General features: G+C 70.7%; 36 protein-coding genes, 1 tRNA gene, 2 rRNA genes and 3 pseudogenes (2 of these 42 cut by a window edge). 35 read left to right on the forward strand and 7 right to left on the reverse strand.

Annotated elements, in window-relative coordinates:
• A 23S ribosomal RNA gene (locus ACQP03_RS13325) occupies positions 1-2,568 on the forward strand (it extends 543 nt beyond the left edge of the window).
• Positions 2,569-2,645: 77 nt separating this feature from the next.
• Positions 2,646-2,762 (forward strand): 5S ribosomal RNA (gene rrf, locus ACQP03_RS13330).
• Between the two features lie 90 nt (positions 2,763-2,852).
• On the opposite strand, the gene ACQP03_RS13335 is transcribed toward rrf, so the two are convergent.
• Positions 2,853-4,532 carry a hypothetical protein gene (locus ACQP03_RS13335; protein ID WP_433460929.1) on the reverse strand — a complete coding sequence of 560 codons (1,680 nt, stop codon included), beginning with the start codon at positions 4,530-4,532 and terminating at the stop codon, positions 2,853-2,855.
• Positions 4,533-4,679: 147 nt separating this feature from the next.
• Between ACQP03_RS13335 and ACQP03_RS13340 the strand changes: the two genes are divergently transcribed.
• Both ACQP03_RS13340 and ACQP03_RS13345 read left to right on the forward strand, forming a co-directional pair.
• On the forward strand, positions 4,680-5,639 hold the full coding sequence (locus ACQP03_RS13340; protein WP_357398412.1) for a tetratricopeptide repeat protein: 960 nt from the start codon (positions 4,680-4,682) through the stop codon (positions 5,637-5,639).
• A complete protein-coding gene (locus tag ACQP03_RS13345) occupies positions 5,636-6,661 on the forward strand; it encodes an HAD-IIA family hydrolase (protein WP_357120831.1) in 1,026 nt (341 codons plus the stop codon). The genes ACQP03_RS13340 and ACQP03_RS13345 overlap by 4 nt, the downstream gene beginning before the upstream one ends.
• A gap of 101 nt (positions 6,662-6,762) precedes the next feature.
• Here the strand turns inward: ACQP03_RS13345 and ACQP03_RS13350 are convergent, their stop codons facing one another.
• A complete protein-coding gene (locus ACQP03_RS13350; protein ID WP_355050207.1) occupies positions 6,763-7,101 on the reverse strand; it encodes an SCP2 sterol-binding domain-containing protein in 339 nt (112 codons plus the stop codon).
• Between the two features lie 111 nt (positions 7,102-7,212).
• On the opposite strand from ACQP03_RS13350, the gene ACQP03_RS13355 reads away from it, so the two are divergent.
• The 5 genes from ACQP03_RS13355 to ACQP03_RS13375 all read left to right on the forward strand — a co-directional run bounded on the left by ACQP03_RS13355 (position 7,213) and on the right by ACQP03_RS13375 (position 13,881).
• Positions 7,213-7,860: a hypothetical protein gene (locus tag ACQP03_RS13355; RefSeq protein ID WP_433460930.1), complete on the forward strand. Its 648-nt coding sequence runs from the start codon at positions 7,213-7,215 to the stop codon at positions 7,858-7,860.
• Positions 7,857-8,138, forward strand: a complete 282-nt coding sequence (locus tag ACQP03_RS13360; RefSeq protein WP_357398404.1) for a hypothetical protein — start codon at positions 7,857-7,859, stop codon at positions 8,136-8,138. The genes ACQP03_RS13355 and ACQP03_RS13360 overlap by 4 nt, the downstream gene beginning before the upstream one ends.
• Positions 8,139-8,175: 37 nt before the next feature.
• A complete protein-coding gene (locus ACQP03_RS13365; RefSeq protein WP_357120841.1) occupies positions 8,176-9,030 on the forward strand; it encodes a TlyA family RNA methyltransferase in 855 nt (284 codons plus the stop codon).
• 88 nt (positions 9,031-9,118) lie between these two features.
• Positions 9,119-10,003: an NAD kinase gene (locus ACQP03_RS13370; RefSeq protein ID WP_357120844.1), complete on the forward strand. Its 885-nt coding sequence runs from the start codon at positions 9,119-9,121 to the stop codon at positions 10,001-10,003.
• A 158-nt stretch (positions 10,004-10,161) separates the two neighbouring features.
• Complete coding sequence (locus ACQP03_RS13375) at positions 10,162-13,881, forward strand: S8 family serine peptidase (RefSeq protein WP_433460932.1); 3,720 nt, start codon at positions 10,162-10,164, stop codon at positions 13,879-13,881.
• Positions 13,882-13,935: 54 nt separating this feature from the next.
• On the opposite strand, the gene ACQP03_RS13380 is transcribed toward ACQP03_RS13375, so the two are convergent.
• A complete protein-coding gene (locus tag ACQP03_RS13380) occupies positions 13,936-14,955 on the reverse strand; it encodes a helix-turn-helix domain-containing protein (RefSeq protein ID WP_433460933.1) in 1,020 nt (339 codons plus the stop codon).
• 102 nt (positions 14,956-15,057) lie between these two features.
• Here ACQP03_RS13380 and recN point away from each other — a divergent pair, with 102 nt between their 5' ends.
• The 9 genes and pseudogenes from recN to ACQP03_RS13425 all read left to right on the forward strand — a co-directional run bounded on the left by recN (position 15,058) and on the right by ACQP03_RS13425 (position 27,768).
• Entirely contained in the window at positions 15,058-16,815 is a 1,758-nt protein-coding gene (gene recN / locus ACQP03_RS13385; protein WP_357120853.1) for a DNA repair protein RecN, read from the forward strand.
• Positions 16,816-16,934: 119 nt separating this feature from the next.
• A complete protein-coding gene (gene steA, locus ACQP03_RS13390) occupies positions 16,935-18,113 on the forward strand; it encodes a putative cytokinetic ring protein SteA (protein WP_355050199.1) in 1,179 nt (392 codons plus the stop codon).
• Between the two features lie 27 nt (positions 18,114-18,140).
• Complete coding sequence (locus ACQP03_RS13395; protein WP_355050198.1) at positions 18,141-19,082, forward strand: copper transporter; 942 nt, start codon at positions 18,141-18,143, stop codon at positions 19,080-19,082.
• Positions 19,083-19,125: 43 nt separating this feature from the next.
• Positions 19,126-19,992 (forward strand): hypothetical protein, encoded by an 867-nt coding sequence (locus ACQP03_RS13400; RefSeq protein WP_357120857.1) that lies wholly within the window; start codon positions 19,126-19,128, stop codon positions 19,990-19,992.
• Position 19,993: 1 nt separating this feature from the next.
• Positions 19,994-21,685 carry a murein biosynthesis integral membrane protein MurJ gene (murJ, locus tag ACQP03_RS13405; RefSeq protein ID WP_357120860.1) on the forward strand — a complete coding sequence of 564 codons (1,692 nt, stop codon included), beginning with the start codon at positions 19,994-19,996 and terminating at the stop codon, positions 21,683-21,685.
• A 31-nt stretch (positions 21,686-21,716) separates the two neighbouring features.
• Positions 21,717-22,864 (forward strand): annotated as a pseudogene (locus tag ACQP03_RS13410) (glycosyltransferase family 4 protein).
• Positions 22,864-25,263, forward strand: a pseudogene (locus tag ACQP03_RS13415) (hypothetical protein). The pseudogenes ACQP03_RS13410 and ACQP03_RS13415 overlap by 1 nt, the downstream one beginning before the upstream one ends.
• Before the next feature lie 163 nt (positions 25,264-25,426).
• Positions 25,427-27,172 carry a CTP synthase gene (locus tag ACQP03_RS13420; protein WP_357120869.1) on the forward strand — a complete coding sequence of 582 codons (1,746 nt, stop codon included), beginning with the start codon at positions 25,427-25,429 and terminating at the stop codon, positions 27,170-27,172.
• Positions 27,169-27,768: an NUDIX hydrolase gene (locus tag ACQP03_RS13425; RefSeq protein ID WP_357398394.1), complete on the forward strand. Its 600-nt coding sequence runs from the start codon at positions 27,169-27,171 to the stop codon at positions 27,766-27,768. Before ACQP03_RS13420 ends, ACQP03_RS13425 begins: the two co-directional genes overlap by 4 nt.
• 91 nt (positions 27,769-27,859) lie before the next feature.
• Here the strand turns inward: ACQP03_RS13425 and ACQP03_RS13430 are convergent, their stop codons facing one another.
• Complete coding sequence (locus ACQP03_RS13430; protein ID WP_357396542.1) at positions 27,860-28,216, reverse strand: TM2 domain-containing protein; 357 nt, start codon at positions 28,214-28,216, stop codon at positions 27,860-27,862.
• A 192-nt stretch (positions 28,217-28,408) separates the two neighbouring features.
• Between ACQP03_RS13430 and ald the strand changes: the two genes are divergently transcribed.
• The 16 genes and pseudogenes from ald (at position 28,409) to ACQP03_RS13510 (ending at position 52,799) form a co-directional block, all read left to right on the forward strand.
• The gene (gene ald / locus ACQP03_RS13435; RefSeq protein WP_357120875.1) at positions 28,409-29,524 is read left to right on the forward strand and encodes an alanine dehydrogenase; all 1,116 of its coding nucleotides are present in this window, start codon (positions 28,409-28,411) and stop codon (positions 29,522-29,524) included.
• Positions 29,521-30,516 carry a site-specific tyrosine recombinase XerD gene (locus ACQP03_RS13440; RefSeq protein ID WP_357396583.1) on the forward strand — a complete coding sequence of 332 codons (996 nt, stop codon included), beginning with the start codon at positions 29,521-29,523 and terminating at the stop codon, positions 30,514-30,516. Before ald ends, ACQP03_RS13440 begins: the two co-directional genes overlap by 4 nt.
• Positions 30,517-30,698: 182 nt before the next feature.
• Positions 30,699-31,622, forward strand: a complete 924-nt coding sequence (locus tag ACQP03_RS13445; protein WP_357120878.1) for a ParA family protein — start codon at positions 30,699-30,701, stop codon at positions 31,620-31,622.
• A 41-nt stretch (positions 31,623-31,663) separates the two neighbouring features.
• Positions 31,664-32,608, forward strand: coding sequence for a segregation and condensation protein A (locus ACQP03_RS13450; protein ID WP_433460934.1), 945 nt, complete (start codon positions 31,664-31,666; stop codon positions 32,606-32,608).
• On the forward strand, positions 32,601-33,650 hold the full coding sequence (gene scpB, locus ACQP03_RS13455; protein WP_357172045.1) for an SMC-Scp complex subunit ScpB: 1,050 nt from the start codon (positions 32,601-32,603) through the stop codon (positions 33,648-33,650). The genes ACQP03_RS13450 and scpB overlap by 8 nt, the downstream gene beginning before the upstream one ends.
• Complete coding sequence (locus tag ACQP03_RS13460; protein ID WP_357120884.1) at positions 33,637-34,407, forward strand: pseudouridine synthase; 771 nt, start codon at positions 33,637-33,639, stop codon at positions 34,405-34,407. Before scpB ends, ACQP03_RS13460 begins: the two co-directional genes overlap by 14 nt.
• A gap of 195 nt (positions 34,408-34,602) precedes the next feature.
• Positions 34,603-35,283 (forward strand): (d)CMP kinase, encoded by a 681-nt coding sequence (gene cmk / locus ACQP03_RS13465; protein ID WP_357172257.1) that lies wholly within the window; start codon positions 34,603-34,605, stop codon positions 35,281-35,283.
• Positions 35,280-36,683, forward strand: a complete 1,404-nt coding sequence (gene der, locus ACQP03_RS13470) for a ribosome biogenesis GTPase Der (RefSeq protein WP_357120887.1) — start codon at positions 35,280-35,282, stop codon at positions 36,681-36,683. Before cmk ends, der begins: the two co-directional genes overlap by 4 nt.
• Positions 36,684-36,857: 174 nt before the next feature.
• Positions 36,858-36,931 (forward strand) — tRNA-Pro (locus ACQP03_RS13475).
• Between the two features lie 573 nt (positions 36,932-37,504).
• On the forward strand, positions 37,505-37,978 hold the full coding sequence (locus tag ACQP03_RS13480; RefSeq protein ID WP_357172046.1) for a hypothetical protein: 474 nt from the start codon (positions 37,505-37,507) through the stop codon (positions 37,976-37,978).
• A 188-nt stretch (positions 37,979-38,166) separates the two neighbouring features.
• Positions 38,167-48,915, forward strand: a complete 10,749-nt coding sequence (locus ACQP03_RS13485; protein ID WP_433460935.1) for a LamG-like jellyroll fold domain-containing protein — start codon at positions 38,167-38,169, stop codon at positions 48,913-48,915.
• Positions 48,916-48,924: 9 nt separating this feature from the next.
• A complete protein-coding gene (locus ACQP03_RS13490) occupies positions 48,925-49,497 on the forward strand; it encodes a suppressor of fused domain protein (protein ID WP_357172048.1) in 573 nt (190 codons plus the stop codon).
• Between the two features lie 120 nt (positions 49,498-49,617).
• Complete coding sequence (locus ACQP03_RS13495) at positions 49,618-50,199, forward strand: Imm5 family immunity protein (RefSeq protein ID WP_357396550.1); 582 nt, start codon at positions 49,618-49,620, stop codon at positions 50,197-50,199.
• A gap of 551 nt (positions 50,200-50,750) precedes the next feature.
• Positions 50,751-50,990, forward strand: coding sequence for a hypothetical protein (locus ACQP03_RS13500; protein WP_357120891.1), 240 nt, complete (start codon positions 50,751-50,753; stop codon positions 50,988-50,990).
• A 326-nt stretch (positions 50,991-51,316) separates the two neighbouring features.
• Positions 51,317-51,547 (forward strand): annotated as a pseudogene (locus ACQP03_RS13505) (site-specific DNA-methyltransferase); the annotation flags it as partial.
• 223 nt (positions 51,548-51,770) lie between these two features.
• Entirely contained in the window at positions 51,771-52,799 is a 1,029-nt protein-coding gene (locus ACQP03_RS13510; protein ID WP_357120894.1) for a hypothetical protein, read from the forward strand.
• A 116-nt stretch (positions 52,800-52,915) separates the two neighbouring features.
• Here ACQP03_RS13510 and ACQP03_RS13515 read toward each other — a convergent pair whose 3' ends face one another.
• The 3 genes from ACQP03_RS13515 to ACQP03_RS13525 form a co-directional block, all read right to left on the reverse strand.
• Entirely contained in the window at positions 52,916-53,377 is a 462-nt protein-coding gene (locus ACQP03_RS13515; RefSeq protein ID WP_357120897.1) for a hypothetical protein, read from the reverse strand.
• On the reverse strand, positions 53,352-54,017 hold the full coding sequence (locus ACQP03_RS13520) for an RNA polymerase sigma factor (protein ID WP_357120900.1): 666 nt from the start codon (positions 54,015-54,017) through the stop codon (positions 53,352-53,354). The genes ACQP03_RS13515 and ACQP03_RS13520 overlap by 26 nt, the downstream gene beginning before the upstream one ends.
• A 103-nt stretch (positions 54,018-54,120) precedes the next feature.
• A complete protein-coding gene (locus ACQP03_RS13525) occupies positions 54,121-55,431 on the reverse strand; it encodes a S8 family peptidase (protein ID WP_357120903.1) in 1,311 nt (436 codons plus the stop codon).
• A 179-nt stretch (positions 55,432-55,610) separates the two neighbouring features.
• Between ACQP03_RS13525 and ACQP03_RS13530 the strand changes: the two genes are divergently transcribed.
• Positions 55,611-57,671 carry the 5' portion of a CHAT domain-containing protein gene (locus tag ACQP03_RS13530; protein ID WP_433460936.1) on the forward strand. The gene runs 555 nt beyond the window's last position, so the window shows 2,061 of its 2,616 coding nt (coding positions 1-2,061); the start codon lies at positions 55,611-55,613; its stop codon lies off the right edge, out of view.

Below are 57,671 nucleotides of genomic sequence, written 5' to 3' on the forward strand. Positions count from 1 at the left end.
GAGTACCGTGAGGGAATGGTGAAAAGTACCCCGGGAGGGGAGTGAAATAGTACCTGAAACCGTTCGCCTACAATCCGTCGGAGCCTTGCGGGGTGACGGCGTGCCTTTTGAAGAATGAGCCTGCGAGTTAGTGGCATGTGGCGAGGTTAACCCGTGTGGGGGAGCCGTAGCGAAAGCGAGTCTGAATAGGGCGCTTTAGTCGCATGCTCTAGACCCGAAGCGGAGTGATCTAGCCATGGGCAGGCTGAAGCGCGGGTAAGACCGCGTGGAGGGCCGAACCCACCAACGTTGAAAAGTTGGGGGATGACCTGTGGTTAGGGGTGAAAGGCCAATCAAACTCCGTGATAGCTGGTTCTCCCCGAAATGCATTTAGGTGCAGCGTCGCGTGTTTCTTGCCGGAGGTAGAGCACTGGATGGTCTAGGGGGCCCACAAGCTTACCGAAATCAGCCAAACTCCGAATGCCGGTAAGTGAGAGCGCGGCAGTGAGACTGCGGGGGATAAGCTTCGTAGTCGAGAGGGAAACAGCCCAGATCACCAGCTAAGGCCCCTAAGCGTGTGCTAAGTGGAAAAGGATGTGGGGTCGCATAGACAACCAGGAGGTTGGCTTAGAAGCAGCCACCCTTTAAAGAGTGCGTAATAGCTCACTGGTCAAGTGGTTCCGCGCCGACAATGTAGCGGGGCTCAAGCACACCGCCGAAGCTGTGGCATTCACATTTTAACCTCGCTTGGACTTGATTCCTTGTGCAGGTGTGTGGATGGGTAGGGGAGCGTCGTGCCGCGAGTGAAGCAGCGGGGTGACCCAGTTGTGGACGCGGCACGAGTGAGAATGCAGGCATGAGTAGCGAAAGAAGGGTGAGAAACCCTTCCGCCGGATGACCAAGGGTTCCAGGGCCAGGCTAATCCGCCCTGGGTGAGTCGGGACCTAAGGCGAGGCCGAGAGGCGTAGTCGATGGACAACGGGTTGATATTCCCGTACCCGCGAAAGAGCGTCCCTGATGAACCTCGTTGTGCTAACCACCCGAACTTGGTGAGGTCTTCGGACTGATCTGAGGGAGCGTGGGAACCTGGCGGGTAGTAGTCAAGCGATGGGGTGACGCAGGAAGGTAGCTGAGCCCGGCCGGTGGTTGTGCCGGGGTAAGCGTGTAGGCCGTGTCGTAGGCAAATCCGCGACGCATGAAGGCTGAGACGTGATGCCGAGCCGATTCAGGTGAAGTCAGTGATCCTATGCTGCCGAGAAAAGCCTCTAGCGAGTTCTTAGCGGCCCGTACCCCAAACCGACACAGGTGGTCAGGTAGAGAATACCGAGGCGATCGGGCGAACTGTGGTTAAGGAACTCGGCAAATTGCCCCCGTAACTTAGGGAGAAGGGGGGCCGGAGACGTGAAGCCCCGCGCGGGTGGAGCGTTGTATGGCCGCAGAGAGCAGGGGGAAGCGACTGTTTACTAAAAACACAGGTCCATGCGAAGAAGTAATTCGATGTATATGGACTGACGCCTGCCCGGTGCTGGAACGTTAAGGGGACCTGTTAGCTCTTCGGGGCGAAGCGGAGAACTTAAGCGCCAGTAAACGGCGGTGGTAACTATAACCATCCTAAGGTAGCGAAATTCCTTGTCGGGTAAGTTCCGACCTGCACGAATGGCGTAACGACTTCCCCACTGTCTCAACCACAGGCCCGGCGAAATTGCAGTACGAGTAAAGATGCTCGTTACGCGCGGCAGGACGGAAAGACCCCGGGACCTTTACTATAGCTTGACATTGGTACTTGAGTTAGCTTGTGTAGGATAGGTGGGAGCCGGTGAAGTCCATACGCCAGTATGGGTGGAGGCAATCTTGAAATACCACTCTGGTTGATTTGGGTATCTAACTTCGGACCGTTATCCGGTTCAGGGACAGTGTCTGGTGGGTAGTTTAACTGGGGCGGTTGCCTCCTAAAAGGTAACGGAGGCGCCCAAAGGTTCCCTCAGCCTGGTTGGCAATCAGGTGTTGAGTGCAAGTACACAAGGGAGCTTGACTGTGAGACTGACAGGTCGAGCAGGGACGAAAGTCGGGACTAGTGATCCGGCACTTGCGAGTGGAAGCGGTGTCGCTCAACGGATAAAAGGTACCCCGGGGATAACAGGCTGATCTTCCCCAAGAGTCCATATCGACGGGATGGTTTGGCACCTCGATGTCGGCTCGTCGCATCCTGGGGCTGTAGCAGGTCCCAAGGGTTGGGCTGTTCGCCCATTAAAGCGGTACGCGAGCTGGGTTTAGAACGTCGTGAGACAGTTCGGTCCCTATCCGCCGTGCGCGTAGGATACTTGAGAAGGGCTGTCCCTAGTACGAGAGGACCGGGACGGACGAACCTCTGGTGTGCCAGTTGTCCTGCCAAGGGCACGGCTGGTTAGCTACGTTCGGAAGGGATAACCGCTGAAAGCATCTAAGCGGGAAGCCTGCTTCAAGATGAGGTATCCCACCCACCTTTGGTGGGGTAAGGCCCCCAGCTAGACGACTGGGTTGATAGGCCGGAAATGTAAGCCCGGTAACGGGTTCAGTTGACCGGTACTAATAGGCCGAGGACTTGACTACTAAGCTGCTACGCGTCCACTGTGCAACTCTGAACAAACACCCACCCGTGTTGGTGATGGTTGATATGTTCATAGAGTTACGGCGGTCATGGCGGAGGGGAAACGCCCGGTCACATTCCGAACCCGGAAGCTAAGCCCTCCAGCGCCGATGGTACTGCACTCGTGAGGGTGTGGGAGAGTAGGACACCGCCGGACAATCTTTCAGTCGAGGGCCGCCCCATCAGGGTCGGCCCTCGACTGCGTGGCGCCATTGGTGGCGCAATCAGGAAGGATGTACCTGTGAGTTCAGGACCGCAGGGCGGAGATCGTCCCCGTCGTTACGAGGACCGCACCGACGGCCCCGGTGGACGCGACCGTGGAGCGCGCCGCGATGACCGGCCCCCGTACCGGGGAGACCGTGACAACGCCGGCGGCGCCCGTGGCGGCAACACCGGCGGCCGCGATGGCGGCGCCCGCAGTGGCGAGCGTCGTGAGGGTGGTTTCCGTGGTGGGGACCGTCGTGAGGGCGGTTACCAGGGTGGCGGTGACCGTGGTCGTTCCGGTCCGTCCCGTGAGGGTGGCTTCCGGGGCGGCGACCGCGAGGGTGGCGGCCGCGAGGGTGGTTTCCGTGGTGGCGACCGTCGTGAGGGTGGCTACCAGGGCGGCGGTGACCGTGGTCGTTCCGGTCCGTCCCGTGAGGGTGGCTTCCGCGGTGGTGACCGCGAGGGTGGCGGCCGCGAGGGTGGTTTCCGTGGTGGGGACCGTCGTGAGGGCGGCTACCAGGGTGGCGGTGACCGTGGTCGTTCCGGTCCGTCCCGTGAGGGTGGCTTCCGCGGCGGTGACCGTCGTGAAGGTGGCTTCCGCGGCGGCGACCGCGAGGGTGGTTTCCGTGGTGGCGACCGTCGTGAGGGCGGCTACCAGGGTGGCGGTGACCGTGGTCGCTCCGGTCCGTCCCGTGAGGGTGGCTTCCGGGGCGGTGACCGTGACGGTGGTTTCCGTGGTGGGGACCGTCGTGAAGGTGGCTACCAGGGTGGCGGTGACCGTGGTCGTTCCGGTCCGCCCCGTGAGGGTGGCTTCCGGGGCGGCGGCCGCGAGGGTGGCGGCCGCGAGGGTGGTTTCCGTGGTGGAGACCGTCGTGAGGGCGGCTACCAGGGTGGCGGTGACCGTGGTCGTTCCGGTCCGCCCCGCGAGGGTGGCTTCCGCGGCGGCGACCGCGACGGCGGCTTCCGTGGTGGCGACCGTCGTGAAGGTGGCTTCCGGGGTGGCGACCGCGAGGGTGGCTACCAGGGCGGCGGTGACCGTGGTCGTTCCGGTCCGTCCCGTGAGGGTGGCTTCCGCGGCGGCGACCGCGACGGCGGCTTCCGTGGTGGAGAGCGCCGTGAAGGCGGCTTCCGCGGTGGTGACCGCGAGGGCGGTTTCCGTGGTGGGGACCGTCGTGAGGGTGGCTACCAGGGCGGCGGTGACCGTGGTCGTTCCGGTCCGCCCCGCGAGGGTGGCTTCCGCGGCGGCGACCGCGACGGTGGTTCCCGTGGTGGCGACCGCCGTGAAGGTGGCTTCCGGGGTGGCGACCGCGAGGGCGGCTTCCGTGGTGGAGAGCGCCGTGAGGGTGGTTTCCGCGACGCGACGCGCTCCGGCGGGCCGCGCGAAGGTGGCTTCCGCAGCGGTGACCGCGAGGGCGGTTTCCGTGGTGGGGACCGTCGTGAGGGCGGCTACCAGGGTGGCGGTGACCGTGGTCGTTCCGGTCCGCCCCGCGAGGGTGGCTTCCGGGGCGGGGACCGTGACTCCGGTGGCTTCCGGGGCGGTGAGCGTGGCGCCTCGCGTCCGGGCGCGTCGCGCGAGGGTGGTTTCCGGGGTGGCGACCGTGATGGCGGTTTCCGAGGTGGCGACCGCCGGCAGGGTGGTGCTCCCCGTGAGGGTGGATACCGCGGTGGCGACCGTGACGGCGGCTTCCGGGCCGACGACCGGCCGCGTCGCGAGGACGACCACCGCCGCGACGAGCGTGGGGCCGGCCCGGAGGCGTCCGAGGGTGGGCGCGGCGCGGCCCCGGTCCTACCGGACGACATCGTCGCGACCGACCTCGACAAGGACGTCCGTGCCGAGCTGCTCTCGCTGAACAAGCCGGTCGCCGAGACCGTGGCCCGACACCTGGTCGCCACCGGTCAGCTGATCGACGAGGACCCGGCCGAGGCGTTGGCCCACGCGCTGGCCGCCCGGCGGCTGGCGTCGCGGATCTCCGCTGTCCGCGAGGCGGTCGGCTTGGCCGCGTACCACGCGGGGGAGTGGCAGACCGCGATCGCCGAGCTGCGGACGTACCACCGGATGACCGGTTTGCAGAGTCACCTCGCCGTGCTCGCCGACTGCGAGCGCGCGCTCGGCCGGCCGGAGCGGGCGATCGACCTGTACCGGGGCGCCGACCAGGAGAAGCTGGACCAGGCCGTCGCGATCGAGCTGCTGATCGTCGCCGCCGGGGCGCGGGGTGATCTCGGCCAGAAGGACGCCGCGGTCGCCATGCTCCAGGTGCCCGACCTGACCAGCGAGACGGCAGCGCCGTGGACGGCGCGACTGCGGTACGCGTATGCCGACGCGCTGCTCGCGGTGGGCCGGCGTGAGGAGGCTCGCGAGTGGTTCTCCCGTGCCGCCGACGTGGACACCGAGGGCGAGACCGACGCCGCGGAGCGGCTGCTCGAACTCGACGGCGTCGTCATCGAGGGCGACGAGGAGGACGAGACCGAGGAGATCGCCGCCGGACCGGGCACGCCGGGCGCCGTACCGGCTCAGCCGGACACGGACCTGACCGCAGGTGACGACGACGAGGACGACCCCGACGACGACGAGGACTTCGAGGACGAGGACTTCGACGACGACGAGGAGGACGGCGTCACCGGTCGCTTGGCGACGGACGCCGACCGGGTGGATGTCGAGGACGTCGACGGTGACGACGAGGACGTCGACAGTGACGACGACCTGCTCGCTCCGGAGAAGGACAACGCCTCCCCGGCTCTGACCACGCCCGCCGACGACGGTGGCCGGGTCGTGAGCGGCGACGAGACCGCCCCCATCCGGGGCGACGAGCCGGAGTCGACGCAGCGGTGAACGCGGACGCCGGGAAGCGGCTGATCGACGGGTACAGCCTGGTCGTCTTCGACCTGGACGGTGTGATCTACCTGATCGACCGGCCGATTCCCGGCGCCGTCGAGGCGGTGGCCCAACTTCACGCCGAGGGGCGGGCGGTGGCGTACGCCACCAACAACGCCTCACGTCGCTCCAGCGACGTCGCCGACCTGCTGACCGGGATGGGCGTGCCGGCGCGGCCGGAGGAGGTCCTCACCTCCGCGGCGGCGGCGGCCGAGCTGCTCCGCGACCGGCTCCCGGCCGGCGCTCGGGTGCTGGTGGTCGGCGCGGAGGCGCTGCGCGCCGAGCTACGGGCGGTCGGACTGACCCCGGTCGCTCGCGCCGACGAGAAGCCGGCCGCGGTGGTGCAGGGCTACGGCCCGCAGGTCGGCTGGGCCGAGTTGGCCGAGGCGTCGCTCGCGGTCCGGGCCGGCGCGATCTGGGTCGCCACCAACACCGACCGTACGCTGCCCAGCGCCCGAGGCCCGCTGCCGGGCAACGGGTCACTGGTCGCGGTGCTGCGGACCGCGTTGGAGCGGGATCCGGACCTGGTGGTCGGTAAGCCGGAGTCGGCCCTGTTCGACACCGCCGCCCGGCGCGGCGACGGCGGAAAGGCACTTGTCGTCGGAGACCGGCTGGACACCGACATCGAGGGCGCCCGTCGCGCGGGGCTGGACAGTCTGCTCGTCCTCACCGGTGTCAGTGACGTACCCGAGCTGCTCGCGGCCGAGCCACGACGGCGGCCCACGTACGTCGCGCGGGACCTGGCGGGGCTCTTCGACCCGGCGGCGGCGGTGCGGGTCCCGGGCCCGACGGACGCCGGCGGCTGGTCCGTCACGGACCGCGACGGGACGCTGGAGCTGGCGGGTAACGGCCGGGCGCTGGACGCGCTGGCCGCCCTGTGCGCGGCGGCCTGGGCGGCCCCGACGACGCCGGCGATCCGCCCGGCGGGCCCGGACGCGGCTGCCGCCCTGAAGAGCTTCGGGCTGCCCACCGACGCGTGAGGCCGACCACCGCGTGAGGCGGCCGTGCGGCGTAGAACCGGCTGACGGCGCTGACGGCTGAGGCCAGCCACCGCCACCCCGGGCCGGGGGAGCGCGAACCTCTAGAGGAGCTTGCGCAGCTTCATCAGGTCGAACGGGTTGGCCTTGATCGACACCCGGCGGGAGGTGACCGCCTTGGTGACGTCCAGATCGCCCCGGACGAGGGCGAGCAGGTCGTCGCTGGACGTGCTCAGCGCGATCTTGGCCTTCGGGTCGTCGCCGTCGGCCAGCTCGACGAGCCGGCCACCGCTGATCCGCCCGTGAAAGGCCGTGTCCAGGTCGGTGATGCGGCAGGCCAGAGTGCGCTCCAGGTCGATACGCTCACGGACCGTCTCGGCGTTGCGATCCAGCCGGGCGGCCAGCTCCTGCAACGCCTGCCGGCACTCGTCCACGCTGGCCACATGTCCCCCTCGCCGATCGCCACGCCGTCCCCGGCACCGTACCGCACGGGACAGTCCGGGGTGCCCGGTAGCGTGACACCTGCAGACCCCGCCCGATGGAAGGACCAAGGCATGCAGGACGCGTGGCGCGCCTACCTCGAACTGGCCCTGGGCCTGGCGGAGGCGCCCCGGAAGAAGGCGCAGGACGCGGTGCGTCGTGTCGTCGGCACGGGCGGGGCGACCGCCGCCCAGCTGCAGGCGCTCGGCGAGGAGTTGGTCAGCACCAGCGCCGCCAACCGGGAGTCGTTGACCAAGCTGGTCCGCTTCGAGGTCGACCGGGCCCTCGGCGCGGTCGGTCTGGCGACGGCCGACGAGGTGGCCGAGCTGACCCGACGGGTACGGGATCTGGAGCGGCAACTGCGCGAGGCGCGGGCCACCGAGTCCCCCGCGGCGACGACGGCCAGCGGTCCGTCCGCCGCCGAGCCCGCGCCGAAGTCCACGTCGCAGCCCGATCCGACCCGAGCGGCGCAGCCCGGCGACGGCCTGGTGCCGTCGGACGGCCCCGCCGGAGCGCCCGTCGCCCAGCAGACCGCCGCGCCCGTCGCGAAGAAGGCGATCGCGAAGAAGGCCGTCGCGAAGAAGGCCATTGCCCGCAAGCCTCCCGCGACGATCAGCCGGACCGGCGACGATCAGTCAGCCGACCAGGACGACACCCCGACTCCGGCGGACATGCCGGCGAAGAAGGCCGTCCGTAAGCGCCGCCCGGATGGTGGGTCGTGACCGACGGCGTTCGTCCGGGCCCACCCGGGGGCTTCCGGCCCGGCCCGCCGCCGGCCGGCCCGTTCGCGGCCCGGCCGGGTCCGCCAGTCGGCGCCCGCCCCGGCCCGCCGCCCGACCTGGCGACCGGTGCCGACGACGCCGCGAGCCACCCGGCGGTCGGGGCGGCCGTGCGGGCCATGGACAACGCGGCGGCGCTCGCCCCGGCCGACCAGATCGCCCAGTACGAGGCGGCCTACGAGACGCTACGCGAGACCCTCGCCACGATCGATCAGACCTGACCAGGGCGACTCCGCCCGACAGACCGGAGAAACACCCATGGCACGTCGCAACCGGCTGGACGCCGAACTCGTCCGTCGCGGGCTGGCCCGCTCACGTGAGCAGGCCGCCGCGCTGGTCGAGGCCGGCCGGGTCCACCTGCGCGGAGTGACCGCGCGCAAGGCCGCCGCGATGGTCGACCCCGCCGACCCGCTGCTGGTCACCGGCGAGGACCCGACCGAGGAGTACGTCTCCCGGGGCGGGCACAAGCTCGCCGGTGCGTTGGCCGCGTTCGGCGGGCTGCGCGTCGCCGGACGGCGCTGCCTGGACGCGGGTGCCTCGACCGGGGGCTTCACCGACGTGCTGCTGCGCGCCGACGCCGCCGAGGTGGTGGCCGTGGACGTCGGCTACGGGCAGCTCGCCTGGTCCCTGCGGACCGACGAGCGCGTCCGGGTGCTGGAACGCACAAACGTCCGTACCCTCGTCGCCGACGCGATCGGTGGGCCGGTCGACCTGACGGTGGCCGACCTGTCGTTCATCTCGTTGCGGCTGGTGCTGCCCGCGTTGGCCGGCTGCACCCGCGACGACGGCGACCTGGCCCTGATGGTGAAGCCGCAGTTCGAGGTGGGCAAGGAACGGGTCGGGGCCGGTGGCGTGGTCCGCGACCCGGCGTTGCGCGCCGAGGCGGTGCTCGACGTGGCCGCGGCGGCGGCCCAGCTCGGCCTCGGCCTGGCGGACGTGGCGGCCAGCCCGCTGCCGGGGCCCAGCGGCAACGTCGAGTTCTTCGTATGGTTGCGCCGGGGCGCGCCGGCGGCCGACCCGCAGCGGGTACGGGCCGTGGTGGACGCCGGGCCGGACGGCACGACGACGGCCGGCGACGTGCCGGGCGTGGCGGCGGAGGAGGTCGCGGGGTGAAGGCGTACAGCGAGCGGCACACGACGGCACGTGGGCGTGCCGGGGCATGGCTGTCGGGCCGTGCGGTCGCGGACGGGCGGCCGGTCCGATGAGCCGCACGGCGCTGCTGGTGACCCACACCGGTCGTCGGCGCAGCACCGAGCACGCCCGGTCGGTCGCCGCCGACCTCATCGCCGCGGGCTTCGAGGTGCGGGTGGTCGCCGAGGAGGCCGAGGACCTCGACCTGCCCGGAACGGTTCCGGTCACCGGTCCGGAGGCCGCCGAGGGCGCCGAGATCGTCTTCGCGCTGGGCGGGGACGGCACCTTCCTGCGCGCGGCGGAGTTGGCCCGCCCGGCGAAGGCGCCACTGCTCGGCATCAACCTCGGCAAGGTGGGCTTCCTCGCCGAGGCGGAGATCAACGATCTGGACCACGCGGTCCGGGACGTCGTCGAGCGCAACTACACCGTGCACGAGCGGCTCACGCTCGACGTCACGGCCGAGTTCGACGGTGGCCCGACCATCGAGTCGTGGGCGCTCAACGAGATCAGCGTCGAGAAGGGCGAACGGGCGCAGATGCTCGAACTCCTCGTCGACGTGGACGGCCGACCGTTGTCCCGCTACGGCTGCGACGGTGTGGTCTGCGCCACCCCCACCGGCTCCACCGCGTACGCGTTCTCCGGCGGCGGTCCGGTGGTCTGGCCGGAGGTGGAGGCCCTGCTGCTGGTGCCGATCAGCGCGCACGCGTTGTTCAGCCGGCCCCTGGTCACCGCCCCCACCTCGACGTTCGTCATCACCGTCGACCCGTTCACGACCCTCGCCGTGCTCGCCTGCGACGGCCGGCGGGTCTACGACCTGCCGCCCGGTGCCCGGGTGACGGTGCGTCGAGGAGCCCTGCCGGTGCGCATCGTGCGGCTGCGTGCCCGTCCGTTCACCGACCGGCTGGTCGCCAAGTTCGGCCTGCCGGTGCACGGGTGGCGGGGCAGCCGCCGGTGACGGTGGCACACACCGTCGGTGTCCGGCGGTTGTCCACCTGACGACATGTCGCCGCTGCGGCGGCGAGAGGCTAGTGACCTGGTTGTGCGCTGCGTCGCAGACTCCCATCGGTCCTCATCCACGGATGTCGGGCCCGAAGGAGTGAAGGAGCGCATCGCATGCACTGGTCCCCCCGCTGGCTCAGCGCCGGCGCGGTCGGCGCGTTGGTGGTCGGCCTCGCCGCGCCGGCTTCCGCCGAGCCGCCCGTCCGGCCCACCGGCCCGAGCCTGGGCGCGTCCGCCCCGGCCGTCGCGCCCGTCCGCATCACCCTCATCACCGGCGACCAGGTCGAACTGTCGCCGGCCGCGCCGGGTCGGGTCGCCGCCACGGTACGCCCGGGACCCGGGCGGGAGCGGATCATCTTCCAGACCCTCGAGGTCGACGGCGGGCTGCGGGTCCTGCCCAGCGACGTCGCTCCCTTCATCTCCAGCGGTGTCCTCGACGCCAACCTGTTCGACGTGCAGGAGTTGGCCGCCGACGGCTACGGCGACGCCGCGCAGGGCGCGCTGCCGCTGATCGTGCGCTACCAGGAGCCGTCCGCCGGCCGGGTCCGGCCGCTCGGCGGCGTCACCGACGCCCGGCCCCTGCCGAGCATCAACGGGGCCGCGCTGCGGGTCGACAAGGCTGACCTGGGTGGCCTGTGGACCACGCTCGCCGGCACGCCGACGACCTGGACCACGACCGCCGCGCCCCGGCTGGGCGGCGGCGTCGCCCACGTCTGGTTGGACGGTCGGGTGCGCCCGACGTTGGAGCACAGCGTCCCGCAGATCGGCGCTCCGGCGGCCTGGGCGGCCGGCCGCGACGGCAGCGGCGTGACGGTGGCCGTGCTCGACACCGGTGTCGACGCCACCCACCCCGACCTGGCCGGCCGGATCGCCGAGGAGCGGGACTTCTCCGGCAGCGGCAGCGCCCGTGACGGCCACGGCCACGGCACCCACGTCGCCGCCACCATCGCGGGCAGCGGAGCGGCGTCGGCGGGGCTGCGCAAGGGCGTCGCCCCGGGCGCGCGGCTGCTGGTCGGCAAGGTGCTCGACGACGGCGGCGCCGGCTACGACTCGGCCATCATCGCCGGCATGGAGTGGGCCGCCCACTCCGGCGCGAAGGTCGTCAGCATGAGCCTCGGCGGCGGTCCGACCGACGGCACCGACCCGATGAGCCAGGCGGTGAACGACCTGACCGCCGAGACGGGCGCGCTGTTCGTGATCGCGGCCGGCAACTCGGGCGAGGCGCGGAGCGTCAACGCGCCGGGCGCGGCCGCGGCGGCGCTCACCGTCGGCGCGGTCGACCGCGACGACAATCTGGCGGACTTCTCCAGCCGGGGACCGCGCGTGGGCGACAACGGCATCAAGCCCGAGATCACCGCGCCGGGCGTGGGCATCGTCGCCGCGCGGGCCGCCGGCACCACCATGGGTACGCCGGTCGACGACGCCTACACGGCGGCGTCCGGGACGTCCATGGCCACCCCGCACGTGGCGGGCGCGGCGGCGATCCTCGCCCAGGACCACCCGGACTGGAAGGCCGGCGCGCTCAAGGACGCACTGGTCAGCACCACGAAGGCGAATCCGGAGCTGACCGTCTTCGAGCAGGGCGGTGGTCGGGTCGACGTGGCGCGGGCGCTCACCCAACGGGTGTACGCGTCGGCCACCGCCGACTTCGGCCGGGTCACCACCGGCGGACCGGTGGCCGAGCGCAGTGTGACGTACACCAATGGCACCTCCGTCGCGCGGACCCTGCGCCTGGCCCTGGAGCTGCGCAACCTGGACAGCGGCGCGGCCGAGACCGACGGCGTCGCCGTCGGCGCGGGCGAGGTGACCGTGCCGGCGGGCGGCAGCGTGGCCGTGCCGCTGCGGGCGGACCCGGCGAAGCTGGCCCGGGGCCCGCACGGGGGCGCTCTCGTGGCGACCGGCGCGGACGGCGTCGCCGTGCGCACGCCGGTGGGCCTCACCGTCAGCGGACCGCAGCACGACGTCACGATCAAGGTGCTGGGCCGGCAGGGTCAGCTGACCCTCTCGCCCGCCCTGACCCTCTTCGGTGAGCAGCCCGAATCGGACTACTGGGGCTGGTGGCCGGGCGAGGGCACCCTGCGGGTCGAGGAGGGCAGCTATCTGCTGACCGCGCTGGTGGAGCACGGCGTTCCCCTGGACGAGCAGTTGACCCAGGCCATCGAACCCGAGCTGAACGTCGACCGGGACCTGACGGTCGTGCTCGACGCCCGCACGGGTACGCCGGTACGCGTCGAGACGCCGAAGCCCAGCGAGCAGCGGGCCACCCTCAGCTTCTACGTGCACCGGGTGTTGGGCAACGGCCGGCAGATCGACCACGGCGTTATGGCGTACAGCACCGTCCAGCAGGTCAATGTCACGCCGACCCGCCCGGTACGCCAGGGTGAGTTCGAGTTCGCCTCCCGCTGGCAGCTCGTCGCGCCCATGGTGGACGCCACGGTCACCGGTGTGTCCGCGCCGTCGGACATCAACCTGCTGGGCTCGTCCCCGGCGCCGACCGGGCGACGGAAGCTGCCGCTGGTCTGGGCGGGCACCGGCACGCCCGCCGAGCTGACCCGGGCGCGGGGCGCGGCGGCGTTGCTCACCACCGATGAGAACCGCAGCGAGGAGGAGCAGGTGGCCGCGGCGGCGGCGGCCGGCGCGGCGGCGGTCCTGATCGTCCGCCCCGAGGACCAGAGCGCGTGGACGGTCTGGCGTCCCGAGGGGGAGCGGCTCGGTGTCCCGGCGATGGTCGTGGCGTACGACGACGGGCAGCGACTCATCGCGGCGGCGCGTCGGGGTCGCGCGACGCTGGACCTCACGCTGACCGTGGACAGCCCCTACCTGTACGACGTGTGGCAGGTGTCGAAGGGGCGGGTGCCGGAGCGCATCGTGCACACGGTCACCGCGGGAAACACCGCCGAGGTGACCGCGCGGTACGGCGACACCGGCGCGGGCTGGGCCACCGAGGAGCGGTTCGGTTGGCGTCCGTGGCAGGAGTACGCCTGGAACGACGACCAGCGCCTGGTCCACAACGGGACCACCCGGCAGGAGTTCGTCAGCGCCGGCGACAACTGGTGGCAGCACCGGGTGCTGCACAAGCAGATGTTCATGCAGTGGGGGCAGTTGACCGGCGGGCTCACCCAGGAGCCCCGGCGGTACGCCGCCGACGACCGCGAGACCGAGTCCTGGCACGCTCCGGTGGTCCGTCCGGCCGTGCCGGCGACCGGCGCGCCGGTGCCGACGCGCAAGGGCGACGTCCTCGACGTGCGGGTGCCCGAGTTCGTCGACGCCGACGGGCACTACAGCGTGGCGGGCAACAGCGAGGAGTCGGACAGCGTCGAGGCCCGCCTCAGCCGGGACGGGCGGCAGATCGCCGACCTGTCCGACGGCTGGACGCCGGTGCCGACCACGGCCGCGGCGGCCCGTTACCGCCTCGACGTGACGACGCGGCGGGCCTCGGACGGGTGGCGTTACGGCACCCGGACGGACACGGCGTGGCAGTTCACCTCGGCCCGCCCGGCGGGTGCGGCGGCGACGCCGCTGTCGCTGCTGCAGGTGGACTACCGGGTGCCGGCCGACCTGTCCGGCACCGTGCCCGGCAACCGCCCGCACCAGGTGGGGCTGAGCCTGCGCCAGCCCGCCGGGGTGTCCGCCGCGAAGGGCGCCAGTGTGACCGTGCAGGTCTCCTTCGACGAGGGCGTCACCTGGCGGTCCGTACCGACCCACGGGTCGGGTGTCCGCTACACGGCGACGGTGCCGGCCGGACGCGGAACGGTGTCGCTGCGGGTGCACGCCGCCGACCGGGCCGGTAACACCGTCGACCAGACGGTGCTGCGGGCGTACGGGCTGCGCTGATCGCCGAACCCGGCCGGGCCCACCGTCGTGTCGATGGTGGGCCCGGCCGCGTCGTCAGAGCCAGCCGCGCCGGGCGACCTGGAACGCCAGCCCGGGACGGGTGTCGACACCGGCGGCGTCCATCAGGTCGGCGAGGCGGCGCTGCACCGTCCGGCGACTCACCCCGAGTTGGGAGGCGATGGACTTGTCCGGTACGCCGGCCACGAACAGCGACAGCAGTCGCGCCTCGTCGGCGTCGGGCCGGTAGCCGTCGGCCGGACGGTCGTCGCCGGTGTCGCGGCGGTGCTCGGTCGTCGCGCCGGACAGCGGATCGTCGAGCCGCAGCCGGGTGGCGACCCGCCAGTGACTCTCGAAGAGGGCGAGCAGCGCGTCGAGCAGTTGACTGCGACCGATCACCGCGGCGCTCGGCTCGCCGCCGTACCGGTCGGGCACCAGCGGGCAGATGGCGGTGCGCCCGTCCACGATGGCCAGTCGGACCGGCAGGCGGTCCAGCACCCGGGCCTGCTCACCGGCGGCGACCCCCTTGGCCAGGTCGGCCAGCGCGCCCGGTTCCAGCAGCAGGTCCCGCTCGTAGATGGCGCGGTAGCTCACCCCACGGGCGAGGGCGTCGAACTCCTCGACGTTCTCCGGGCCGGCCATCGCGAGGGGGTTGGCGCGGCAGAACCACAGCACCTCCTCGCGGGCCGAGTTCTGCAGGTCACGCAGTCGGTCGCGGAGCGTCCGTCCGCCACGGATCACCTCGACCAGGTGGTCGACGTGATGGCGGCGCAGGCCGGCGCGGTACTCCTCGGCCAGTTGGGTGACCCGGCGGCGGGCGGCCTCCAGGTCCTCCTGGCGGCGCAGCAACGTGGCGCCGAGGGCGACGTCCGGCGCGGTCGGGCGCAGCGGGCCGTCCGGGTCGTTCTCGGTGGGCTGCACGAGACCCTTGGCCCGTAACGCCTCGATCTGCTCGACGACCTGCGCCCGGGGCCGTCCCAGCCGGCCGGCCAGCTCGTCGACGCGAGCCGTGGTGAGCTGGAGCAGGCAGCGGTACAGCTCCTCCTCGGCGGGGGTCAGGCCGATCACGTCCAACACGGGGCAAGACTGTACGTCGGCGAGGTCACGGCCGCAGCGCGGCCCGGTCGTGGGGCCCGTCGGCTGGTCAACTGTCGGCCCACGCGTCTACTGTCGGGTGCTGTGCTGGAAGAGCTGCGCATCACCGGACTCGGCGTCATCGAGGACACCACACTGCCGTTGACCGGCGGCATGAACGTCATCACCGGCGAGACCGGTGCCGGCAAGACGATGGTGGTCACCGGCCTCGGCCTGCTCTTCGGCGGCCGGGCCGACGCCGGGCGGGTGCGTGCCCAGCCGGGCCGGGCCGTGGTCGAGGGGCGGCTGCGCCTCACCGGTCGCGTCGCCGACACGGTGCACGCCCGGATCGGCGACGCCGGTGGCGAGCCCGACGAGGACGGCTCGCTGCTGCTGAGTCGTACGGTGACCGTGGAGGGCCGCTCGCGGGCCCACCTGGGTGGCCGCAGCATGCCCGTGTCGATGCTCGGCGAGGTCGGCGAGCAGGCGGTGGCCGTGCACGGTCAGTCCGACCAGCTGCGCCTGCTGCGTCCGGCCGAGCAGCGGGCCGCGCTGGACCGGTTCGCCGGGCCGGCGCACGAGAAGCTGCTCGACGCGCTGCGCGAGGCGTACACCGGTTGGCGGCGGATCGTCGACGACCTGGCCGACCGGCGGCGCAACGCCCGCGAGCGCAGCCAGGAGGCCGACCTGTTGCGGCTCGGCCTCGACGAGATCACCCGCGTCGACCCGCAGCCCGGCGAGGACGACGAGCTGAAGACCGAGGCGCAGCGGCTGGAGCACGCCGAGGGTCTGCGGACGGCCGCGCAGCTGGCCCAGCAGTGCGTGGCGGGCGGCGCGGACGCGGCCGACGAGACGCCCGACGCGGCGGCGCTGCTCGGCACGGCCCGGCGCACTCTGGAGGCGCAGGCCGGCACCGATCCCGCGCTGGGCGAGCTGGCGGCCCGCCTGGAGGAGGCGGCCACCCTGGTCACCGACGTGTCGGCGGAGCTGTCGGCGTACCTGGCGACGCTGGATGCCGACCCGGCCCGGTTGCAGCACGTCTACGAGCGGCGGGCCGCGTTGCGCGCGTTGACCCGCAAGTACGCCGACGACGTCGACGGGGTCGTCGCGTGGGCCGAGCGGGCCCGCACCCGACTGTCCGACCTGGACACCTCCGACGACCTGCTCGACGAGCTGGACCGGGAGGGGCAGCGGCTGGCCGCGGAGGTGGCCGACCTGGCTGCCCGGGTGTCGGTGTCCCGGCAGGAGGCGGCGGTCCGCTTCGCCGACCAGGTCACCGTCGAGTTGGCCGGTCTGGCGATGCCGCACGCGCGGATCGAGGTGGCGGTGCTGCCCCGACCGGCGGGCCGGGCCGAGCCGTCGTTGACGGTCAACGGCGTCGAGGTGGGTGTCGCGGCCGACGGCGGCGACGAGGTGGAGTTGCGGCTGTTGGCCCACCCGGGCGCGCCGTCGTTGCCGTTGCAGCGCGGCGCCTCCGGCGGTGAGCTGTCCCGGGTGATGCTCGCCATCGAGGTGGTCTTCGCCGGCTCCGGCGGGCCGCCCACGCTCGTCTTCGACGAGGTCGACGCGGGTGTCGGCGGTCAGGCCGCGGTGGAGATCGGCCGGCGGCTGGCCCGGCTGGCCCGCAGTCACCAGGTGTTGGTCGTCACACACCTGCCGCAGGTGGCCGCGTTCGCCGACCGGCATCTCGTGGTCGCGAAGGACACCGGCGGCGCGGTGACGACCAGCGGTGTACGGGTCGTGGAGGACACCGAACGCGCCCGGGAACTGGCCCGCATGCTGGCCGGTTTGCCCGATTCGGATCTGGGTATCGCCCACGCCGAGGAGCTTCTGGCCGTCGCGGCGAAGGAAAGGCGGTTGTGACGCCGCGTATTGTGGGCGCAAGCACACCGGCTCGCGTCGGCGTGTGCTTCCCTGGGTAGGCGGCCCTGCTCAGGCATGTCGCGACAGAAAAGCCTGCCTCACATGCCAGGATGGTCACGATGCGTCTACCCACGTTGCGCCGGAACCGGAATGCCGAACCGGGCAGAGTCCTCGGCACCGCGCGCCTTGATCGCCGGACGAAACGCCTGGTCGGCCGGCTTCGCCCCGGTGACATCGCGGTCATCGACCACGTCGACCTGGACCGGGTGGCGGCCGACTCGTTGGTCGCTGTCGGTGTCGCCGCGGTCCTCAACGCCAAGCCGTCGGTCTCCGGCCGCTATCCCAACCTCGGGCCGGAGGTGTTGATCGCCGCCGGGATCCCGCTGCTGGACGACCTCGGCGAGGGCGTCTTCGAGCGCATCCGCGAGGGTGACCAGGTACGCGTCGAGGGCAACACCGTGTTCGCGGGCGAGGAGCCGGTGGCGCACGGCACCCTGCAGGACGCCGAGTCGGTCGCCAAGGCGATGTCCGACGCCCGGGAGGGGCTGTCGGTGCAGTTGGAGGCGTTCGCCGCCAACACGATGGACTACCTGCGCCAGGAACGCGACCTGCTGCTCGACGGCGTGGGCGTACCGGACATCCAGACCCAGATCCAGGGCCGACACTGCCTGATCGTGGTGCGCGGCTACGACTACAAGGCCGACCTGGACGTGCTGCGCCCGTACATCCGGGAGTTCAAGCCGGTGTTGATCGGCGTGGACGGCGGCGCGGACGCGCTGGTCGAGGCCGGGTACACCCCTGACATGATCATCGGGGACATGGATTCGGTCACCGACGACGTGCTGCGCTGCGGCGCCGAGGTGATCGTGCACGCCTACCCGGACGGTCGGGCGCCCGGTCTGCCCCGGGTCAACGGGCTCGGCGTCCCCGCCATCACGTTCCCGGCGGCGGCGACCAGCGAGGACCTGGCGATGCTGCTGGCCGACGAGAAGGGCGCCTCCCTGCTGGTCGCGGTCGGCACCCACGCCACCCTCGTCGAGTTCCTCGACAAGGGGCGCGGCGGGATGGCCTCGACGTTCCTGACCCGGCTGAAGGTCGGCGGCAAGCTGGTCGACGCCAAGGGTGTGAGCCGGCTCTACCGGCAGAGCATCTCCGGCTCGTCGTTGCTGCTGCTGGTGCTCTCGGCGATCGCGGCGATGGCCTCCGCGGTGGCGGTCTCCACCGTCGGGAAGGCGTACCTGGGTGTGGTCGCCGAGTGGTGGGACAATTTCGTGTTCCAGCTGTACCGGCTCTTCTAGTTCCCGAGCGATCAAGAGGCTGCAAGCGTGATCAACTTCCGCTACCACGTGGTGTCCCTCACCGCGGTCTTCCTGGCTCTGGCGATCGGCCTGGTGGTCGGCACCGCCGCCCTCAACGGCCCGGTCGCCGACTCGCTCAAGCAGCAGGTCACCGGGTTGCGCAAGGACAACCAGCAGTGGCGTCAGCAGGTCGCCAACATGGAGAAGCAGCTCGGTCTGGAAGAGGAGTTCGCCGAGGAGATGTCCCAGGTGGTCCTGCCGGGCACCCTCACCGGACGCCGGGTGGTGGTGCTCAGCCTGCCGAACGGGCGTGACCACACCGAGGGTGTGCTCAAGAAGCTGCAGCAGGCCGGCGCCACCATCACCGGTCGGGTCGACCTGCAGGACAAGTTCATCAACCCGGACAACAACTCCAACCTGCTGGAGTTGGCCGTCACCGCCGCCCGGCCCACCGCGCAGACCACCGGCCTGCCCGGCAACGGGCACGGCGTGGAGACCTCCAGCGCGCTGCTGGCCAGCGTCCTGCTGGACCGCGCCCAGGGCACCGCGCCGGTCAGCGACGCCGACCGGCGGGCGGTGCTCGCCGCGTACAACAACGCCGGCTACCTGACCACCGACAACAACAAGGTGACCGGCCCGGCGGAGGCGGTCGTCGTGGTGAGCGGCCAGCCGTATGTCGACAAGGACTCCGAGAAGCGGGACGAGTCGGTCGTCAAGATCGCCGAGCAGTTCGACCGGACCGGGGCGATCGTGGTGGGCGGCAACGGCTCCGCCGGCGGCAACGTGGTGTCCGTGGTCCGTGGCGACCCGGTGCTGTCGCAGACCATCTCGACCGTCGACAACGCCAACACCGTCCAGGGGCAACTGGTCACCAGTCTGGCGCTGGTACAGCAGCTCACCGAGAAGAAGGCCGGCCAGTACGGCGTCGGCGACAACGCCGCGTCCCTGCTGCCTAGACTGCCCCAGTGAGCGAACGACGTACCGCCGTGTCCGTAATCGACGAGGTGCCGGCATGAGCACGCTGGGACGGCTGCTGGTCGCCGCCGCCGGAGCGGCCGCCGCCCGGTACGCGCTGCGCGAGGTGCGGACCGCCCCGGTGGGGCCGGCGCTGGAGCGCACCAACTTCCGCGGCCGTACGGTGACCCTCGCCGCCGGTCCGGCGCTCGCGGCCGGCGCGACCGCCGCGGGCGCGTTCGGCGCGACGAGTGCCGCCTCCGGTGGCGCCGCCCTGGTCGCCGGCCTCGGCGCCGGTGGTGTCGGGCTCTACGACGACGTGGTCGGGGCACGACCGGAGCAGAAGGCGGCCAAGGGCTTCGCCGGGCACCTCGCCGCGTTGCGTGCGGGGCGGGTCACCGCCGGGCTCGTCAAGGTGGTCGGGGTGGGGGCGGCCGGGCTGGGCGCCGCCGCACTGCTCGCCGCCGACCCCCGCGTCGCCGCGCACCCGCGCCGGCAGCGCCACGGCGCGTTCGGCCGGGGAGTCGACGTGCTGCTCGGCGCTGGCGTGATCGCCGGCACCGCCAACCTGCTCAACCTGCTCGACCTGCGACCCGGCCGGGCCATCAAGTCCGGGCTGCTGCTGGGCGCGCCGCTGACCGGCGGCCCGCACGGCGGGATCGCCGCCGGCGCGGCCGGCGCCGCCGCCGGACTGCTCGGCGACGACCTGTCCGAGAACGTCATGGTCGGCGACAGCGGCGCGAACGCGCTCGGCGCGCTGCTCGGTGTGGCGCTCGCCGCCCGCACCGGTCCGCTCGGTCGGGCCGGCCTGCTCGCCGTGCTGGCCGGGCTCACCGCCGCCAGCGAGAAGGTCAGCTTCACGGCGGTGATCCAGCGGACCCCGGGCCTGCGGGAGCTCGACGCCCTGGGCCGGCGCACCGACTGACGTGACCAGACCGGCCCCCCTCGCCGGCGCCGGCCGGCTGGCCGGGGCAGCCGCGCTCATCGCCGTGCTCACCGTGCTCAGCCGGCTCGCCGGCTTCGGCCGCACCGCCCTGTTCACCTGGAGCCTCGGGAACACCGACCTCGGCGGCACCTACGTGGTGGCCAACGCGGTGCCGAACTTCATCTTCGAGATCGTCGCCGGTGGCGCACTGGCGAGCCTCGTCGTACCGCTGCTGGCCGGCGCCGTCGGGGCCGGCGACCGGACGACGGTCGCCCGGACCACCGGCGCGCTGCTGACCTGGACGGTGGCGCTGCTGGTGCCGCTCGCGCTGCTCGTGGCGCTGTTCGCCGGCCCGGTAGTCGGGTCGCTGGGGCACCACCTCACCGACGCCCAGCAGCACAGCGGCGTACGGATGCTGCGGGTCTTCGCGCCGCAGCTACCGCTGTACGGGGTCGGCATCGTGCTCACCGGGGTGCTCCAGGCGCACCGCCGCTTCGCCTGGCCGGTGCTCGCCCCGCTGCTGTCCAGCCTCACCGTGATCGTGGTCTACCTGGGGTTCACGGCCACCCAGGGCCGCTATGCCACGGTCGCCGGGGTGAGTCCCGGCGGCGAGGTGCTGCTCTCCGCCGGCACGACCCTCGGCGTGGTGGTGCTGTCGCTGTCGCTGCTCATCCCGATCCGTCGGTTGCGGCTGGGGGTACGGCCCGGGTTCGGGTTCCCCGCCGACGCACGGGCCCGGGTCGGCGCGCTGGCGGTGGCGGGCGCGGTCACCGTCACGACGCAGCAGATCGCCCTGATCGTCAGCCTGAACCAGGTGACGGCGGGCGCGCGCAGCAACCCCGGCGTCTACAACCTGGCGCAGACCGTCTACCTGCTGCCGTGGGCGGTGCTGGCGGTGCCCCTGGCCGTGGCGGCCTACCCGACCCTCGCGGCGGCCCGGTCGGCCGGCGACGAGGACGCCTACCGGGCGACCCTCGCTCCGGCCGTGCGCGGGGTGCTGCTGTTCAGTTGCCTCGGCGCGGCCGCGCTGGTCGGAACCGCGGGGCCGATCGGGCACTTCTTCTTCCCCGCGTCCACCGCGCCCACCGCCGCCGCCGCGATCATCGGTTACGCCCCGGGCCTGGTCGGCTACGGCCTGTTCGCGATCCTCACCCGGGCGCTCTACGCGCGGGGGCAGACCCGGGCGGCGACGGTGGCGACCGCCGTCGGCTTCCTCGTGGTGCCGGTCGCGGTGCTGGCGCTCGGCCGGATCCTGCCGTTGACCGACCGGGTGCTCGCCGTGACGTCCGCGAACTCGGTGGGCATGGTCGTGCTGGGCGCGCTGCTGGTCGTCGCGGTGGCGCGGGCCGCCGGCACACCGGCGCTGGCCGGCGCGGCGCGCGCCGGGGCGGCCGGCCTCCTCGCCGGCCTCCTCGCCGCGTTCGCCGGGCTGGGCCTGAGCCGTTGGCTCGACAGGCTGGACGGCGGCACCCCGACGACGGCCGTGGCGCTCGGTCAGGGCATGCTGTCCGGGGTTCTGGTCGGTGTCGTGTTCCTCGTCGTGGTCTGGTTCGTCGACCGGCGGGACGTACGGCCGCTACTGACCGGGGTGGCTCGCCGCCTCCGGCGGGGCCAGCGGGGCCGGGCCGGCACGCCCACGCCGGGCGCGGTGCCCCCGGAGCGGGGCGACGGGAAGGAGACGGCGGTTCGGTGAGCGTTGTCAACACCAACCGGCGGTGGCCGGCATGACGGAGACCAACGGCTGGTCGGGCACCGTGGCGCTGGTGCTGGCGTCCAGCACCGGTGGGGTCGGCCAGCACGTCCGTTCGGTCGCACGGGGGCTCGTCGCGTCCGGCGCGACGGTGCTGGTCTGCGGGCCGGCGGCGACGCAGGAGCAGTTCGACTTCACCGGCGTCGGCGCGCGTTTCGAACCGGTGGAGATCCCGGCCAGCCCGACCCCGGCCGACGCGCGGGCGGTGCTCGCCCTGCGGCGGGTGCTCGCCACGGCCCGGGTCGACGTGCTGCACGCGCACGGTCTGCGCGCCGGTCTCGTCGCCGTACTGGCCCGGCCGACCGCCCCGCTCGTGGTGACCTGGCACAACGCCGTCCTCGCGGGCGGGTTGCGCGGCGGGGTGTCCCGGCTCGTCGAGCGGGTGGTCGCCCGGGGGCCCGGGTGGCGCTGGGGGCGTCGTCCGACCTGGTCGGGCGGGCCACCGCGCTGGGCGCCGCCGACGCGCGGCTCGCCCCGGTCGCCGCCCCGACGCTGGCCGCGCCGCGTCGGCGTCGCGCCGCCGTCCGCGCCGAGTTCGGCGTGGGACCGGAGCAGCCGCTCATCCTCTCGGTGGGGCGGCTGCACCCGCAGAAGCGCTACGACGTGCTGGTCGACGCGGCGGCCCGCTGGCGGACGCGTACCCCACCGCCGGTCGTGGTGATCGCCGGAAGCGGCCCGGCGTACCTGTCGTTGGCCGCGCGGATCTCGGCGGCCCGCGCTCCGGTGACCCTGCTGGGGCACCGTACCGATGTGGCCGACCTGCTCGCCGGCGCCGACCTCGCGGTGGTCACCAGCGACTGGGAGGCGCGGCAGTTGTTCGCCCAGGAGGCGATGCGGGCCGGCGTGCCGTTGGTGACGACGGCGGTGGGCGGCCTGCCGGAGCTGGTCGGTGACGCCGCCGCGCTGGTCCCCTCGGTCGACGTGGACGCGGTCGACGCGGCGGTGCGCGCGCTGCTGGACGACCCGACGGCCCGGACCGATCTGGGTCGGCGCGGCGCCGAACGGGCGGCGACGTGGCCCACCGAGGCGGACACGGTCGCCGTGCTGGCGGCGGTCTACGCCGAACTGGCCGCCCACCCGGCGGCGCCCGGCTCCGACGCGCCCCTGACGGGACACCGCTGATGGTGCGTCGACTGGCCCCGGCCCTGTTGACCGTGCTCGTGGTGGCGTTGGGCGTCGCCGCGCTGGCCGTCCGGCCGCCGCAGGGCACGCCGCAGCGCACCGCCGACTTCGTGGTGCTCGCCGGTGTCTCGGGGCTGCGCTGGGAGGACGTCGACCAGCAGCGCACGCCGACACTGTGGCGGATGGCCCAGGAAGGTTCGATCGGCTCGCTGTCGGTGCGGTCCGCGCACCGGCCCACCTGCCCGGTGGACGGCTGGTTGACGCTCGGCGCGGGCAGTTTCGCCGGCTGGAACGGCGCCCGCCCGGACGGCGGCTGCCCGCCGGCCTCGGTGGCCGTGGAGCAGCCGGACGGGATCGGCGCGAACCTGCCCGACCAGGAGAGCGTGGTCCAGTACAACCAGCAGCGGCTGCCGTGGGGCACGATGCCCGGGTCGCTGTCGGAGTCGGTGCGCTGCTCGGTCGCCGTGGGGCCGGGCGCCGCCGTGGCCGCCGCGCGGCCGTTCGGCCGGGTCGACAGGTACGCCGCGGGGCTGCCGGCCGACCCGCGTCGGCTGCTCGGCTCGTGTGTCCTGAGCATCGTCGACCTCGGCACGATCGAGGGAGCGATCCGGCGGCGCGCGCCGAGGAGGCACGGGTCGCCGACGCCCTACTGGCCCGGGTCCTGGCCGCCCGCCCGCCGCGGTCGCTGGTGCTGGTCGCCGGCATCTCCGACACCGAGCGGCCGTCGCGGCTGCACGTGGCGATCGCCGACGGGCCGGGTTGGGAGCGGGGCTGGCTGACCTCGGCCAGCACCGGCCGTGACGGTTACCTCCAGCTCGTCGACCTCGCGCCGACGGCGTTGGCCGCGCTGGGCCGGCCGATGCCGGAGCGGCTGTTCCTCGGCCGGCCGGCGGTCAGCACCGGTGGTCGGCCGGCGGACCTGACGGAGGCGATCAACGCCCCGGCGGACGCCGACCGGGAGGCGGCCGCCCAGCGGACCGTCTCCGGCGGGTTCTTCGCCCTGCTCGCCGGGGCGCAGGTGCTGCTGGCCCTGGCCGTGCTGCCGTTGCTGCGCCGCGCGCGGCCACACGCGGGCCCGACCGGCCCGACCCCGATCCCGGCCCGGGTCCTGGCGGTGGTCGAGCTGCTGCTGGTCGCGGCGGCGTTGACCGTCCCGGCCGCGTTGCTGGCCGACGCCGTCCCCTGGTGGCGCGGCGGGCACCCCGGGTGGATCTTCGCCGGGGTCACCGCGCTGCTGGTCGCGGGGGGCACGGCCGCGGTCCGCTTCGCCCCCGGGTACGCGAGGACCCTCGGCCCGGTCGGCGCGGTGGCCGGCCTGACGACCCTGGTCGTCGGCGTGGACGTGCTGACCGGGGCCCGCCTCCAGCTCAACGGCGTGGTCGGCTACTCGGCGTTGCAGGGTGGTCGGTACGCCGGGCTGAGCACGGTCGCGCTGGGGGTGTTCCTCGCCGGCGCGCTGGTGACCGGCGGGTGGCTCGCCCAGCGGGTGCACCGGCGCTGGCGGCCCGCCGTGATGGTCGCCGTGGGTGGCCTCGCCGTGGTGGTGGCCGGCAGCCCCTACCTCGGCGCCGACCCGGTCGGCGCGATCGCGCTGACCGCCGGCCTGAGCGTGGCGGCGGCGATCAGCGCCGGTGGCTGGCTGACCATCAGTCGACTGGCGTGGGCCACCATGGCCGCCCTGGCGGTCGGTATCGGCTTCGCCGTCGTGGACCTGCGCCGGCTGCCGGCCGAGCGGGGGAGCCTCGGCCGGTTCCTGTCCGCGGTCGGCGACGGCACCGGCGGTTTCACCGTGCACCGATCCAGCACGGCGAACTTCGAGACGTTGGTGAACAGCCCGTTGACGGTGCTGGCGCTCGCCGGCGGGCTGCTGGTGTGGTTCGCCCTGCTGCAGCCGTGGGGTGGACTGATGCGGCTGTTCGGCATCTACCCGGCGGTGCGGGCGGCGTTCGCCGGCACGGCGGTCGCGGCGGTGCTGGGCGGTGTGCTCGACGGTGCCGCACTGGACGTGGCCGGCGCGGCGGCCGCCCTGGTGGTGCCGCTGGCGGCGCTGGCGTCGCTGCGGGTCCTCGGGCACGCCGCCGACCGGACCCGCCCCGCCACGGGCCGCGAGCGGGAGAACGATGCCGACGACGATCCGGGTTCCGGGGGCGACGGGCCAGCCGGTGGGGGAACGGTCCGACCGGCGGCGGTGGTCCGCTCGGAGCGGGTCACCCCGGCCGGTCGGCGGTTCGCCCGCCGCGCCACCCCGTACCGTCGTCCTGGGGCCGGACCTGGGCTCGCCGGCGGCCGACGGCCCCGGCCGGTCGGACGGTCCGACGGCGGGCGCTGCGGCCACCGCTCCGGCGCAGCGGCGTCCGACGGACACGCCAGCGCCATCGAGCGAGGTTGCCACCTCCTGACCGCCGGACGCCGCCCGGGTGGCCCGTTCCGGTCCCACCCGGGGTGCGGCCTGCGAGTACCCGTCGTGAAGGTGTTACCGTGGAATCCCGTGGATCGCGTGATCACTTTGCTGATCGAGCACGGCGGTCTGCATGACCGCGACAGACGACACGGGAGCAGGCCTTGGCCCCATCAGCACGGACGACCAGGCACATTTTCGTCACCGGGGGCGTCGCCTCCTCGCTGGGTAAGGGCCTCACCGCCTCCAGCCTCGGCAACCTGTTGACCGCGCGCGGGCTCCGCGTCGTGATGCAGAAGCTCGACCCCTACCTGAACGTTGACCCGGGGACGATGAACCCGTTCCAGCACGGCGAGGTCTTCGTCACCGAGGACGGCGCCGAGACCGACCTCGACGTCGGGCACTACGAGCGTTTCCTCGACCGGGCGCTGTCCGGCAAGGCGAACGTCACCACCGGGCAGATCTACTCCGACGTGATCGCCAAGGAGCGGCGCGGCGAGTACCTGGGCGACACCGTCCAGGTCATCCCGCACATCACCAACGAGATCAAGTCGCGGATCCTGGCGATGGCCGACCCGGACGAGGACGGCGTCCTGCCCGACGTGGTCATCACCGAGGTCGGTGGCACGGTGGGCGACATCGAGTCGCTGCCGTTCCTGGAGGCGATCCGTCAGGTCCGCCACGACCTGGGCCGGGACAACTGTTTCTACCTGCACGTCTCGCTGGTGCCGTACCTGGCGCCGTCGGGCGAGCTGAAGACCAAGCCGACCCAGCACTCCGTGGCCCAGCTGCGGAACATCGGTATCCAGCCGGACGCCATCGTGCTGCGCTGCGACCGGGAGATCCCGGTGAAGCTCAAGGAGAAGCTGTCGCTCTACTGCGACGTCGACGCCGAGGCGGTCGTCGCCGCCCCGGACGCCCCGAGCATCTACGACATCCCGAAGGTGCTGCACCGCGAGGGGCTCGACGCGTACGTGGTGCGCCGGCTCGGGCTCTCGTTCCGGGACGTGGACTGGGCGAGCTGGGACGACCTGCTGGAGCGGGTGCACCGCCCGCGGCACACGGTGACCGTCGCGGTGGTCGGCAAGTACGTGGACCTGCCCGACGCGTACCTGTCGGTGAGCGAGGCGATCCGGGCGGCCGGTTTCGGTAACCGGTCCCGGGTGCAGCTCAAGTGGGTGCCCAGCGACGAGTGCGTCACCCCGGCCGGCGCGGCGGCGGCCCTGGCCGGCGTGGACGGCATCCTCATCCCGGGCGGGTTCGGCGTCCGGGGCATCGAGGGCAAGATCGGTACGGCCCGGTACGCGCGGGAGAACGGCATCCCCCTGCTCGGCCTCTGCCTCGGACTGCAGTGCATGACGATCGACGTGGCCCGGCACCTGGCCGGCCTGGACGGCGCCAACTCGTTGGAGTTCGACGAGCAGGCCGCGCACCCGGTCATCGCCACCATGGCCGACCAGGAGGACATCGTCGCCGGCAAGGGCGACCTGGGCGGCACCATGCGGCTCGGGGCGTACCCGGCGACGTTGACCGAGGGCTCGATCGTCGCCGAGGCGTACGGCAGCACCGACATCAGCGAGCGGCACCGGCACCGCTACGAGGTCAACAACGCCTACCGGGACGCGTTGACCAAGGCGGGCCTGCACATCTCCGGCACCTCGCCGGACGGCCGGCTGGTCGAGTTCATCGAGCTGGACCGCGAGCTGCACCCGTTCTTCGTGGCCACGCAGGCGCACCCGGAGCTCAAGAGCCGCCCGACCCGTCCGCACCCGCTGTTCGCGTCGTTCGTCAAGGCCGCGGTGGCGTACTCGCAGGCCGACCAGTTGCCGGTCGACCTCGATCCCGCCGCGGAGGCCCCGTCGGCCCGCAAGGCGGCCCGCAACGGCGCCGCCACGAAGGCGTCGGCGTGAGCGAGCATCGCTACGAGGTCCGTTCCCGCGAGGAGCGGTACCGCGGGCGGATCTTCGACGTGGTCACCGAGGAGGTGACCATGCCCGGCGGCGGGACCGCGCTGCGCGACCTGGTCCGGCACGTCGGGGCGGTGGCCGTGGTGGCCCTGGACGACACCGGTCAGGTGGTGCTGATCCGCCAGTATCGGCACCCGGTGGGCCGGCACCTCTGGGAGCTGCCGGCCGGGCTGATGGACGTCTCCGGCGAGGAGTTGCCGGCCGCCGCGCTGCGGGAGCTGGCCGAGGAGGCCGACCTGACCGCCGGGCGGATCGACGTGCTGGTCGACCTGCACAGCTCGCCCGGGTTCACCAACGAGATCGTCCGGGTCTTCCTGGCTCGGGACCTCGCCGACGTGCCGGCCGACGAGCGGCACGAGCGCCACGACGAGGAGGCCGACCTCCAGGTCGTCCGCGTCGACCTCGACGAGGCGGTCGGCATGGTCCTGGCCGGCGAGATCACCAACGCGTCCGCGGTGGCCGGGCTGCTCGCGGCGGCGCGTGGCCGGGACACCGGCTTCGCGGCGCTGCGCCGGGCGGAGGCGCCGCTGCCGCGCTGAGCGCCGCAGTTCGGTCCAGCCGATCATCGAGTACGCGCCAGAGGGGCCCCGCGGTCAACCGCGGGGCCCCTCTGGGTGTCCAAGCGGAAGGTCAGTCCCGCAGCGGGCGACCCTGCGCGTCCGTGCCGCCGTTGACGAGGATCAGGATGCCGTCGATGAGGCCCCAGAGGCCGCCGGCACCACAGGTCACCAGGCTCACGACGAGCTGGAGCACGGCGATCTTGGTGTGTCCGGTGTAGAACCGACCGGCACCGAAGGTGCCGAGCAGGATGCCGAGGATGCCCGCGACGACCTTGCTCTTGTCGGAGTAACCCGGGGCGTACCCGGGCTGGTATTCAGGAGTGGTCATGGGCGGACACAATAGTGATCCACTCGCCCGCTGTCCGTACCGCCGCCCGGCAGATGGGACGATAATGGGCGAACACTGTCCTGACGGCTGAGGTGACATCCACCGCCGGCTCGGTCCGTGCCCTGACACTCCGTCAGGTCGTCCGGGCACCGGATGCCACTGTGCTGGCTCGTCGCGGGGCCGGACGCGCCTAGACTGCCGCCGGCGGGACCGGTGGACCGTGGCGGCAATGGGGCCGTCGTGGCGCCGAGCGGTCGGGGGAACTCAGCCCCGAAGAGAGGTGTCTGCATCGTGAAGGTCGGAATCCCACGCGAGGTCAAGAACCACGAGTACCGCGTGGCGATCACGCCGGCGGGCGTCAACGAGTTCACCCGCAGCGGCCACCAGGTCTTCGTCGAGTCCGGCGCGGGCGTCGGCTCCAGCATCACCGACGAGGAGTTCGCCGCCGCCGGCGCGAAGATCCTGGCCACCGCCGACGAGGTGTGGGACACCGCAGAGCTGGTGCTCAAGGTCAAGGAGCCGATCGCCGAGGAGTACCACCGGATGCGCGAGGGGCAGGTCCTCTTCACCTACCTGCACCTGGCCGCCTCGAAGGAGTGCACGGACGCGCTGGTCGACCGGAAGGTCACCGGCATCGCGTACGAGACCGTCGAGCTGCCCGACAAGTCGCTGCCGCTGCTCGCGCCGATGTCCGAGGTGGCGGGCCGGCTCGCCCCGCAGGTGGGCGCGTTCTACATGATGCGGACCGGCGGTGGTCGGGGCGTGCTGCCCGGCGGCGTCTCCGGCGTGTACGCGGCGAAGACCGTCGTCATCGGCGCCGGCGTCTCCGGCATGAACGCCGCCGCCATCGCCCTGGGCCTGCAGTCCGAGGTGCTGCTGCTGGACAAGAACGTGGCCCGCCTGCGCCAGGCCGACGCCATCTACCGGGGGCACCTGCAGACCGTCGCCTCCAACGCGTACGAGATCGAGCGGGCCGTCCTCGACGCCGACCTGGTCATCGGCGCGGTGCTGGTGCCCGGCGCGAAGGCCCCGACGCTCATCTCCAACGAGCTGGTCTCCCGGATGAAGCCGGGCAGCGTGCTCGTCGACATCGCCATCGACCAGGGTGGCTGCTTCGAGGACTCGCGGCCCACCACGCACGCCGACCCGGTCTACAAGGTGCACGAGTCGATCTTCTACTGCGTGGCGAACATGCCCGGCGCGGTGCCGAACACCAGCACCTACGCGTTGACCAACGTCACCCTGCCGTACGCCCTCGAACTGGCCAACCAGGGCTGGCGCGACGCCCTGCGCACCGACCCGGCGCTGGCGCTGGGCCTGAACACCCACGACGGCCAGGTCACCTACGGCCCGGTCGCCGAGGCGCACGGCATGCCCGTGCTCCCGCTGGCCGAGGTGCTGGGCTGACCGACTCCACTGTCGAACGGGCCGGTGCGGGCGTCGAACCCGCGCCGGCCCTGCGCCGTGCCGTCCGCGGGTACCTCGACCACCTCACCGTCGAGCGCGGCCTGTCCGCGAACACCCTCGCCTCGTACCGCCGGGATCTGGACCGTTATCTCACGACCCTGGCCGAGGTCGGCGTCGCCGACCTCGCGTCGGTCGCCCCCGGCGTCGTCGAGTCGCACCTGGCCCGACTACGCGCGGGCGACGACGACCACCCGCCCCTGGCCGTGTCGTCGGCCGCCCGCGCGGCCAGCGCGGTTCGTGGCCTGCACCGGTTCGCCGTGCGGGAGGGGCTGGCCGGCGCCGACCCGAGCCGCGACGTCCGCCCGCCCACCCCGCCGCGCCGGCTGCCCCGCGCGCTGGGAGTCGACGACGTTTCCCGCCTGCTGGAGACCACCGGGCCGGTCACCGCGACCGGTGACGGCGCGTCGCTCGCGCTGCGCGACCGGGCGCTGCTGGAGTTCCTGTACGGCACCGGCGCGCGGATCTCCGAGGCGGTCGGCGCGGCGATCGACGACCTGGACGTCGACGAGGGCGCCGTGCTGCTGCGCGGCAAGGGCGGCCGGATGCGACTCGTCCCGATCGGCGGGTACGCCGTCGACGCGGTCCGCGCCTACCTGGTCCGGGCCCGCCCGACGCTGGCCGCCGCCGGCCGGGGCACCCCGGCGGTGTTCCTCAACGCCCGGGGCGGCGCGCTGTCCCGCCAGGGCGCCTGGATGATCCTGCGGCACGCCGCCGCCCGCGCCGGCCTGCCGGTCGAGGGACCGTCGGCGGTGTCCCCGCACACGCTGCGCCACTCGTACGCGACCCACCTGCTCGACGGTGGCGCCGACGTGCGGGTCGTCCAGGAACTGCTCGGTCACGCCTCGGTGACCACCACCCAGGTCTACACCCTCGTCACCGTCGAACGGCTGCGCGAGGTGTACGCCACCGCCCACCCGCGCGCCCGCGACTGACGCCCCGGTCGGGGTCGGTCCCGACACGCCGGGCCGGTGCCGAACGCCCTGCTGGTCGGTGGCGTACAGTCGGCATCGGCGCGGACCTCCTGGGGCGACACGACCGGGGTGCGCAGCGGCGCCGCGAAGGACGTCGGACGGCTCCGACGCCGGGTGGGTCGTCGGGAGGGGGCAACGAGCACATGGCTGGCAACGGTGACCGTGCCGAGACGTGGACGTCGGAGCTCCGCGAGCAGCAGGCCGCGCTCGGCAACGATCTGGGTCCGGCCGACCCGGCCGCCTACACGATGCGCAAGCCCATCCCCGAGCCGATGCCCACTGATCGGCACGGTCCGGCGCGCATCATCGCGATGGCCAACCAGAAGGGTGGCGTCGGCAAGACGACCACCACCATCAACCTGGGCGCGGCCCTCGCGGAGTACGGCCGCAAGGTGCTGCTCGTTGACTTCGACCCGCAGGGCGCGCTCTCGGTGGGCCTGGGTGTCAACCCGCACAACCTCGACCTGTCCGTCTACAACCTGCTCATGCAGGACGACGTGACCGCCGAGGACGTCCTCATCAAGACCGACGTCGCGGGCCTGCACCTGCTACCGGCCAACATCGACCTCTCCGCCGCCGAGATCCAGCTCGTCAACGAGGTCGCCCGCGAGATGGCCCTGGCCCGGGTCCTGCGCTCGGTCCGCAAGGAGTACGACTACATCCTGATCGACTGCCAGCCGTCCCTCGGCCTGCTGGCGATCAACGCGCTGACCGTCGCGCACGGCGTGCTCATCCCGCTCGAGTGCGAGTTCTTCAGCCTGCGCGGTGTGGCCCTGCTGCTGGACACCATCGACAAGGTGCGCGAACGGCTCAACTTCGACCTGGAGCTCGAAGGCATTCTCGCCACCATGTACGACAGCCGCACCACCCACTGCCGTCAGGTGCTCCAGCGGGTGGTCGAGGCGTTCGGCGACAAGGTCTACCAGACGGTCATCACCAAGACGGTGAAGTTCCCGGAGTCCACCGTGGCCGGTGCCCCCATCACGACGATGGACCCGGCCTCCTCCGGGGCGCGTAACTACCGTCAGCTGGCCCGCGAGGTGATCGCCGCCCAGTCGGAGCGGTAGCCGGAAGTCCCGGTGTCCGTCTCGTGGACTACGGTCGTGCGGTGACCGCGCCACCCCTGCACCCGCCCGACACCGCCGATCCGGCCGTGGTCGACGGTGCGCAGCCCGCCGGGTTCACGGTGCGACTGGCCAACTTCACCGGCCCCTTCGACCTGCTGCTGCAACTCATCGGCAAACACAAGCTCGACGTCACCGAGGTGGCCCTGCACACGGTCACCGACGAGTTCATCGCCTACATCCGCGCCATGGGCGACGACTGGGACCTGGACGAGGCCAGCGAGTTCCTGCTCATCGCCGCGACCCTGCTCGACCTGAAGGCCGCCCGGCTGCTGCCCGCCGCCGACGTCGAGGACGAGGAGGACCTCGCCCTGCTGGAGGCCCGGGACCTGCTCTTCGCCCGGCTGCTGCAGTACAAGGCGTACAAGGAGGCGGCGGCACACATCGCCGAGCTGGAAGCGGTCGGCGGCCGGCGCTATCCCCGGGCGGTGAGTCTGGAGCCCCGCTACGCCGAGGCGCTGCCCGACCTGGTGCTCGGCATCGGCCCGCAGCGGCTGCTGAAACTGGCCGTGAAGGCGATGACCCCGAAGGTGACGCCGGAGGTGTCCATCGCCCACGTGCACATGGTGCGGGTCAGTGTGCGGGAACACGCGGCGATCCTCACCGCCCGGCTGCGCCGGGCCGGCACGGCGACGTTCTCGCTGCTCTGCGCCGACTGCGAGGCCACCCTGGAGGTGGTGGCGAGGTTCCTGGCGCTGCTGGAGCTGTACCGGGAGGGTCTGGTGGCCTTCGTGCAGGAGCAGGCCCTGGAGGAGCTGACCGTGCGCTGGACCGGGCCCACCGACGGCGAGACCGAACTGCACGTCGACGAGTACGCCGGCACGCCCGCCGACGCCGACCCGCCTCCCGGCCCGGAGCCGGTGGCGGCGGGGGAGGAGGCCGGCGGACCGGTCGAAACGGAAGCGACGGAGGGTGCGCGGGATGAGTGACGAGGAGCGCCGGGACTCCCTGGCCGACCAGGCCGCCGCCTGGGTTCCCCCGTGGGAACGCCCCCGCCCACCGGCCCCCACCGCACCTGCCGAGGCCGAAGCCGAAGCTGAATCCACCGACGCAGCCGTCGGTGAACCGGCCGAGCCGGTCGCACCCCACGAGCCAGTGGTGGTCGCCGAGCCGGTCGAGGCCGCCGAGCCGCTCATGCCCCCCGAGCCGGTCGGGGCCGCTGAGCCGGTCGAGGCCGCCGAGCCGCTCATGCCCCCCGAGCCGGTCGGGGCCGCTGAGCGAATCGAGTCCACCGAGCCGGTCGAGACGGCTGAGCCGGTCGAGACCGCTGAGCCGGTCGTGCCCGCCGAGCCGGTCGTGCCGGAGGCCGACGCGCCCGCTGAGGCTGCGGAGCCCGCTGCGGCGGGCGCGACTCGGGGCGTACCCCGGCGGGAGCCCGTCGGGCGACGGCGGCCGGCGGTTGTGCCGGAGCCCGCGCCCGAGCTGCCCGACGCCGAGCTGCGCGGCGCGTTGGAGGCGATCCTCCTGGTGGTGGACGAACCGGTCAGCGAGCTGGTTCTGGCCCAGGTGCTGGAGCAGCCGGCCGAGCGGATCGGGCCGGTGCTCGACGAGATCGCGGCCGGCTACACGGCCGCCGGGAACGGGTTCGAGCTGCGCCGGGCCGCCGGCGGTTGGCGGTTGTACACCCGGCCGGAATACGCTACGTACGTCGAGCGGTTCGTCCTGGACGGGCAGTCCGTGCGGCTGACCCAGGCGGCTCTGGAGACCCTGGCCGTGGTCGCGTACAAGCAGCCGGTGACCCGGTCACGGATCTCGGCCATCCGGGGTGTCAACTGCGACGGCGTCATCCGTACGCTGGTCACTCGCGGCCTCGTCGAGGAGTGCGGCACCGAATCGGACAGCGGGGCGTTCCTGTACCGGACCACCACGCTGTTCCTGGAGAAGCTCGGGCTGAACACCGTCGACGAATTGCCACCTCTCGCACCCTTCCTGCCCGACGACGTAGAAGAGCTTGCCGATGCGACCCGATAACCGTTCCCCGAAGTCCGACGCCCCCGTCTACGAGGGCGCGGAACGCCTGCAGAAGGTGCTCGCCGCCGCCGGCGTGGGTTCCCGCCGTGCCTGCGAGGACCTGATCTTCCGGCGCCGGGTCACCGTGGACGGGCGGGTCGCCAAGCTCGGCGACAAGGTCGACCCCGCCACGTCCGTGATCCACGTGGACGGCGAGCGCCTCCAGGTCGACGTCCGCCTGGTCTACGTGGCGATGAACAAGCCGCGCGGTGTGGTGACCACCATGTCGGACGACAAGGGGCGCACCGAACTGGCCGAGTTCATCGGCCGGCGGTTGGACCAGCGGGTCTACCACGTCGGGCGGCTCGACGCGGACAGCGAGGGCCTGCTGCTGCTCACCAACGACGGCAACCTCGCGCACAAGCTCATGCACCCCTCGTACGAGGTGCTGAAGACCTACCTGGCCGAGGTGGTCGGGCCGATCCCGCGCAACCTGAGCAAGCGGCTCCTCGCGGGCGTCGAACTGGAGGACGGGCCGGTGAAGGTCGACTCGTTCAAGGTGGTGGGCACCCTGGGCAAGAGCGCCCAGGTGGAGCTGAGCCTGCACGAAGGGCGCAAGCACATCGTCCGGCGGTTGATGGACGAGGTCGGGCACCCGGTCACCCGTCTGGTGCGTACCTCCATCGGTCCGATCCGGTTGGGCGACCTGCGCACCGGGCGTCTGCGGCGCCTGACCAACGCGGAGGTCGCCGCCCTGTTCCGCGCGGTGGGTGACTGACCCCCGGGCTTCGGGGTACGGCTGCCGGTAGGCTCCGCAGCGGCCGGGAAGCGGCCGCCGGAGGGTGGCGTGGGTCGCCTCGGGCGGCGGCGCGCGTGGGTGCGCCACGGGCCCCGGGCATGATGGATGACGATGGACAACCGCTTGCGGCGCCAGCACCGGGCGATCCGCGAGGTACGGGCTGAGGAGGACACGGTGGAGGAAAACGTACGGGCCGAGCGATGTGTGGTCGCTGTGGACGGGCCGTCCGGTTCGGGTAAGTCCACCGTGTCGCGGCGGCTCGCCGCCGGCATCGGTGCGCGCTACCTGGACACCGGGGCGATGTACCGGGCGATCACGTGGGCCGTGCTGCGCTCCGGCGTGGATCTCACGGACGCCGCGTCGGTGGCCAAGGTCGCCGGCGAGGCCGACCTGCGCATCGGCACCGACCCCCAGGGGTACGGCGTGACCGTCGACGGCGTGAGCGTGGACGCGGAGATCCGCGGGCCCGAGGTGACTCAGGCGGTCTCCGCCGTCGCCGCCGTGCCAGCCGTCCGTGAGCTGCTGGTCGCCCGGCAGCGCGAGATGATCGTCAACGCGGGCCGAATGGTGGTCGAGGGCCGGGACATCGGTTCGGTCGTGGCGCCGGACGCCGACCTGAAGGTCTTCCTGACCGCCTCCGAGGCGGCCCGCGCGGCCCGGCGCAGCGCCGAGGACGCCGCCGACGTGGCGGCCACCGCCGCCGACCTGGCCCGCCGCGACAAACTCGACTCGACCCGCAAGGTCAACCCGTTGGCCCAGGCGGAGGACGCCGTCGTGCTGGACACCACCGAGCTGGGCATCGACGAGGTCGTGGCCCGGCTGCGTGACCTGCTCAGCGAGCGGGGAGTGGCATGAGCGAGGGTGGTTCCTGGGTCGAGCTGCGCGAGCCGGACCTCGTCGTCGAGGAGCCGACCGGCCCGCAGCCGGTGGTCGCGGTCGTCGGCCGTCCCAACGTGGGCAAGTCGACGCTCGTCAACCGGATCATCGGCCGCCGGCAGGCGGTCGTCGAGGACATTCCCGGCGTGACCCGGGACCGCGTGCCGTACGACGCGCAGTGGAACGGCCGGTCGTTCACCGTGGTGGACACCGGCGGTTGGGAGCCGGACGCGAAGGACCGCGCGGCGGCCATCGCCGCGCAGGCCGAGACGGCGGTGGTCACCGCCGACGTGGTCCTCTTCGTGGTCGACGCGATGGTCGGCTCCACCGACGTGGACGAGGCCGCGGTGAAGATGCTGCGTCGCAGCGCCAAGCCGGTCATCCTGGTGGCCAACAAGGCCGACAACAACTCCATCGAGATGGAGGCCGTGTCGCTGTGGTCGCTCGGCCTCGGCGAGCCGTTCCCGGTGTCCGCGCTGCACGGGCGCGGCTCCGGTGACCTGCTGGACGCCATCCTCGCCGCGCTGCCGGAAGCCCCCGCGATCGTCGAGAACCGGCCGCGCGGGCCGCGCCGGGTGGCGCTGGTCGGCCGGCCGAACGTGGGCAAGTCCAGTCTGCTCAACCGGTTCTCCGGCGAAGATCGGGCCGTTGTCGACTCGGTCGCCGGCACCACAGTGGACCCGGTCGACAGCCTGGTCGAGATCGGCGGCCAGACCTGGCAGCTCGTGGACACCGCCGGTCTGCGCAAGCGGGTCGGCAAGGCCAGCGGCACCGAGTACTACGCCAGCCTGCGCACCGCCGGCGCGATCGAGGCCGCCGAGGTGGCCGTCGTGCTCCTGGACGCCAGCGAGCCGATCAGCGAGCAGGACCAGCGGATCCTCACGATGGTGACCGAGGCCGGCCGAGCGCTGGTCATCGCGTTCAACAAGTGGGACCTGGTCGACGCCGACCGCCGGTACTACCTGGACAAGGAGATCGACCGGGAGCTGCGCCGCATCCCCTGGGCGATCCGGCTGAACCTGTCGGCCATGACCGGCCGCGCCGTCGACAAGCTGGCCCCGGCCCTCAACAAGGCCCTGGCGAGCTGGGAACTGCGCGTACCGACCGCGCACCTCAACCAGTGGCTCACCGCGCTCGTGCAGGCCACCCCGCACCCGGTGCGCGGTGGACGGGCGCCCCGCATCCTGTTCGCCACGCAGGCCGGGGTGGCGCCGCCGCGGTTCGTGCTCTTCACCACGGGCCCGCTCGACGCCGGATACCAGCGGTTCGTCGAGCGCAAGCTCCGCGAGGAGTTCGGGTACGAGGGCAGCCCCATCGAGATCTCCGTACGCCCCCGCAAGAAGCTCGGCCCCGGTGGTCGGGGCAAGGCGCACGGCTGATTCCTGGCGTTCTGTCGGGTGGGCCAGACGATCACCGTCTGGCCCACCCTCCTAGGACGCTCTAGGGGTTGTGGGGTGGTTCGCCGCTCCGACAACGCGGGTGGGGCCTGTGCGGACGGGGCAGGAGTGCTGCGCTAAGCTGTACCGGCTGTCGCAGGGGGAACTCTGCGGGGGCGGGACGTGGCGCAGCTTGGTAGCGCACTTGACTGGGGGTCAAGGGGTCGTCGGTTCGAATCCGGCCGTCCCGACCGGTTGACCTGGGGAGATGAAGATCATCCCAGGTAACGGCGGTAACATCCGGTAACGGATGATCTTTGTTGGCGGTAACGGCGTGGATGGTTTGCCGTTGACGTGCCTGTTGCACAACGCTCTGACCTGCCGCTTCGTCTGCGTCCTGGACGGAGCGGCAGGTCTGCTCTTTATTGCGCGTCAAGTGCTGCAGATGTTGCTAGCTGTCGCTACCTCCGATGCTGCGACACCGATGTACAGAGGATCGTCGGTGGCTCCAGCTCACGACGATCCGAGCCGGATCGAGCCGATCTTCCACCGCACGACGCCGACGAGGCGTGGCTTCTCGGAACGCTGGACTACGAGGACGCCGGCCGGCCCCGCTTTGATATCCGAGTGCGCTCCGCGACTACCGGGCTGGTCCAGGACGGCCCTTGTCCTCCCCGCAGGATCACGGAGGCGCGCACGGTATGGCTCCACGATCAAGGCATGATCGACGAGGCTTCTGCTCGCCCGTATCCTCAGCCGGTGCGGGGGACCCACCGCCGTCGCGAGGAGGTCGGCAGGTGTACAGGTATTTACGGCGGCGATGGGTGTTGGTCGGGCTCGTCGCTCTGGCCGTCGCGATCGTGGTGGCGTGGATCGTATGGCCCAACCCGACCACTGCGCCTCGGGAGCGACAATACCGCGATGTCACCGCCTGCTTGCTGACCGACAACAGGGGGCTGGCCAGCCGAGACGCGAGAGCCGCCTGGACTGGGATGCAACGCGCTTCGGTCGAGTCGCTGGTGCAGGTGCAGTACCTAGCCGCGGACGGCGTCCAAGATGAGTCCAATGTGGCTGCCTACTTCAACACGTTGGCTGCTCAGGGGTGCGAGATGGTCATCGCGGTCGGGGCTGCTCCGGTGGATGCGTTAATCGCCGGTAAGGACCGCTTTCCGGCTATTCGGTATGTGGTCGTGGATGGCGCGCCGAACGTGGGCGTGACCATAGTGGAGGCCGGCTCTCCAGATGAGATCGTCAATGGTGTTGCCGCGGCCGTCCGCACCTTGCCCGCTACGACCTAACATGTAAAAACTAGGCCACTGATGGCCATTGTTTTCTCAGCGAACGTCCAGGAAGCTTCCCGTTGCATGATCAAGCTACGGGGAGGGCTGCCATGGGCGGTCGGCATGATGCTGTTCGCGGGGCGTTGGCACGGCGGCGTGCCCGTATCTCGCGGAGGCCTGTGTATCGACGGGTCGCAACCGTTCTGGTGATCGTCCTGGTTCTCGGTGTTGGTGCTCCACGAGAGCCGCTGCCCATCGTGGCGGGCTCTGGCTTCCCGCTCAGTTGGTTCTGGTCACTGCTGGAGGCCCGACCGTCCTGGGCTTCAAGCAATCCGCCCACCCCGAAGCAGCAGGTGGGAAAGAACCCGCCGCGCAGTCACTATGCAGAGGCTCCGCTCACCGAGGATCGCAGCAAGCCCGTGCGGGCGAAGGGCGAGCTGGCGCGCTCTGAGCCCCACCGGCCCGAAAGCACGGTGCGCAAAGCCGGCGAGCCGTCGCGCGGATTCGAGCTCAAGACCAGCAAGCGGCAAGCGGCAGGCGCCACCGAGCAGACCGAGATGTTCCGTAACGCGGACGGCTCGTACACCCGGAGGGTCTACCAGCAGCCGGTCAACTTCCGGGCGGCGGACGGGTCGTGGCAGCCAATCGACGGCAAGCTGGTGCGGGGTGCCGACGGTCGGCTCCGGCCGCGGGCCAACGGGCAGAAGATCGAGTTCGACGCCTCGGGCGGTGATCCCGCAGCGCGCACGACAGGCACGACGCCATTGGTCAGCATGACCTTCGACGCAGGTCGAAGCCTTGCTTACCGGATCGCGGGCGCAGACATTGGCCTCCCCGAGGTGAGCGGCGAACTGGCGACGTACCGCCAGGTCTTCCCGAACGTCGACCTGAGACTTGCTACCGCAGGACGCGAGGTCAAAGAAAGTCTGGTCTTCCACTCAGCGGACGTTCCCACGGAGTACACCTATCCCCTCGCACTGATCGGGCTTACAGCCGCAGTCGATGGCGACGGGTCGGTGGTGTTCCGAGCGGCGGGGGGTCAGGAGGTCGCCCGGATGCCCGCAGCGTTCATGGAGGACGCCGCCGGTGACGCTTCTGGCGCCGGTGCGATGTCCCGCGACATCCGCTACTCCCTTGTCGACACCGCTGACGGCCCTGCGCTGAAGATGACGGTCGACGGCGCCTGGCTACATGACCCGAAGCGGGCGTTCCCGGTTGTGCTCGACCCGACCATCGCCACCACACAAGGCGATACCTACGTCCAATCTGGCAGCACCGAGTCTGACCGGTCGACCGAGGACAGTATCGGGATCGGCACATTCAACAACGGTGTGGCCAAGGCGCAGGGACTGCTACCGTTCCCGAGCTTCTCCACTGCCTACGCGGGCAAGAAGATCAGCACGGCCAAGCTCAACCTCTTCATGAGCTACCAGGGCCTCAACACCGGCTGCGAGGTCCACCGTTTCGACGTCTTCGCCGTCAAGTCGGACTGGTCTTCAACCGGCGTTCGATCCACGAATTTCCCGACATTGTCGAGTTCCATCGGTAACGCATCACCCACCAGCACTGCGGCCTGTGGTAACCAGGCGAAAATCCGGAACGTAGGCATCTGGGTGCCGGTCACGCTCAACGTGTCGGAGGTCAATAACTGGGTCACCGGCGGTGCCAACTACGGCCTCGCGCTGAAAGCCGAGAGCGAGACCAACGTCAAGGCGTGGAAGCGGTTCACCTCAGTCGATGCCGGCCTCGATAACTCAACGATGCGCTGTGCCCATGCGACCTACGGCTCGATCAAGTGTGATGCCTTCCTCGACGTCACCTACACGGACAATGTCCCGCCACAGCTCGACGTCCGCTACCCGGCCAACAACTACGCCGTCAATACGCTGACCCCGGAGCTCGCCGCCGCCGGGAGCGACCCGGACAGCTGGCCCAACAAGGGCTTGCGGTACAACTACTTCGTCTATGACGAGGCAGGTGCGCAGCTCAGCACCTCCGGTTGGGTGACCGCCGGCGTTTGGAAGGTGCCTGCTGGCGTCCTCGTCTGGGGCAAGACCTACGAGTACGCGGTGCAAGTCAATGACTACTCGTCCACCTCGGCCGTCGCCCCGGTGAAGTATGCGTTCACCACCCAGGTGCCACAGCAGATGGTGACCTCCGACCTGGCGCAGAACGGCGGAAAGGGTTACGAGCCGAGTACGGGTAATTACACCACCTCCGACACGGATGTGGAGGTGACGACGGTCGGTCCGGCGCTCAGCATCACGAGGGACTACAACAGCCTCGACACCCGCGTATTTGGGGCGTTTGGTCGAGGCTGGTCGTCGCTGCTCGACATGCAGGCCCGTGAGTCGGCCGACGCGAGTGGTGCCCTGCAAACGGTGGCGGTGCGCTACCCGAGCGGTGAGGATATCTCGTTCGGTCGCAACCCCGACGGCAGTTGGACACCGCCCTTGGGGCGATACTCCGTCTTCAAGGCGGTCACCGGCGGTTACACATTGACCGACAAGGACACCACTACGTACGAGTTCACCCAGGCGGCGACCGGTGGAGTCTACGGCCTGACCCGGATCACCGACGCTGCGGGCCGTTCGCTGACCGTGCACTACGACGCTGCTGGGTTGGTCGACGAGGTGCGATCCGTGGCCTCAAGTCGCGCACTCCGCATATCGTGGTCGCGTCCACCGAACTCGACGTATCCACACGTCTCGGCAATTACCACGGACCCGGTCGTCAAGGGCGACGCGGCCAGCGCGGTGACGTGGACCTACAACTACGACGGCGACCTGCTGACGAACGTTTGTCCGCCTTCTGGGGCCGCGAACTGTTCCAGCTACCAGTACACGCTGACGCCGCAGCACGCCACCACTGTGCTCAACACCGACCCGTATTCGTTCTGGCGGCTCAACGAGAGCCCTGGTGCGACGGTCGCACAGAGCGCGGTGCTGAGCAACGACGGCGTGGACAACGCCACCTACGCCAACGTCACCCTCGGGAGTTCCGGCCCGGTGGCTAGTTCGACCTCCACGGCAGCAAGCTTCAACGGCACGTCGTCGTCGGTGAAACTGCCGGCGAAGCTGGTGACCGAGGCGTCGTACCAATCGATCAGCATGTGGTTCCGCACGAGCAGCCCCACCGGCGTGCTTTTCAGCCATCAGGTCGACCCGGTCAGTGCGGGTGCCACGACGACCAAGACCTACACCCCGACTCTCTACGTGGGGTCGGACGGTAAGTTGCACGGACAGTTCTGGACGGGCAGCACCGCGAACACCATGGCCTCGCCCAACACGGTAGTCGACGGTCAGTGGCACCACGTTGCCTTGGCCGGCAATGGCGGCAACCAGGCCCTCTACGTCGACGGTGCCCGCGTCGCCACGCTGACCGCCACGATCAATCTTGACCTTGGCATGACGAACGGCTATGTGGGTGCCGGCTTCCTCGGCGGCGCTTGGCCTGCGCAACCGAACACCGCGGCCACCGCCACGTTCTTCAACGGGTCGATCGCCGATGTGGTCTTCCACAATCGGGCCATCACAACGCCCACGGCGACCTCCCTGCACAGCAGTGGTGTTGCGGCTGACCCCTTGCTGACGCGGATCACGACGCCCGGTGGTCGGGTCCAGGCCGTCGTCGAGTACGACGCGGTGACGGGCCGGGTCAAGCAGGTCACCGACGAAATCGGCGGAACGTGGAAGATCGGAACACCGACCGTCGGTGGGTCCAGCCTGGTGTACGTGTCGTCGGTGCTCGGGTCGCAACCGGAGCACTATTTCCGGCTTGCCGACATTCAGGCACCCACCCAGCCGGTGAACGAGGTGCGCGGCGAGTTCGACGAGGCGCGGTATCGAAACGTCACGTTCAACACGACCCAACCCAACACGACGAGCCCGTTCGCCGATTCGTACGGGGCAGTGTTCAACGGCACCAACGCTTATGTCGAGCTGAACACCATGGCGGACCTCGGCGGCGGTCCGTACGACGCCACCAAGTCGGTCGAGATGTGGTTCAAGACCCCGGCAGGCAGCGCCAAGAGCGGCGTGCTGCTGGGCTACACCAACGGCCAGATGGACTTGCCGCCGTCGACGACGGGGGCGACCACCTGGACGCCAGCTCTCTATGTCGGTGGGGACGGCTATCTGCGCGGCGAGTTCTGGGCCCCGTCATCACCCGTCGTCCAGTCCCCGTCGAAGGTCAATGACGGTAAGTGGCACCACATCGCCGTCACCCAGACTCCGAGCCAGCAGTTGCTCTACCTTGATGGAGACATGGTCGGAGGCCATGCCGGCACTGTTCAAGACCTGGCCAGGGTGGCCGCATACCTCGGTACGGGCATCACCAAGGGCTGGCCCGGATCCACGCAGGATGTCTCCTACTTCACCGGGAACATCGCCGAGGTGGCCTTCTACAAAACGCCGCTGAGTGCCGCGGAGGTCGACCGGCACTGGAAGGCGTCGAAGAGCACCACACAGCCTGGCTCCGGCACCACCGGGTCGACGCTGACCTCGATTACCACGACGACGGTCACCGACCCGAAGGGCAAGACCTCTACGCAGGTCTTCGACCTGGTCAACGGTAACCGGCTGATCGCGTCCACCGACGTATTGGGCAACACCACCACTTACGGGTACGACATCGGCGGCTTCGGTTCCGTGACCTACGATCCGCTGCGGAACAAGACCGAGACCGGCCGCGACGTACGGGGAAACACGGTCCGTACGAGCGCGTGCCTCACGTCGACAACATGTAAATCGGCCTATTACAACTACTATCCGGATGCGACAAGCATTAACCTTGCACCGGATCCACGTAACGATCAACTGATTGAATACCGCACGGCCAACTCGTACAGCCCGACCGATCCGATGTTCCTCACCCGGTTCGGATACGACACCGCCGGCAACCGAACGAGCACCACGACGCCGCCCGTCGCGGGCTTTCCCGATGGCAAGACCACTACCGTCACCTACACCAGCGCGACCACCGCAGCGGTTGGAGGCGGAACGACGCCGCCCGGACTGCCGGTGACGACCAGGTCCGCTGGCGGCGCCACCCAGACCAACGAGTACAACTCCGCGGGTGATTTGGCACGGATCACTGACGGAGCGGGACTGGTGACCGAATTCGCTTACGACGGCCTGGGTCGGATCACCGCCAAGACCGTCAAGACCGAGACCCTGGGGGACCTGACCACCTCCATGAGGTACGACGCGGAGGGCCAGGTCGTCGAACAGACCGAGCCCCCCGTGCTGAACCAGGTCACCGGTGCCGTGCACACCGGCCGAACGTCGACCGACTACGACCCCGACGGCAACGTCACGGGACGCCGGGTGCAAGACCTGACCGGCGGCGACGCGGAACGTGCGGTCCAGAGTTTCTACGACGACCACGGCAGGATGATCAAAACGGTCAATCCTGCGGGGGTGGTCACCCTGCTCGAATACGACGTCTACGGCAACACCACGGCCGAGGTCACCTGCGACAGTTCACCATCACCTGGCGATCCCTGCCCCTCCGGGGACGTGCTGCACGCGGTACGGAAGACCTTCGACGGCGAGGGCAACGACCTCACCACCACGATCACCGGCGCCGACGGCACCACCACCCAGGTCAGCTTCAAGGCGTACTTCCCGGACGGCAATCTCGCCTCCGACACGGACGCCATGAATTACACGACGAACTACACCTACAACGGCAACGGCACGCTGCGCCGGGTCACCCGCACCGACGGCACCCGAACGTACGTGCTCGAGGAGAACATCCACCGGCCAGACGGGGAATTGGAGAGCCAGGAGACCAACAACGGCGCGACCATCACCTCATACACCCGCGACCCTGCCAACCGGGTTGTGCAGATCAGCGCGACGGCGCCGGCGGACGTCTACAACAACACTGAACGTGTCACCAGCTTCAGCTTCGACGCCGATGACCATGTGCTGGCCACTCGAACAAGCGACCGCGGCGGCGCGTCAGTTCTGCAGACGACCAACCGTACTTACGATCCACTCGGCCGAATGAAGTCGGAACGGATCGCCACCGACCCCTCAGTCTCGCCTAACGCCTGGTTCAAGCTTGACGAAACCAGCTTCAGCGACGGATACAACGTCGCCTACGACTCGACAGCATCGGCCAGCAAGGCGACCGGCGGAGCCGACGTGACCATGTCCGGGGGCGTCGCCACGTTCAGTGGTGGCCGAGGTCTCCGAATCGGCGATCATGCCATCGACACTGCCAGATCGTATTCGATCTCTGCCTGGGTGAAGCCAAAGGACTTCCTCAAGGACCAGACCGCGCTGACTCAGCTCGGCTTCTACGGGACCGCGTACTACCTTGAGTACAACAAGACCCTGAACAAGTGGGCCTTCCGCGTGCCGTCGTCAGACTCGGCCACGCCGTCGGCCATCTACTCGGCCACCTCCAGCAACGCGTTGGTCGCAAACAGTTGGGTTCATCTGGTTGGTGTCTACAACGCCACCAGTAAGGCGCTCAGCCTCTACGTCAACAACGTCGCCGGTACCGGGGCCACCAACCCGACCCCGTTCGCATCGCAGTCGCCGACCATCGGCGGCGGCTACCTCGGCATGGGTGCCTACGCCAGCTACAGCGGCTCCATCGACAACGTGCAGCTTTACCAACGAGCCCTGTCCGCCGCCGAGATCAACACGCTCTACGCCGGAGGCAACGGCCGCACCGGTGAGGCACTCGCGTCGACCACCGGCCTGACGACCAACTACACGATCGACAAGCTGGGCAACACGACCGCCACCACCGACCCCAAAGGCAAGACCACCAGCTACGAGTACGACGAGGCCGGCCAGTTGGTAAAGACGGTGGAGCCGTCCGTGACTGCCGAGGTGTTCGGCACGGCAGGTGTAACCGTCGTCCCGGTCTCCCGTATCGGCTACAACACCTTCGGCGAGATAGTCGAGACACAGGACCCACTCTCGAATGTCACCCGTACCCGAGTCGACCCTCTCGGCCGGCCCACCGAGGTGATCGCACCGGACTACACACCGCCCGGCGGTACGCCAATCGTGGGGGCCTCGGTGATCACCAACTACGACAAGCTCGATCGGGTGCGCTCGGTGACCAACGCCGACGGTAAGACGACGAGCTATGAATACGACGCCCTCGGCAATCGGGTCGCAGTCACCGATCCGCGGGGCAAGGTGTCCCGAGCGAGCTACGACAAGCTCGGCCGCGTTCTGGACTCGATCGACCCGACCGGTGCCAAGCAGTCGTCGACGTACGACCTGATGGACCGCCCGCTCACCACGAGCCAGGTGGTCCGCCAGACCGGCGAGACCAACACCACCAACTATGACTACGGCACCGGCGCGCTCGGTCAGGGCCCGTGGCCCCAGTCGGTGACCACCGCCGCAGGCGTGAAGACATCGAGCACCTACGACTTCACCGGCGCGCCACTGACCACCACCGACGGTGCGAACAATCAGACCAAGTACGAGTATGACGGACTTGGCCGCGCCACCAGGATCACCATGCCGGATGGCACCGCGCAGACCGCCAGCTACGACCCCCTCGGCCGACTCAGGCAGCAGCAGGACCTGGATGCCGCAGGAACCGTACTCGTCACCCGATCAAAGGGTTACGACGACAACGGCAACCTGACGTCGTCGACGGACGGGCGCACGACCACCACCACCTTCGAATACGACGCGATGAACCGACTGACGAGCGAGAGCCAGCCGGTCACCGCCACCACCGCGATCACGACCAGCTTCGGATACGACGCCGCAGGTAACCAGACTCGCTTTACCGACGGCCGGGGCAACCAGTTCTGGACCACCTACAACACCTGGGGCCTGCCCGAATCGCGAATCGAACCATCGACCCCTGCCTACCCAAACCTGGCCGACCGCACCTTCACCACGACCTATGACAAGGCCGCTCGGGTCGTCGACCAAATCGCTCCCGGCGGGGTAAGAACCAGCAACAGCTACGACGACGCTGGCCGACTGACCCGACAGTCCGGCACTGGTGCTGAGGCCACCACGGCCGACCGGACCTTCGACTACGACGACGCCGGCCGGCTCACCGGATTCGCGGTCCCGGCCGGCACGGCAGACGTCTCGTACGACGACCGCGGCCTACCGTTGTCCATCACCGGTCCCGGCGACTCGTCCTCGTTCACCTACAACAAGGACGGAAAGACGGCCTCGCGCACCGACGCCGCCGGGAGCAGCAGCTACACCTACGACACCGCTGGCCGGTTCCGGACGGCGACCAACACCGCCACCGGCGTCAACCTCGTGGTCGGCTACAACAACATGTCGCAGATGTCGTCGATCAGTTACAACTCCGGCAACGTGCGGAGCTTTGGATATGACGCGATGCACCGCCTCAAGTCCGACACTCTGAAAAACGCCGCCGGCACCACCACCCTCGGCTCGATCACCTACGGCTACGACAACAACAACAACGAAACCTCGAAGGTCACCACCGGCTTCGCCGGGTCCAGCGCCAACACCTATACGTACGACCTCGCCGACCGGCTGTCGACATGGAACAACGGCAGTACCACCATCGGCTACACATACGATGGAGCAGGCAACAGGACCCAAGCCGGCGGGAAGATCTTCACCTACGACGCGCGGAACCAGCTCTCGACGCAGAGCGGTGGGATCTCGTACGCGTACACCGCACGCGGGACCTTGCGCCAGACCAGCTCAGCGGCAGGAGCGTTCACCACCACCACCGACGCCTTCGGCCAGGTGGTTTCCCAACAGTCGGCCGGAGGCACCCGCACCTACTCCTACGACGGGCTTGGTCGCGCCGTCGTACCGGGATTTCGATACACAGGTCTCGACAATGATCTAGCCCAGGACAGCGGGGCGACCTACACCCGTGGCCCTGACGGTTCGCTGCTCGCGGCCGGCACCGGCACCGGCACGGGTTCTCGGTACGTCTGGACAGACCAGCATGACGATGTCGTGGGCCAATTCACCGCCACCGGCACCACTCTTTCCGGGTCGACCACCTATGACCCCGTTGGCACCGTCGTCGCTTCGTCCGGTCTAGTCGGCAGCTTGGGCTACCAGTCCGAGTGGACTGACAACCTGACAGGGCGGGTCAACATGCTCGCCCGCTGGTACAACCCGGATACCGGTCAGTTCGACACCCGAGACACTGCGTCCAACAATCCGGTGCCCGACTCGGTCAACGCCAACCGCTTCCAGTACGGCGACGCGAACCCGTTGACGACGACGGACCCGACTGGACACTGGGGCCTTTCGAGCCTCAAGTCGGCCTTCCGTAGCACCGTGTCTGTGGTCACCAACCCTGTGGCGGCGATCCAGAGCACCTATCGGGCGACGACGACCCTGGCAAAGAGCTCCTACCAGGCGTTCAACTACGTCCGATCCGGTAAGGCGTGGCAGGACGTCAAGAAGACAGCGCGCAACGTCAAGAACAACCTGAAGAAGGCCGCCCATGCCGTCAAGGACACCACGGTCCGTTGGGCGAAGAAAAAGATCCAAAAAGTTAAGGACGCGTATCACGACGCCAAAAAGTGTGCCTCTGGCGGCGTCAGGAAATGCGTGAAAGAGACTGCGAAGAAGGCGGCAAAATCCGCTGTCACTAACCTCAAATCGACAGTGGAGGCGATCAAGAAGGATCCGTGGAAGTTCGCGGCGACGGTGGCCGTGGGTATCGCGGCGACAGTCGCAGTGGGCGCTCTCTGCGCCACCGGCGTCGGGTGCCTGATCCTGGCCGGCGCCGCCGCCGGAGCGATGTCCGCTGGTGCCGGATACATGGTCGACGTGGCTCGGGGTGACGAGAAGTTCTCATTGGGCAACCTAGCCAGCACGATGATTGAGGGCGGCCTGGACGGCGGTCTATCGGCCGGCGTGAGCAGGCTGACCGGAGGTGCGACGAAGCTCGCTGGTGGTGGAGCCAGTCGGGCGCTCGGCGGCAAGAGTGGCAGAAGCGCGACGCCGAGCCGGCCGCAGCGCGGCGAGGGACGACAGGGCGTCTCGGGTTGCAACACCCCGCGGCACAGCTTCGATCCGGCCACCCGCGTTCTGATGGCCGACGGCAGCACCAAGGCGATCAAAGACATTGCACTGGGCGACAAGGTGGCGGCGACCGACCCCGAGGCTGAGAAGACTGCGGCCAAGAGCGTGACCGCCCTGCACGTCAACCAGGACCGAGACCTCACCAACGTCACAGTGCGTGATGCCAACTCGGGTAAGTCGACGGTGCTGAAGACCACGCAACACCATCCGTTCTGGGACGCGACCGACCGCAAGTGGGTGGACGCGGCTGAGCTGAAGGTCGGCCACCGCTTGCTCGTGCACGACGACAAGCGGCTGGAGGGTGACGGCACCGGCGCTGGCATGGGTGGTGGGGGACCTGGAGTGCAGGTGACCGTGGTCGAGGTTGAGAACCTCGACGGCGACGCCGAGATGCGCGACCTCACCGTCGCCGACATCCACACCTACTATGTGATGGCCGGCGACGACCCGGTACTAGTCCATAATTGCGGCGGAGGCGAAGACGGCCACAATGCGGCGTGTCAATGCGCCACTGGCGGCCGACCGATCGGGGCCGATGGGCGGTTCCTGGCAAATCCCAATACGCCCGTCCCAGGTGCGGTGGACGCCAACGGTATGGTGCGCGGTACGAACGCGCCCGGTTACACGACGAGCCGGGGCGGTTGGCGGGCAGATACGACGAATGACGCCTGGGCGAACGGTACCCCGGGACCCAGCGGCGGCGTGATCTGTCCACGCCAGGGTCCGAATTGCGCGGGCGAAGTCTTCCGTAATCCGGCGGCCGGCCAGCCCTCCGGCGACATGGGTCACTACCCCACGGCACATACGAATCGTCTATATCCAGAGAGCATGAGTCGCGCGGATTTCTTAGATGAATATCAGAAAGATGTGCGAATAGAATGCATTCCATGTAACCGAGGTGCCGGTAACCGCCAGGACGGGTAGGGTGTCGAGGTGCCTATACTGATCGATCATCTCGAGCGCCGCCTGGGGCAGCTGACCGGTGGCTGGAAGGGTACTGCGCGCAACGGACTTCCAACGGTCAACGTGGCGTACCTTACCGGTGGCATCTTCGCGGCTACCACCGGCTACGCCACCGTGGGGCTCAGTCGTGTGCCGCTGCACCGTCCAGGTCACGACGCGCACCTCTTCCTGGAGTTCATCGCCGCCGAGCATGGCCCTGCGGATGTGACACACAGTATGTTCCCTCGGGCGTTGGAATTTGTCGTGTCGAGGTGCCTTGATGCCCGTGAAGCGGTCCTTCGAGGCAATGTCATACCACTACCCAAAGACATCGTCGGTGATTCCGGTTTCGCCTCGCTTTATGCGGCGCTGCCCGTTTACTACGACCCCGATTTTAAGTCGGTCATCCTTGAGAATGGTGATGCGGTTGCTATCGTGTGGCTAATCCCCGTCACTTCTGGTGAAGCGCAATTCGTTGCGGATCATGGATGGGAGCGGTTTGAGCAGATATTGCTCCAGCGTGATCCTGATCTGATGGATATGAATAGGGAGTCGATCGTCTGAGGACGATTCGGTGACCACAGCGTCAATAACCAGTATTTATCTTCGCACAGTGGGTCACCGATCCGGCTGCTGTAACCGTGTTCCGCCCGAGCGGCACTCGGGAACAGGAGTAGTCGCGGAGTGACCGAAGAGACCGTTGTCCGCCTAGCCGACGGGTACATCGACCGTGTTTCGTCAGAGGGTGAGCTGAAGTGGCCGCTTCGGATGGAGCTGCACCATGCGCTCGAGCAGGTTACGGGCGGCGGCAGTTGGCGTTCGTACCTGCGGCTATCAGCATCGTGTGCGGTGAAGGCATGGCCAGTCTGGCAGGAACGCTTCGTCGAACCGCTTCCCTTTTGCGGTCCCACACCAGGCGCCACGCCCGAACAGCCTCAACTGGGCTTGGTCTACAACTCGGTCCAGCTCAACCGTCTTGCGACGTTCCTCGACAATCGGATGCGTACCGGTCCCGAGACGTTTCCTGCGGTCGCCGCGGGTTTGGCGTGCTGGGCTACCAACCGGGACGTGCTATGGGGCGGGCTAGTGCTGCCCGCAGGCGCCGATGAGGCGGAGGTCGACTCTGAGGATTGGGAACCTTCCTACTTCGCCTCCATCGCCTTAGCTGGCGGAGCCATCTGGGAGACGCCCAGTAACTCTGCTCTTCGTCGCGATTTCTGGTTGTGGTACCTCCGTGTAGCGGTGCCCGCCAGCTACGGTGCCTGAAGACAGATCCCCACCTGTCGGCGCTCGAGCAACTGGCGAGCGATCGGCTGCTGACGAGGCGCGTGCGCGGGCCAGGTATGAAGGGCGGGCACCAGAGCTACCTGGACCCGATGTCAGGGCGGGTTCTTGACCGGTTGCCGTAACGAGCTCGGTAACGGCTCGGGACTGGCACCCGAGGAGCGGCCGGCATGAGGCGGCAGAGGGCGTCAAAAAGGGATGCCCATTTGCTCGTATCTGCGGATGTATCAATCGGTTCTGGCATCCCGTGACAGAATCGTTGTAAACTGGGGGTCAAGGGGTCGTCGGTTCGAATCCGGTCGTCCCGACGCAGGTAAGGGGCCATCTCGGAAGATCGAGACGGCCCCTTTGTCGTACCTGGGTGACCAACTGAGTGACGACGAGCGCGAGCAAGGCACGGACGTCTGTGGACTCCTACGTACTGCTCGACTGCTCCCGTCTGCTGTTGGCGCAGATCACCAACGGCTAATGGTTCCTTCGGGACGAAGCGGTAGAAGGTGAAGTGGGGATCGCTGTCGTGGCAGCATGCGGCGGTGACCTTCGATGATGACCGGTACCTGGATGCCTTCGTCGACTACAGCAGGGGGCATCATTTCGTTCGGTTAGACGTCGAAGTGCCAGCGGAGACTCTGACCGAAGGGTTGGCCGGTCCCGATGACGACGTGCCGCACGGCTCGCTGTGGTTGTCGGCGGACCGGGCCGAGTCGCTGGCTAGGTCGTTGCTCAGTTGCGCGGCAGAGGTGAGGGAGCAGAGCCGCAGGCGCGAGGCGTGAGTGACTAACGGGTGACGATCGGGTTAGACGCCGACGGACGAGCATGGACACCGTGGGACCCATCCGACAGCTCAGCGCAGTTGAAACAGCAAGTCACCGATCCGTGTTGGTTGCCTGGGGGTCTCACAAACACCGGTTGAGGGTGTCAGCGCACCACGGCGCGGCGCGGAGCCGACACCACTTTAGTGAGCACACGCCGCAGCACCAGCCCATGGTGTTGAGCCAAGCCCAGCAGGGCGGGCGCGAGGGCGGTGGTCGCCGTGGCTAAGCACCGCGCAGACAGTGTCGGCAACCCCGACGAGCAGAGCACGACGACTGCCCCCACGATCGGACGTCGTCGGGCTGCTCCCGGCCCCCAAGGCCTGTCGGTGTGGGCGACCGCCCAGTCCACCGGCCCGGTCCAGCGCCGCGGCCGGTACGTCCGCGAGTCCGTGCGGCGCCCGGCGCGGATGCTCCCGGCGATCGCCGCGCACGCCGTCACCGCCTACACGCAACCAGCGGACTTGGTGCTCGACCCGATGTGCGCTATCGGCACCACTGTGGTCGAGGCGATCCACATCGACGTGCCGGCGAAGCGTACCGACACCCTCCGACAGCATCGGGCCGGCCGGGGAAAATATCGATACTCGTCTAATTGGTCGTTCCTCGCTCCATCTGACGGTGACGGGTCCCGCCGGGCGTATCAACCGCGCCGCGCCGCGCTCCTGAACAACGTCATCGCGTCGGCCCGGTAGGAGACAACGCGGGTCGGCGGTCCCTCGACGATGGGAGAAGCCTGTCATGGGCAACGTAGGAAGATACGTCCGCCGCTCGGCGCTGGCCGTGCTTACCGGCACGGCGCTGGCCGCGCTGCTGGCGGTCACCACGGCCGCCGCCGCGCCGGTCGACGCGCGGCAGGACAAGGCCGCGGCGGCCCGCACCGACGTCTACATCCGGGACGTCACCGCCGACGTCGGCGTCCAACCCCACTCGCTCAACCCGCTGTGGGCCAGCCCCGACATCAAGGTCTGCCCGACCGCCGTCGAGTGTGCCGTCAGCCAGAACCCGATCGTCGGCGTCACCAACTACATCTTCATCAAGCTGCGTAACCCCGGCCCGTACGGTTCCGGCACCGGCAGCGGCGTGCTGCGGATTTACCGGACGACGCCGGGTGGCGGTGCCGTCTGGCCGACGCACTGGACCCAGATCGGCGCGATGAACGTGACCGTCTTCGCCGGCACCACGACCGTGACGATCCCGTGGACCGGGGTGCCCGGACCGGGCCACTTCTGCCTGCTGGCCAGGTGGGTGTCGTCCACCGATCCGATGACCTTCGAGGGTCCGGACATCAGCACCAACACCCGCAACAACAACAACATCGCCTGGCGCAACGTCGACTCGGTGCGGCTCGTCGCGGGCGGGACGCCGGTCGTGCGGCCGTTCGCCATCGGCAACTCGCTCCGGGTGGCGACCAAGAACGACCTGGTCTTCACGCAGCCGGGGGAGCCGATTCAGGCCGTGGGCGGCCGGGTCGTCGTCGACCTCGGGCCGACCCTGTTCGAGCGGTGGCAGGCCGGCGGCAAGGTCGGCACCGGCATACGCGAGGTCGGCAGGAACCAGCTGGAGGTCGTCGAACCGGCGAAGGCCCGCCTCGGCAACCTGCTGCTGGAACCGGGTGAGCGGGTCGAGTTCTCCCTCACCTTCGCGGCCGCGGTCGCCTCGGACAAGGAGTTCGCGCTCGATGTGACCCAGTTCGGTCCGGACACGAGCGGTGCGGAGCGGACCGACCTCGGTGGTGTGGAGTACCTGATGAGCGTCGGGAAGCAGTAGCCCCGGCCACCAGCGGGGGTCGTGGGCCTGGGCAGCCCGCGACCCCCGTCGCCGCGCGCTCGCCAGGACGCTCTGGGCGTCCCGGGTGCGCGCCGCCGTCCCAGGTGGACGGTGGGTCAGCGCAGCGAAACCCAGGTGGTGGCCACCGAGTAGCCGTCGGTGTGGGCGCGCAGCCGGACCGGGCCGGGCGGGGGAGCGCCCAGCGAGAAGAAGCCCACCGCGTCGACCGGTGCCTCCGCGTACGTGCCCGAGGCGGTCTGCGCGGACACCCGCCCCCCTCGGGGCGGGGCGAGTTGACCGACGATGCCGGCGTCGGTCACCTCGATCTCCAGCGTCACCACCGCACTGCGGAACGACAGCGTCCGCGTCGACTCGGCCGACCGGGTCAGCGCGGGCGCCGCGTCGCACGCCGAGTCGAACGTCAGCTCGGCGAGCGCCACCTCCGCGTCGACGTTTCGCCAGGCGAACGCCGCCCGCGCGGCGGTCAGGAACTCCTCCGGGACCGACCCGACCTCCCGCAGCGCCGCACCCAGCTCGGCGGTCAGGGCCGCGTCATCGGCCGGCGGCAACGGCTCCATCGCGTTCACCTCCGTTCGTCCGGGTTGCGGCCGTTCCGAGAAACGGGGCGAGCGCCGGGCAGTCCCGTAGCCGACGCAGGCATCTGGCCTGGGTCGGCCCGATGCTGCCGACCGGCACGCTCAGCCGTTCGGCGATCTCCCGGTAGCTGGCCGGCGGGTCGGCGGTCAACAGGGCCAGGAGCTTCTGGCAGCGCGGTGGCAGCTGCGCGAAGCCCTCCCGCAGTGCCTGCCGCCGCTCCGCGCGCAGCAGCTCCTCGTCGGGGGCCGCCACGTCCGCCGTGCGGGAGAAGCCATGGTACGCGTCCAGCGCGTCATCGTACGGGTCGAAGAGCTGGGTGCGACGGCCGAGGCGGGACATCCGGTAGCACTCGCGCCGGGCCGTGGTCGCCAGCCAGGAGGCGAGCGCCTGCGGGTCGCGTATCCGGCTCAGCTGCTCGACGAGACGCAGCCAGACGGTCTGGTTGACGTCGGCGGCGTCGGCGCGGCTCAGGTCGTACGACCGGATCACCGAGTAGACGAGCGGGGTGTACCGGTGGACCAGCTCCACCCACGCCGACTCGTCCCCGCCCGCCGCGGCGGTCACCAGGTCGGTTGCGCTCGGGTCGGTCACGGCGACGCCGTCCGCCGGCTGGTGCGGCACTGCTCCGTCGCTCGCGGCCGCTCGTTCCCGCCGCGGCAACGCTGCACCCGGCACCGGCCGGGGCCACCGCACGGTGCTGCTGATCGGCTCGCGGCCCGGTCGCTCATTCGACGAGCACGCCGTAGTCGGGGTGCCAGCGCGGCGCCGCGAGCAGCGCCAGCCGGGCCGCGTCGGCGCTCAGGCCGCCGGCGGTCATCAGGGCGGCGAGCCGACCGGAGACGTGCGCCGTGGCGAACGAGGTACCGGCCCAGGTGGCGAAGCCATGGAACACCCGGGTCGGGCGGCCCGGCAGCGGCATCTGCCCCTCGACGTACGTGCTGTGGCGCTCGCCGACCGCGCAGACGTCGACCCACGGCCCGTACCCGCTGTAGGTGGCCGGCACCACGCCACCGGAGCCCTGGCTGACCGCCGCCACCGCAACGACCTGGCCCAGCGCGGCGGGCCAGATCGGCCGGCTGGTGCCGGCGTTGCCCGCCGCTGCGACCACGGCGTTCGTCGCGGGTAGCGCGGCCACGGCGTTGGCCAGGGGCAGCGACGGCCTGTCGTCCTGGGTGAATCCGCCCAGCGACAGGTTGACCACGGACACCGCCGGCGCGAGCCGGGCCATCGCGGCCACCACCGACGCCTCGTCGCCAATGCCGGTGGCGGTCAACGCCTGCTCCGGGTCGACCCGGACTCCCGGCGCGGCCTGCCGAACCACGCCGGCGATGAAGGTGCCGTGCCCGCCCTGCGGGGCGAGTACGTCGGTGTGCACGTAGAGCGGGTCCTCGTCGTCGACCTCCGGCAGGTACGCCCCGCCGAGCCACTGTGGGTGGTAGCCGCCGGCCTGCCGCCAAATGCCGGTGTCGCAGATCCCGACGGTCACCCTGGCGCCCTCACCCAGCCGGGCCGGGTCCGGCGGCGGCAGCGCGGCGACCGTCGTGGGCGGGCTGCCCGGGTTGCCCATGATGTTGCCGCAGCCCAGCAGCACGTGGTGCGGCTGCACATTCGGCACCGGCCGCCCCGGCCACTGTTGGGGGTCGCGCAGCTTGGTCACGAGCGCGGGAACGTCGGTCTCCCGGTCGAAGAGCAGCCGGGTGACCCCGGCGAAGCCGTCGCCCACGGCCACCACGTGTCCGCGGGCACGCAGCCAGGCGGTGACCCGCTGGGCGTCGGCGTCGGCGGCGAGCAGCTGCCGTGGCCGGTAGAGGAACTCCCGGCCCGGTGTGGTGTGCCGGCGGACGTTCTTGTCGGCAGCCAGCGCCTCGTCGAAGGCGCGCTGGTAGGCGTCGTCGTCCCCGCTGCCGGCGCGGGCCGGGGCCGCACGGGACCCGACGGCGAACGACGCTGCGGCGGCCAGCGCGGACGCGGCCAGCAGTCGCCGTCGGGACAGTTGGCCGGCCGGGCGCGGCGCGGCGGGATGGTCAGGCGACACGGGTCCTCCATGCGGTCGGCAGAAGCGCCCGCCACTGGCCGGTGTGGCCACGTTTCCCGGGTGTCGTCGATTCTTCCAAAGCATAGGTGCGTGTCAATGGCGTTAATGGTGGGTGCAGATTCCCGACAGGCCCGCAGAGACATTGACGGCTGGGCATCAGTTCGGGGACTCTGTGGGGCATGCCCGACAGCACCGGTTCCGGTGCCGGCACGGCTCAGGCGGCGCTTGACGCCGTCCAGCGCTACCCGCGCGAGGCGATCGCGATCGCCCAGCGGGTGCTGGCCGCCGCGCCCACGGCCGGGGCCGACGAGCGCTCCACCGCTGAGCGGGCCGTCGGTCTGGCCCTGCGAGAGCTCAACGACCTGTCCGGCGCCCTGCGCCACCTGCGCCGCGCGGTCCGGGCCGCCGGCACGCCCCGGAACCGGGCGTTGGCCCGGATGAGCCTGGGCTACGTGTTGGCCAACGCCGGCCACACCGCTGCGGCGCTGCGCGCGGTGACCGCCGCGCTGCCGCAGCTCGTCGGTGCCGACGCGGGGCGGGCCCGGATGCAGCGGGGCGTAGTGCTGCACTACCGAGGTCGCTACGACGAGGCGGTACGCGACTACGGCCTGGCCGTCGACATCGCCCTGCGCGAGGGTGATCTGTTGCTGGAGGCGCGGGCGCGCAACAACCGGGGGCTGCTCAACGCCCACCGGGGCGCCGCCGGCGGCACCGACGACGACCTGTCCCGCGCGGCAGCCGCCTTCCAACGGCTGGGCCTGGACCTCGCGGCGGCCGACGCCCGTTGGAACTGCGGCATCGCGGCCGGCCAGCGCGGCGACATCGCCGGCGCGCTGCGCTGCTTCGCCACGGTCGACGAGGAGTACCGGCGGCTCGCCGTACCCCGGCCGGCGCTGCTGCTGGACCGCGTTGAGCTGCTGCTGTCGGTGCCGCTGGTCGACGAGGCGGTGGTGGTCGCGACGGCGGCCGTCCGGGAACTGCGGCGCCGGGGCATGGCCTCCGACCTCGCCGAGGCGCTGCTGGCCCGGGCCCGCGCGGCGCTGCTCGCCGCGGACCTGGATACCGCGACCGAGGCTGCCGCCGCGGCCCGGGCCCGGTTCCGTCGCCAGGGCCGGCGCACCTGGGCCGTCTTCGCCCGGCACGTCGAGCTGCGCGCCGAGTACCGCCGGGGCACCCGCTCGGCACCCCTGTTCACCGCCATGGTGCGTACCGCCGATCAGCTCGACGCCACCGGGTGGCCGGGTCCGGCGCTGACCACCCGGATCGAGGCCGGCCTGGTGGCCGCCGCGCTGGGACGGCCAGGCCGGGCCCGGAACCTGCTGGCGGTGGCCGCCCGGGCCCGCCGTCGCGGCACCGCCGACCGGCGAGCACAGGGCTGGTACGCCCTGGCCCTGTCGCGCCGGCTCGACGGGGACGAACCCGGGGCCGCCCGGGCGCTGCGCCGCGGGCTGGTCGTGCTCGACCGGCACCGCATGTCGCTCGGCGCCACGGAGCTGCGTGCCCACAGTGGAGCGTACGGTCAGGAATTGGCGGCCGAGGGCCTCGACATCGCGGTCCGGGCGGGCGCGCCGGGGCGGGTCCTGGCGTGGGCGGAGCGGTGGCGGGCCAATGCGCTGCGGGCCCGGCCGGCCTGGCCTCCGGCCGACCCCGACCTGGTGGCGGCGCTCGCTGAGCTCCGACTGGTCAGCGGCCTGCTCGAAGACGAGGTGCTGGCCGGTCGCCCGGCAACCGCCCTGCGCGGCCGGCAGGCCCGGCTGGAGCAGCGCATCCGGGACCTGGCCCGGCGGGTGCCCGGTGGGGGCCCCGTGCTGGCCCCGCCCGGGGTGGGCGCGCTGGCCGCGCGGCTCGGCTCCCGGGTGCTGGTCGAGCTGGTGGCCCATGGCGACCGGATCCGGGCGGTGCTGGTCCGCGACGGCCGGGCCAGCCTGCACGACCTGGGCCCGCTCGCTGCCGCGGCGGACCTGGCCCGCCGGCACCGGTTCGCCCTGCGCCGGCTGGTCACCACCGGCGACGCGGCCGCCGCGCGGGCGGGGGCCGGCGACGCGGCGGCGGCCCTGGACCGGCTGCTGTTCGCCCCGCTGCGGCGGTGGCTGGCCGACCGGGCCCTGGTGATCGTCCCGGTCGGGGCGCTGCACGCGGTGCCCTGGTCGGCGCTGCCCACCTGCGCGGGGCGTCCGGTGACCGTCGCCCCCTCGGCCACCGCCTGGCTCGGGGCGGATCGGCGGGAGCTGCCGGCCGGG

The sequence above is a fragment of the Micromonospora sp. CA-248212 genome, from assembly GCF_050948405.1.
GTDB lineage: Bacteria > Actinomycetota > Actinomycetes > Mycobacteriales > Micromonosporaceae > Micromonospora.

Coding starts and splice junctions, on each gene's coding strand:
- ACQP03_RS13355 (WP_433460930.1), top strand. CDS start 7,213: ATGCAGGACGCGTGGCGCGCCTACCTCGAACTGGCCCTGGGCCTGGCG.
- ACQP03_RS13365 (WP_357120841.1), top strand. CDS start 8,176: ATGGCACGTCGCAACCGGCTGGACGCCGAACTCGTCCGTCGCGGGCTG.
- ACQP03_RS13370 (WP_357120844.1), top strand. CDS start 9,119: ATGAGCCGCACGGCGCTGCTGGTGACCCACACCGGTCGTCGGCGCAGC.
- ACQP03_RS13375 (WP_433460932.1), top strand. CDS start 10,162: ATGCACTGGTCCCCCCGCTGGCTCAGCGCCGGCGCGGTCGGCGCGTTG.
- steA (WP_355050199.1), top strand. CDS start 16,935: ATGCGTCTACCCACGTTGCGCCGGAACCGGAATGCCGAACCGGGCAGA.
- ACQP03_RS13400 (WP_357120857.1), top strand. CDS start 19,126: ATGAGCACGCTGGGACGGCTGCTGGTCGCCGCCGCCGGAGCGGCCGCC.
- ACQP03_RS13430 (WP_357396542.1), bottom strand. CDS start 28,216: ATGTCACCTCAGCCGTCAGGACAGTGTTCGCCCATTATCGTCCCATCT.
- ACQP03_RS13445 (WP_357120878.1), top strand. CDS start 30,699: ATGGCTGGCAACGGTGACCGTGCCGAGACGTGGACGTCGGAGCTCCGC.
- scpB (WP_357172045.1), top strand. CDS start 32,601: ATGAGTGACGAGGAGCGCCGGGACTCCCTGGCCGACCAGGCCGCCGCC.
- ACQP03_RS13460 (WP_357120884.1), top strand. CDS start 33,637: ATGCGACCCGATAACCGTTCCCCGAAGTCCGACGCCCCCGTCTACGAG.
- der (WP_357120887.1), top strand. CDS start 35,280: ATGAGCGAGGGTGGTTCCTGGGTCGAGCTGCGCGAGCCGGACCTCGTC.
- ACQP03_RS13510 (WP_357120894.1), top strand. CDS start 51,771: ATGGGCAACGTAGGAAGATACGTCCGCCGCTCGGCGCTGGCCGTGCTT.
- ACQP03_RS13515 (WP_357120897.1), bottom strand. CDS start 53,377: ATGGAGCCGTTGCCGCCGGCCGATGACGCGGCCCTGACCGCCGAGCTG.